The 57,671-nt window shown below is 43.3% G+C and carries 40 protein-coding genes, 1 tRNA gene and 1 pseudogene; 10 read left to right on the top strand and 32 right to left on the bottom strand.

Going from position 1 to position 57,671, the window contains the following annotated elements; all coding sequences use genetic code 11:
- Positions 1 to 151: 151 nt before the first annotated feature.
- The 6 genes from serB (at position 152) to hemJ (ending at position 5,975) form a co-directional block, all read left to right on the top strand.
- The gene (gene serB, locus HCZ91_RS10460) at positions 152 to 1,342 is read left to right on the top strand and encodes a phosphoserine phosphatase SerB (protein ID WP_179799337.1); all 1,191 of its coding nucleotides are present in this window, start codon (positions 152 to 154) and stop codon (positions 1,340 to 1,342) included.
- Between the two features lie 366 nt (positions 1,343 to 1,708).
- A complete protein-coding gene (locus tag HCZ91_RS10455; RefSeq protein ID WP_179799336.1) occupies positions 1,709 to 2,704 on the top strand; it encodes a DUF368 domain-containing protein in 996 nt (331 codons plus the stop codon).
- Positions 2,705 to 2,986: 282 nt separating this feature from the next.
- Positions 2,987 to 3,379: an AciT family ciprofloxacin tolerance protein gene (gene aciT, locus HCZ91_RS10450; protein WP_224737784.1), complete on the top strand. Its 393-nt coding sequence runs from the start codon at positions 2,987 to 2,989 to the stop codon at positions 3,377 to 3,379.
- 205 nt (positions 3,380 to 3,584) lie between these two features.
- The gene (locus HCZ91_RS10445; RefSeq protein ID WP_165597886.1) at positions 3,585 to 4,091 is read left to right on the top strand and encodes an SCP2 sterol-binding domain-containing protein; all 507 of its coding nucleotides are present in this window, start codon (positions 3,585 to 3,587) and stop codon (positions 4,089 to 4,091) included.
- Positions 4,092 to 4,474: 383 nt separating this feature from the next.
- A complete protein-coding gene (bioB, locus tag HCZ91_RS10440; protein WP_257020045.1) occupies positions 4,475 to 5,500 on the top strand; it encodes a biotin synthase BioB in 1,026 nt (341 codons plus the stop codon).
- A 40-nt stretch (positions 5,501 to 5,540) separates the two neighbouring features.
- Positions 5,541 to 5,975: a protoporphyrinogen oxidase HemJ gene (gene hemJ / locus HCZ91_RS10435; protein ID WP_179799367.1), complete on the top strand. Its 435-nt coding sequence runs from the start codon at positions 5,541 to 5,543 to the stop codon at positions 5,973 to 5,975.
- Between the two features lie 110 nt (positions 5,976 to 6,085).
- On the opposite strand, the gene HCZ91_RS10430 is transcribed toward hemJ, so the two are convergent.
- The 6 genes from HCZ91_RS10430 to HCZ91_RS10405 form a co-directional block, all read right to left on the bottom strand.
- Entirely contained in the window at positions 6,086 to 6,724 is a 639-nt protein-coding gene (locus HCZ91_RS10430; RefSeq protein ID WP_179799334.1) for a hypothetical protein, read from the bottom strand.
- A 262-nt stretch (positions 6,725 to 6,986) separates the two neighbouring features.
- Complete coding sequence (locus HCZ91_RS10425) at positions 6,987 to 7,478, bottom strand: hypothetical protein (protein WP_179799333.1); 492 nt, start codon at positions 7,476 to 7,478, stop codon at positions 6,987 to 6,989.
- Between the two features lie 118 nt (positions 7,479 to 7,596).
- Positions 7,597 to 8,313, bottom strand: a complete 717-nt coding sequence (rph, locus tag HCZ91_RS10420) for a ribonuclease PH (RefSeq protein WP_179799332.1) — start codon at positions 8,311 to 8,313, stop codon at positions 7,597 to 7,599.
- Between the two features lie 181 nt (positions 8,314 to 8,494).
- A complete protein-coding gene (locus HCZ91_RS10415) occupies positions 8,495 to 10,294 on the bottom strand; it encodes an AMP-binding protein (protein ID WP_179799331.1) in 1,800 nt (599 codons plus the stop codon).
- 528 nt (positions 10,295 to 10,822) lie between these two features.
- Positions 10,823 to 12,550 carry an AMP-binding protein gene (locus HCZ91_RS10410; RefSeq protein WP_160023498.1) on the bottom strand — a complete coding sequence of 576 codons (1,728 nt, stop codon included), beginning with the start codon at positions 12,548 to 12,550 and terminating at the stop codon, positions 10,823 to 10,825.
- 353 nt (positions 12,551 to 12,903) lie between these two features.
- Positions 12,904 to 14,697, bottom strand: a complete 1,794-nt coding sequence (locus tag HCZ91_RS10405; protein ID WP_179799330.1) for a VWA domain-containing protein — start codon at positions 14,695 to 14,697, stop codon at positions 12,904 to 12,906.
- 457 nt (positions 14,698 to 15,154) lie between these two features.
- Here HCZ91_RS10405 and parC point away from each other — a divergent pair, with 457 nt between their 5' ends.
- Complete coding sequence (parC, locus tag HCZ91_RS10400; protein ID WP_179799329.1) at positions 15,155 to 17,461, top strand: DNA topoisomerase IV subunit A; 2,307 nt, start codon at positions 15,155 to 15,157, stop codon at positions 17,459 to 17,461.
- Between the two features lie 124 nt (positions 17,462 to 17,585).
- Here parC and HCZ91_RS10395 read toward each other — a convergent pair whose 3' ends face one another.
- From HCZ91_RS10395 to HCZ91_RS10385, 3 genes are all read right to left on the bottom strand, one after another.
- Positions 17,586 to 18,065, bottom strand: coding sequence for a BLUF domain-containing protein (locus HCZ91_RS10395; protein ID WP_102093178.1), 480 nt, complete (start codon positions 18,063 to 18,065; stop codon positions 17,586 to 17,588).
- A 114-nt stretch (positions 18,066 to 18,179) separates the two neighbouring features.
- Positions 18,180 to 18,653 carry a BLUF domain-containing protein gene (locus HCZ91_RS10390; RefSeq protein WP_179799328.1) on the bottom strand — a complete coding sequence of 158 codons (474 nt, stop codon included), beginning with the start codon at positions 18,651 to 18,653 and terminating at the stop codon, positions 18,180 to 18,182.
- A gap of 455 nt (positions 18,654 to 19,108) precedes the next feature.
- On the bottom strand, positions 19,109 to 19,615 hold the full coding sequence (locus tag HCZ91_RS10385) for a hypothetical protein (protein WP_179799327.1): 507 nt from the start codon (positions 19,613 to 19,615) through the stop codon (positions 19,109 to 19,111).
- 298 nt (positions 19,616 to 19,913) lie between these two features.
- Between HCZ91_RS10385 and HCZ91_RS10380 the strand changes: the two genes are divergently transcribed.
- On the top strand, positions 19,914 to 20,744 hold the full coding sequence (locus HCZ91_RS10380) for a Cof-type HAD-IIB family hydrolase (RefSeq protein WP_179799326.1): 831 nt from the start codon (positions 19,914 to 19,916) through the stop codon (positions 20,742 to 20,744).
- Positions 20,745 to 20,941: 197 nt separating this feature from the next.
- On the opposite strand, the gene HCZ91_RS10375 is transcribed toward HCZ91_RS10380, so the two are convergent.
- On the bottom strand, positions 20,942 to 21,769 hold the full coding sequence (locus tag HCZ91_RS10375; protein ID WP_179799325.1) for a 3-oxoacyl-ACP reductase: 828 nt from the start codon (positions 21,767 to 21,769) through the stop codon (positions 20,942 to 20,944).
- Positions 21,770 to 22,144: 375 nt separating this feature from the next.
- On the opposite strand from HCZ91_RS10375, the gene HCZ91_RS10370 reads away from it, so the two are divergent.
- Positions 22,145 to 23,278, top strand: coding sequence for an extracellular solute-binding protein (locus HCZ91_RS10370; RefSeq protein ID WP_179799324.1), 1,134 nt, complete (start codon positions 22,145 to 22,147; stop codon positions 23,276 to 23,278).
- A gap of 80 nt (positions 23,279 to 23,358) precedes the next feature.
- Here HCZ91_RS10370 and HCZ91_RS10365 read toward each other — a convergent pair whose 3' ends face one another.
- The 11 genes from HCZ91_RS10365 to pilM all read right to left on the bottom strand — a co-directional run bounded on the left by HCZ91_RS10365 (position 23,359) and on the right by pilM (position 40,359).
- Complete coding sequence (locus tag HCZ91_RS10365) at positions 23,359 to 24,570, bottom strand: FUSC family protein (RefSeq protein ID WP_179799323.1); 1,212 nt, start codon at positions 24,568 to 24,570, stop codon at positions 23,359 to 23,361.
- Between the two features lie 301 nt (positions 24,571 to 24,871).
- Positions 24,872 to 26,293, bottom strand: a complete 1,422-nt coding sequence (locus tag HCZ91_RS10360; RefSeq protein ID WP_057761694.1) for a glutamate synthase subunit beta — start codon at positions 26,291 to 26,293, stop codon at positions 24,872 to 24,874.
- A gap of 229 nt (positions 26,294 to 26,522) precedes the next feature.
- Positions 26,523 to 30,986, bottom strand: a complete 4,464-nt coding sequence (gltB, locus tag HCZ91_RS10355) for a glutamate synthase large subunit (protein WP_179799322.1) — start codon at positions 30,984 to 30,986, stop codon at positions 26,523 to 26,525.
- An 864-nt stretch (positions 30,987 to 31,850) separates the two neighbouring features.
- Positions 31,851 to 32,942, bottom strand: coding sequence for a hypothetical protein (locus tag HCZ91_RS10350; protein ID WP_179799321.1), 1,092 nt, complete (start codon positions 32,940 to 32,942; stop codon positions 31,851 to 31,853).
- A gap of 130 nt (positions 32,943 to 33,072) precedes the next feature.
- Entirely contained in the window at positions 33,073 to 34,179 is a 1,107-nt protein-coding gene (aroB, locus tag HCZ91_RS10345) for a 3-dehydroquinate synthase (protein WP_179799320.1), read from the bottom strand.
- A gap of 77 nt (positions 34,180 to 34,256) precedes the next feature.
- Positions 34,257 to 34,817, bottom strand: coding sequence for a shikimate kinase AroK (gene aroK, locus HCZ91_RS10340; protein WP_102093188.1), 561 nt, complete (start codon positions 34,815 to 34,817; stop codon positions 34,257 to 34,259).
- A gap of 205 nt (positions 34,818 to 35,022) precedes the next feature.
- Positions 35,023 to 37,374: a type IV pilus secretin PilQ gene (pilQ, locus tag HCZ91_RS10335; RefSeq protein ID WP_179799319.1), complete on the bottom strand. Its 2,352-nt coding sequence runs from the start codon at positions 37,372 to 37,374 to the stop codon at positions 35,023 to 35,025.
- A gap of 27 nt (positions 37,375 to 37,401) precedes the next feature.
- On the bottom strand, positions 37,402 to 37,935 hold the full coding sequence (locus HCZ91_RS10330) for a pilus assembly protein PilP (protein ID WP_179799318.1): 534 nt from the start codon (positions 37,933 to 37,935) through the stop codon (positions 37,402 to 37,404).
- Positions 37,935 to 38,654 carry a type 4a pilus biogenesis protein PilO gene (gene pilO, locus HCZ91_RS10325; protein ID WP_179799317.1) on the bottom strand — a complete coding sequence of 240 codons (720 nt, stop codon included), beginning with the start codon at positions 38,652 to 38,654 and terminating at the stop codon, positions 37,935 to 37,937. Before pilO ends, HCZ91_RS10330 begins: the two co-directional genes overlap by 1 nt.
- Positions 38,651 to 39,304, bottom strand: coding sequence for a PilN domain-containing protein (locus tag HCZ91_RS10320; RefSeq protein WP_102093193.1), 654 nt, complete (start codon positions 39,302 to 39,304; stop codon positions 38,651 to 38,653). The genes pilO and HCZ91_RS10320 overlap by 4 nt, the downstream gene beginning before the upstream one ends.
- Positions 39,304 to 40,359: a type IV pilus assembly protein PilM gene (gene pilM / locus HCZ91_RS10315; protein WP_102090385.1), complete on the bottom strand. Its 1,056-nt coding sequence runs from the start codon at positions 40,357 to 40,359 to the stop codon at positions 39,304 to 39,306. Before pilM ends, HCZ91_RS10320 begins: the two co-directional genes overlap by 1 nt.
- 193 nt (positions 40,360 to 40,552) lie before the next feature.
- On the opposite strand from pilM, the gene HCZ91_RS10310 reads away from it, so the two are divergent.
- A complete protein-coding gene (locus HCZ91_RS10310; RefSeq protein WP_179799316.1) occupies positions 40,553 to 43,189 on the top strand; it encodes a PBP1A family penicillin-binding protein in 2,637 nt (878 codons plus the stop codon).
- A gap of 160 nt (positions 43,190 to 43,349) precedes the next feature.
- On the opposite strand, the gene HCZ91_RS10305 is transcribed toward HCZ91_RS10310, so the two are convergent.
- The 11 genes and pseudogenes from HCZ91_RS10305 to tuf all read right to left on the bottom strand — a co-directional run.
- Positions 43,350 to 43,874 carry a DUF6586 family protein gene (locus tag HCZ91_RS10305; protein ID WP_101204294.1) on the bottom strand — a complete coding sequence of 175 codons (525 nt, stop codon included), beginning with the start codon at positions 43,872 to 43,874 and terminating at the stop codon, positions 43,350 to 43,352.
- A 166-nt stretch (positions 43,875 to 44,040) separates the two neighbouring features.
- Complete coding sequence (gene rpoC / locus HCZ91_RS10300; protein ID WP_101204293.1) at positions 44,041 to 48,258, bottom strand: DNA-directed RNA polymerase subunit beta'; 4,218 nt, start codon at positions 48,256 to 48,258, stop codon at positions 44,041 to 44,043.
- Between the two features lie 151 nt (positions 48,259 to 48,409).
- Positions 48,410 to 52,528 (bottom strand): DNA-directed RNA polymerase subunit beta, encoded by a 4,119-nt coding sequence (gene rpoB / locus HCZ91_RS10295; RefSeq protein WP_179799315.1) that lies wholly within the window; start codon positions 52,526 to 52,528, stop codon positions 48,410 to 48,412.
- A 764-nt stretch (positions 52,529 to 53,292) separates the two neighbouring features.
- The gene (gene rplL, locus HCZ91_RS10290; protein WP_057761722.1) at positions 53,293 to 53,664 is read right to left on the bottom strand and encodes a 50S ribosomal protein L7/L12; all 372 of its coding nucleotides are present in this window, start codon (positions 53,662 to 53,664) and stop codon (positions 53,293 to 53,295) included.
- Between the two features lie 120 nt (positions 53,665 to 53,784).
- Positions 53,785 to 54,312, bottom strand: coding sequence for a 50S ribosomal protein L10 (gene rplJ / locus HCZ91_RS10285; protein ID WP_057761724.1), 528 nt, complete (start codon positions 54,310 to 54,312; stop codon positions 53,785 to 53,787).
- A gap of 457 nt (positions 54,313 to 54,769) precedes the next feature.
- Positions 54,770 to 55,471 carry a 50S ribosomal protein L1 gene (rplA, locus tag HCZ91_RS10280; RefSeq protein WP_057761725.1) on the bottom strand — a complete coding sequence of 234 codons (702 nt, stop codon included), beginning with the start codon at positions 55,469 to 55,471 and terminating at the stop codon, positions 54,770 to 54,772.
- A complete protein-coding gene (gene rplK / locus HCZ91_RS10275; RefSeq protein WP_057761727.1) occupies positions 55,471 to 55,902 on the bottom strand; it encodes a 50S ribosomal protein L11 in 432 nt (143 codons plus the stop codon). Before rplK ends, rplA begins: the two co-directional genes overlap by 1 nt.
- 90 nt (positions 55,903 to 55,992) lie before the next feature.
- Positions 55,993 to 56,523, bottom strand: a complete 531-nt coding sequence (gene nusG / locus HCZ91_RS10270; protein ID WP_057761729.1) for a transcription termination/antitermination protein NusG — start codon at positions 56,521 to 56,523, stop codon at positions 55,993 to 55,995.
- A gap of 71 nt (positions 56,524 to 56,594) precedes the next feature.
- Positions 56,595 to 57,080, bottom strand: a complete 486-nt coding sequence (gene secE, locus HCZ91_RS10265; protein ID WP_179799314.1) for a preprotein translocase subunit SecE — start codon at positions 57,078 to 57,080, stop codon at positions 56,595 to 56,597.
- A gap of 51 nt (positions 57,081 to 57,131) precedes the next feature.
- Positions 57,132 to 57,207 (bottom strand) — tRNA-Trp (locus HCZ91_RS10260).
- 329 nt (positions 57,208 to 57,536) lie between these two features.
- Positions 57,537 to 57,671 (bottom strand): annotated as a pseudogene (gene tuf / locus HCZ91_RS10255) (elongation factor Tu); the annotation flags it as partial.

Raw genomic sequence — 57,671 nt, 5'->3', positions numbered from 1 at the left:
CATAATAACTTTATTGCATTTTCTATGGCTTCTTACGCCATAAAATCTGTTTTTTAGCATCATTGTTACTTTGCGCGTCATCTATAGGCGCTGCCCAGTAAAACTGTTATTATTCCTAATCTTATATGAGCATACAAGGGACAATTGAGCCATGCCAAAAAATACATCTTATTCGTTACCAAAAGACAGCAAAGCATGGCAACAAGCCGTTGATTCTATTGCGGCATTATTACCCGAAGATACCAATTTGCAAGACTTTGATGCGCTACAGTCGCTACCTGTTTTTGCGCTCATCGTCGTACTGCCGACTCAGGTATCCGCATTAGATATTCATCAGTACGTTCAGTCGTGGGTCGACGAACAGCCAAGCTGGCACCTAGTGACCGTTGCCGAAGATACTGACGCTAGTTTCGTCAATATCACGGTATCTGATACAGAGCCTACAGCAGCAGACGCACAGCGCCTACCCTTTACCCATACTCAAGTCTACCGTTATCTGCTAGTACCAGTCACTGACACGCTGATGCACCCTGGCAAAAAAACCGCCGCAGCTCACATCATTGATGATCAGCTAACCACTCGCCTGCGTCATGACCTAACTGAAGAATACAACAATACGCGTAGTGCCGACAGCGCCGATAATTTAAACGTAGTGGACTGTCACATCCTATCTGTCGGTCATATGCTGCGGACACATAAGCTTGCCTGCTTTGATATGGACTCAACCTTGATCGAGCAAGAAGTCATCGTAGAGCTAGCAAAAACGGCTGGGATTGGTGAAGAAGTCGAAGCCATCACTGAAGCAGCAATGCGCGGTGAAATTGATTTTGATGAATCATTTGCTCAGCGTGTGGCTTTGCTAAAGGGCATTTCTACTGATGTGCTGGATGATATCTGTAGTCGTCTAACGTTATCGACTGGTGCACGCACGACGATCAGTGCGCTAAAAGCATTGGGTTATCATACGGTGCTAGTATCAGGCGGCTTTACTTATTTTGCCCGTTATATCGCTGAGCAGCTGGGTATCGATGAAGTACATGCCAACGCTCTAGATATCGAGGAAGGTGAAGTCACTGGTCATGTACAGTGGCCTATTGTCAATGGTGCCAAAAAAGCCGCTATCGTTGAGCATACTGCTGAGCGCTTAGGCATTGAGATGTCACAAGTGGTCTGTATCGGTGACGGTGCTAACGACTTACCGATGATGGCATTGGCCGATCTGGGTGTGGCCTATCATGCCAAACCAATCGTTCAAGCACGTGCTGATGCCGCTATCAACGTGACAGGACTTGAAGGTACTCTGTACGCTCTTGGCTATCCAGCCCTCGCTCCTACTGAGTAATCGCTAAGTATTCTAGATTATCCGCTAAGCTAGGTTAATGTTTTGTCATTAATCTGGCTTTTATGCTTTAGAGCGTGGCTTAAACAAGAGAAATAGCGTAGATAGGTAGATAGGTAGATAGTACCGATATATTAACCAGCTATTTGATGATGTCTGACAAGATTTATCCATTTTTAGTTCAGTTAGATGCCTATTAAGTAAATGGAAGACATGCCTTAGTACGTGATGATAATTAATAAAATCTGCTATTCATACTGATGTTTAGCTAACGCCTGTTTTAGTTATTACTCATTTTTAGATGCTACTTATTTTTAGCTAATGCTTACTTTCAGATGACACTTATTTTTAAATGATAAAGGAATGCCCATGACGGCACCACAATATCCACGGCCAACTCAGCCGTCAGCGCCAACGCCACTAGAACAAGATACGGCACCTGTACATACAGATAGCCCAAAGCAGCTGGTAGGTATCTATATCAGAGGTATGGCCATGGGCGCAGCTGATATCGTACCTGGCGTCTCTGGCGGCACTATTGCGCTGATTGCAGGGATTTACGAGCGCTTGATTAACGCGCTTGGTAGTATCGGCCCCAATCTTTGGACGATATTTCGTCAGGAAGGTGGCATCAAAGGATTCGCTGCAATTTGGCGCCAAGTAGACGCGACGTTTCTATTGTGTTTGCTACTGGGTATTGCCACTAGCTTTGCGACCTTAGCCGGTATCATTAAGCATTTATTGGACAATCAACCATTGCTTATTTGGTCGTTCTTTTTTGGACTGGTCGTTGCAACGGTATTTATCTTACTCAGTGAGATAAAGCGCTGGAATATAGGACGTGTCGTACTGTTCGCGACTGGACTTATTGCCGCCGTAGTCATTAGTAGTATGCCGTTACTCACGACCACGCCTAGCTTACCGTATCTGTTTTTTGCAGGGGCAATTGCTATTTGTGCCATGATCCTACCGGGAATATCAGGGTCGTTTATTTTGCTATTGCTAGGCGCTTACGATGCAGTATTAGAAGCAGTCGATACGATGAATCTGAGTGCCATTTTCACAGTCATTGCGGGTATGGCGACTGGGCTATTGCTATTTACGCGCGCACTTAAGTGGCTGCTCTCGCATTATTATCAGGCTACCTTAGCATTGCTGACAGGCTTTATTGCAGGCTCTCTAATAAAAGTATGGCCATGGAAAGTAGATGCGCTAGGCTCACTAAATACTGAAGCTGTCCATAACGTAATGCCGTGGCAATATCCTACTGGCGCACAGTGGTCAACGACAGTAGGACTTATGCTACTCGGTGCTATCTTAGTTTCGCTATTATCTTGGTGGGGTAATCGTACCAATCGAGTCTAAGTATTCAACGAACTGTCAGTCCTATTTGCTAGTTTGGCATGGTTTGCTAGCTAATAAACACCCTCCCGAGCAAACAAAACCATTTCCATATCACTCAAAATAAGCGCCACTCCTCACGGCGCTTAGCCTAACATCTAGCCATCAAAGATCGCAAAACAAGCCAAAAAACCAAACGTCAACGGTTGTCGCAAAGTCGCCTGTACCCTCTTCAGCTTTACTCAATAACCTCTCATAATAGTCTCATTGGAATTCACCTTATGAATAGCGAGATGAATGATGTTAATGACTATATTTTCTTTTATCGGTGTAGAGGCATGGAGCGGCGCGGCATGGCTTGGTTATGGACTGCTAGCCAGTTTAGTAGTTGTGCTTGCTTTGTCGTCATATCGTTGGCTACTGCTATATTTGTTTGGCGGGATGGCCTATTGGTTCACCGTTGAGTTGATTCAAAATATATTAGCCGGTCGTCCTATGTTGATGGAGCTATCGTCATGGCATCGCTATATCATCGCTATGGGCATCAGTTGGTTACCGTTGGCAGCTTGGGTACTATATCGGGCATTACGCTATGATGACGTGAGTCAGACAGTTAGCCAGCAACGTGAGCTAGAAGCCGCACGTTATATCGAACACACTCCTGTCTACGATGATAACTATCAGCCACGTTTCCGTTAAAACCGTCCTATTTATACCTCTGTTTTTTATATCAACACCTTACTTACGTCAGTGACATCGAATGTTACAAGATACTTAACGCTCTCTACTTAACTCCTAAAGAGTTGATACCCTGTGATAGTTTATAATCCAGTTATATATTTGTCATAAAAACTGGTATAAATTACGCTTTATTTTTATGCCTCATTTCTTTAGGAGTTCTGCTATGTTTACTGTTCCTGTATTAGATATCAAATCTGATCCATTAGATGCTTTATTGGCTGTTGTTGGCTATCGTTTGTCTATGTTAGCTGATAGCGATAACGAAGACGTCAAAGCATTATTCGCTGACCGTCAAGTTACGATTGAGTTTGCTAGTACTGAGTCTGATATCGCCCGTTCTTTTAGCTTTGACAATGGACAATTCAGTCAACAAAGCGGCCATGCAAAAGAAGCCGATTTGACCATCACTTTCAAAGATTCTATGACTGGCGTTAGACTGCTAACCAAAGGTAGCTTGCCTGCCTTTATGACTGCTGTACAAGAAGGTAACTTGAGCATTGAAGGCGACTATAGCTTAATGATGTGGTTCAACAAACTTGCTAAGCATATCGTTCCAGCTATCCCAGAAGAGTGCAAACCATATATTCAAAAAGCCAAACCTTACGCTTATAAAGCACAGAAACTTGCTGAGCATTGGGTTGGTATCGCCAAGCACAAACTTGGCAAATAAAAAGAATGATGCACTGAGCGATAGTCATTGGTAGAATGGATGATATAGAACTAGATAGCCAAACGTATAGTTACTATTTATGTGCGCTACTGTGACAATTATACATACTGTCTAGCAGTGTTCTGATTTTCTAAAAAGGTTGCGGTATACTATACGGCAACCTTTTTTGTTACCTTATAAATGACAATAGATAAAAACATTGGTTTTATTTAATACCCTCTAATTCTTATAAAAGGACTTACCTTATGGCAGGATTGCTTAGCATCTCCGAACCTGACGCCACCCAGCCAACTGATGTAGCCACTCAGCCAGATACGATCAACAGTGATTTTTTGGCCAGTCTAGCCACAGACGCAACTCAAACTGATAATAAAGTAGCTACCATGTATAGCCGTGAAGAAATCGCGCAACTGTTTGATTTACCTTTGATGGACTTGTTATTACAAGCACAGACCATCCATAGAAAGCATTTCACTGCCAATGAAGTACAAGTCAGCACGCTACTCTCTATCAAAACGGGCAACTGCCCTGAAGATTGCGGCTACTGCTCACAGTCAGGCCATCATCGCGACACCACCAAACTACAAGCAGAAAAACGCATAGAAGTTGATAAAGTCATCGCAGCGGCCAAGCGTGCCAAAAACAGTGGCTCATCACGTTTCTGCATGGGTGCCGCGTGGAAACACCCAAGTGCTAAAGACATGCCTTATGTGGTTGAGCTGATTAAAGAAGTGAAAGCACTAGGTCTTGAGACTTGCATGACACTGGGTATGCTTGATACCAATCAAGCAACGCAGTTGGCCGATGCAGGGTTGGATTACTACAACCATAACCTAGATACTTCACGCAGCTACTATGAGCAAGTCGTTAGCACGCGCAGCTATGATGAGCGCTTAGACACGATAGAAAACGTGCGTAACTCTGGCATCAACGTCTGTAGTGGCAATATCGTTGGTATGGGCGAAAGCCGTGATGACCGCATCGATTGGGTACTTGAGCTGCTAAAAATGCCAAAAGCGCCTGAATCAATTCCAGTCAACTTACTGGTGCCTATTGCAGGGACACCGATTGGTGACAAAGTATTAGCTGAAGGTCAGCTGTCTGTACTTGAATGGATTCGTACTATTGCGGTCGCCCGTATTTGCTGCCCGACTAGCTACGTGCGTTTATCTGCTGGCCGCGAAAGCCTGTCAGATTCTGAGCAGGCATTAGCCTTTATGGCAGGTGCTAACTCATTCTTTTATGGTGACAAGCTTCTTACCACTGGTAACGCAAGCCAATCAGGCGACGACAGACTCATGCGTGAGCTTGGCCTTACCAAACAGTTTGCCGCACCAAGAGCGCCTAAAGTACTGCCTGTAATGGATGCGATGAATGGTCATCAAACACAAGTTGTATTGGCAGAGTAGGCCCAAGCTAAAAAATACAAGTTAAGCAAGAGAAACTATGATGGCAGATTATTTTAACTGGATTAAAGCGGCACACATTATCTCGATGGTCTGCTGGTTTGCGGCGATATTTTATTTGCCGCGCCTGTTCGTCTATCATGCGATGAGCGACGATAGCATCAGTCATGAGCGCTTTGCCATTATGGAGCGCAAGCTATATCGCGGTATCATGACCCCATCGATGATAGCGACATGGGTTTTTGGTCTATGGATGTTAGGACTGGGCTGGGATGTCTATAAAACCCAAGGCTGGCTACACGTCAAATTGCTATTAGTAGTGCTGCTGTCAGGATATCATGGCGCTTGCGGCTTTTATCGTAAGAAGCTGATCGATAAGCCACATTATAAAACGCATAAATTCTGGCGTTGGTTTAATGAAGTGCCTGTTTTTGCCTTAGTGATTATCGTGATACTAGTCGTGGTAAAACCGTTTTAGTATCAGAAAATCATTTAACATGCAGAATAAAAGCGTCCGTAACTTCAATGAGTTGCGGACGCTTTTTTATTCATTTATAGGCCGTGTTGTCAAACTGGAAACATCAAACCCTAAATACTAGGGCGCATAATTTGATAAACATTGCTTAAGTCATAAACGCGATAACGAGCTGGTTCACGGCGATTTTCGCCAGCATAGCTCAGTATCAAAGCCTGCTTGGCACGCTCATCGACCCAACCGACAAACAGTCCACTATGCTCGACGCCATTGTAACCATGATTGATATAATAGAGCCAGTCGCCTGCTTCAATCTCGCTGCTAATAGCATAGGGCCCTTGCGCATAAGTGCCTTTGTGTATGGTATTGCGCGATACCCCTGCTCGATTAAATACCGCATTTAAATAATCCCAGCAGCCACCTTGAATAATTGTGCGCTCGTTAAGTGCCATTTTGCGGGCGGTACTGACCACCTCACGTGCTGCCATACTACTCTGCGTCTCAGCATTGCTCAATAGCGGTAGATACTCGCTATCGACATTGTCATAGTTGCCTGATAAAAACGCCGGTAAGACTGTAGGCGCTTGACGTGTTACCTCAGGATAACGATAGAATGTATTCGTCGTTGATTGAGCTGATTTCTGAGCGATAAGCATACTCATACTATCTGCATGGGCTTGTCCTACCATGCCGCAGGTAAATAGTAAAAAACCGCACGACGTGGCGACTGACGGTATAGACAAACGCGACATGACTAACTCCTTGTCAACTAGATCTCAATGACAGTATCAATAATAAGAAGGATAAATTTTATAATCCTACTTATAAACCATTTGCGCACAAATCTGCAAGCACTATTCGCTTGCGTCAGGTGATAAACGGTATAAATATACTGATGGATGACAATATTGGAGAGGCACGTCGAGTGGAATTTAAAGTGACATTTGAGTTAGAGATTGGATAGCACGAAGATAATAGCTATGCTCTCGTAGAGTATGAAATTAAGAAAAAATACTAATTACTCTTCATTTTAATATTTACATGACGTTTCGTTAGCGCCTGCCCTTCTAAGATGGCTTTAGCAGCTTTTGCTTCTTGAGCACTCTCGAAACCAGTAATATGATATTTGCGAACATCACTGCTATCGACAATCTGTAATTGCTCGCCAATCAGCGTTATCTTATCGCCATCCGTTAAATGAATATGCTCACGCTTACCTAGATTGTCATGGACCAGCTCGCCAGCCCTTACCCACAATGTACCGCTGCTAATCATACCGCTCATGGCTTTCTTATGCTGTTGGCGCTTTTTATTGAAAATAAAACTACCAATGATAAGCAGTGCAAGTGCACCGATGGCTAAACGCTCAGGCAACAAGCTCATCGCCATGGCGACTGCGACAGCCCCTACCAATAATGCAGAACCAAACCAAAACATGCCATTATCAGCAGCATTCGCTTGCCCTTGTAAGGTGATTTTGGCGCCATCATCAGTCAGCTTTAGCATGTGTTGTTACCTATTACGTAATGTACGAATATTTTCTATTAAAAAACTGCCTATTAGCAGCTAACAGGCAGTTATTGACACTAAAAACAAAGACAGTATGTTGAATCTAAACGCTAGTCTACCAACCAAGCGCCGTCTGTTGCATTTTAATCAATTCAGCGATGCCTGTTTCAGCTAATGACAGCATAGCATCTGCTTGAGCACGAGTGAACGGCTTTTCTTCAGCAGTACCTTGCAGCTCAATGTACTCACCTTTTTGGGTCATCACGACGTTCAAGTCGGTATCGCAGCTAGAGTCTTCTTCGTAGTTCAGATCAAGATATGCTTCGCCATCTTTCATACCAACAGAAACCGCAGCAACCAGTCCGATTAGCGGATCTGCTTTGAGTTTCTTGGCCTTTTGGATACTCTCTAGCGCATCGATAAGCGCAATTGCAGCACCAGTGATACTAGCCGTACGAGTACCACCATCCGCTTGCAGCACATCGCAATCTAGATAGATGGTGTTTTCACCAAGCTTACTCAGATCAATCATGGCACGCAAGCTACGACCAATCAAACGCTGAATCTCTTGCGTACGACCTGACTGCTTACCGCGAGCCGCTTCACGCTGATTGCGCGTGTTGGTCGCACGTGGCAACATACCATACTCAGCTGTGATCCAACCTTTGCCTTTACCTTTGAGCCAGCGCGGCACACCAGACTCTACACTGGCAGTACATAGTACTTTGGTATCGCCAAAACTTACCAATACTGACCCTTCAGCATGCTTCGTATAATGGCGCTCAAAGCTGATCGAGCGAAGTTGGTCAAGCTCACGATTGTCAATACGCATAAAAATTCCTAGTACAATGTTATAAAAGCAGTGTCATAAAAATACCTATCAGTCGTTAGCAAACACATTGATAGGTATGTAGTCGACTAAAATCTTAAGATATCCTAACGTGACAACGGCGCAATAGCAAGATTCACACCTGCCATTACGCCACCGTTATCAATAGAATGTCAGATATAAACTATTCTAACCCTTCCATCTTACGCAATTCCTTACGTAGGATTTTGCCAACGTTCGACTTTGGTAATTCGTCAACGAACTGTATATGACGTGGGCGCTTATAGCCAGTCAGTTGTTTTTTGCCATATTCTAGTAGCTCTTTTTCAGTCACGTCGCCTTTTTTGACCACAAACAGTTTTGGCTCTTCGCCGCGATCATCATTTGGTACACCAATAGCACCGCATTCTACGACTGCTGGATGCTCACTCATCGCCTCTTCAATTTCGTTGGGATAAACGTTGAAACCAGAGACTAAAATCATATCTTTTTTGCGATCGACAATTTTGATAAAGCCTTTTTCATCCATAATGCCGATATCGCCAGTTTTTAAGTAACCACTAGCCGTAAAGGATTCAGCAGTTTCTTTCGGACGATTCTGGTAACCAATCATGACCTGTGGACCTTTTACGCAGATTTCACCACGATCGCCCATGGCTACTATATTTTCGTCATCATCAATGAGTACGATATCGGTACTAGGCGCAGGAATACCGATTTTTCCGGTAAATTCCGCAATAGTCATCGGATTGAAAGCCACCACGGGTGAAGTCTCAGACAAGCCATAACCTTCAACGATAGGCAGACCAGTGATTTTATGCCATTCTTTCGCTACGCTAGGCAATACTGACATACCGCCGCCGATAGACGCTTTTAGATTAGAAAAGTCCAAATCAGCAAAGTTATCTTTGTGTACTAAGCCGTTAAACAAAGTATTCACGGCAGGGATAAACGCCGGCTTATACTTGGCCATCTCTTTGATAAGACCATCAAGATCGCGCGGATTCGGAATGAGTAGCGAGGCATAGCCTTGGTACATGCTACACATACCGCAGACCATAAATGAGAATACATGATATAGCGGCAGTGCGGTCAAAATCACATCTCTACCATCTATATCATCATCAAATGCACTGTTCATCAGCGCACTGACCTGTAGCATGTTGGCGACTAAATTGCCGTGAGACAGCATCGCGCCTTTCGCTACTCCTGTCGTACCACCAGTATATTGCAGTAGCGCCACATCGCTTAAGTTCAACTCAGGGCGCTGGTACTTACTGGCTGATTCAGCATTCAGAGCATGCTTGAAACTCACGCTATTCGGTATGCTATAAGCAGGAATCATCTTTTTGACATGACGAGCCACGAGGTTGACCACGGCTCCTTTAATCGTACCTAGCATATCACCAATGGTACACACGACTACATGCTCTACCTGACCTTTGTCTTCGGCCTCTTGATAGGTCTTGGCAAAGTTTTCAACGATAAATAGCGCTTTCGCACCACTGTCATGCAACTGATGTGACAGCTCACGGCTGGTGTATAGAGGGTTTACATTGACCAAGACCATCCCTGCGCGAATGATACCCAAAGCGACCACTGGATACTGCAAGACGTTGGGCATCATTACCCCAACTTTATCGCCTGCGACCAGTCCTATTGACTGCAAATAGCTAGCAATCTGTCGGCTATATAGATCTAATTGCTTAAAAGTAATCGATGAGCCCATGCAGATATAGGCAGGTTTTTGGCCATAACGGCTAAAATTACGCTCGAACACATCCAGTAAAGAGGTATTGTCTTCTGGCATCTCGATAGTAGCATCGATGCTATAGCGCTCATAAGCGCTCAGCCACGGACTATCACTGTCGATGGTCGGCATAGTAGGAAACGCGTTGCTTTGATAGACATCGTTGGTAGTATTGGCTTTATCGTCAGTTGCAGCGCTATTATCTGTCGTTTTTTTATTAAAATTATCCGTCATAATTTTCCCTAAATGTTACTGTTAAAAACATTGAATATGCTAATGGAAACACCATTTTTTATGATTATCGCTGACAGCAGAAGCTTATGAATAAGAAATAGATAAGTATGATCGGGTTTGTCATTCATAAGCTTTGCAAATTAAAGTGTGTTACTGGGTCTATGATAAATAATACTACCACTCAGCACGACCAAGTCGAAAACGATATTTACTACCATGATTTCGCCTGTTACCTTGAGCAAAACCAGTACGATTTTTTGGACAAAAACAAAAATACGTCGATGGGCACTATAGCAGTTTTAATAGATATTCTCTATTAATAGTGGCTGTCATCCGCAAATGTCAAAAGCGATAAAGACAAAAAAAAGCGATAAAGACAAAAAAATGATAAGACAGCATGGTTGCAGCCTTATCATTTTTGGTTACTACTTTAGTTACTACAGTATCTAATCGAGCGACACTTTCACATGTGTCTTTGGTTAATACACACATCTATCAAACAACTATCTAGGTGCGTGTATCAGCAAATTAACCGTGGTTCTTTTCTTCGAGTACGCGTAAGTCTTTATGTAAGATTTTGCCGACGTTTGATTTTGGCAACTCATCGATAAACTCAACATGGCGCGGACGTTTATAGCCTGTGAGATTCTCTACCGCATAATCCAATACTTCTTGCTTGGTCAAGCTTGTATCGTTACGGACAACAAAAATCTTTGGTATCTCGCCGCTCTTTTCATCTTCGATACCGATAACGCCGCACTCCAAGATTTTTGGATGACCAGACATGACTTCTTCGACTTCGTTTGGATAGACATTAAAGCCTGAAACCAAGATCATGTTCTTTTTGCGATCAACAATAGTGACATAGCCGTCTTCGTCCATAATACCGATATCACCAGTTAAAAAATAACCATCTGGCGTCATCACTTCATTGGTCGCATCTTCGCGCTGCCAGTAACCTTTCATCACCTGTGGACCACGAACCCCAATCTCACCGCGCGCGCCGATCTCGACTTCATTGCCTTCTTCATCGATGATAGCAATTTCAGTACCTGGCATGGGAACGCCGATGGTGCCACTAAACTCTGTGCTGCTCAGCGGATTGGCAGTAGCCACGGGTGACGTCTCAGACAAGCCATAACCTTGTAGGATAATGTTGCCCGTGATTTCGCGCCATTTCTCAGCGGTAGCGCTCACAACTGCCATACCGCCGCCCATCGACATCTGCAACTTGCTATGATCCATGGCTTTAAACTCTTCGTTGTTAGCCAGTGCATTGAACAAGGTGTTGACCGCTGGGAAGAAGGCGGGTGGATTGCCTTTATATGCTTTCATTAAGCTATCAAGGTCGCGAGGGTTTGGCACTAGTAAGCAGACGCAGCCACGATAGATCCCAAACATACCGCAAACGGTAAACGAGAAAATATGGTATAGCGGCAGGGCGGTCAGAATAACAGCCTGCTCGCCTTTGGCATCGAACTCATCAAAAGCACTACCTAAGAAGGTGTTGCTCTGTACTAAGTTGGCAATGAGGTTTTTGTGCGTGAGCATCGCGCCTTTAGCCACGCCTGTTGTACCACCTGTGTATTGTAGGACAGCAACATCATTGAGCATAATGTCATTAGGACGCTTGTATTTACGCGCAGGACTTTTTTTCAGCATGTTCTTAAAGCTGATGCTTTTAGCGATACTATAATCAGGTACCATCTTTTTGACATGGCGTACGACAGTATTGACCATAAAGCCTTTGAGCGTACCCATCATGTCGCCCATACCAGTGATGACGACATTATCAACCACATCACGGCCGATATCTTGATAAGTTTTAGCGAAGTTTTCGACCATGATTAGTGCTTTGGCATCAGAATCTGTAAGTTGATGCTCAAGCTCTTTGGTGGTGTATAAAGGGTTGACGTTGACCAGGGTCAAACCTGCACGCAAGACACCAATGACAGATACTGGCAGTTGCAAAATGTTTGGCATCATGACTGCGACTTTATCGCCTTTGGTCAAGCCAAGCGACTGCAAATAAACAGCGACTTGCTTGCTTTGCTCATCAACTTCTTTAAAAGTAATACTAGCGCCCATACAGACATAAGCGGTCTTACTGCCATATTTAGCAAAACTTTGCTCAAAGATATCAATAAGCGAAGTGTTATCAGCTGGCATATCGATATCATAAGTCATGCCAAGCTTTTCATAGGTTTTTAGCCAAACTTTATCGTCACGACGGGTTAAGTTTCCTTGATTTTCCATAATCTTTTCTCTCCTAGTAATAATACATTACCGTCAACCCACGCCAATCACAGTGTGATAAATATACAAAACGTCAGAGTCGTGCCTATCACTATGATGAAAAGCAAGGCTGCGACATATTTGTATAGTGCTGAGCGAACAATATAGCGGTAAATAGCCCTTTGTTCATTAACATACACACTTTATACATAGTACTCAATACAAAAGATTGCTATACCAGTTCTCAAATAGGCTTGACGCTAAATATCCCTATAAATATCAATATATTAGACTAAAAATCTCAGTCATACCATTAGAAAATATGACCCTTGACTTCTGCTTCATAATGACTATCCCGACACGATATCTGTTCACTATTGGCTATTTTTTAGCGCACTCGCCAGCTCAGTCAACGTCACAAAGTTGCGACGAGTACCATCAGTATCGCTACTCGGTCTATCTGCGATACTACTTTTGGCAAGCTTAGTGCTATCACTGTACTGCCAGTCATTAATATAATTGCTTTGAGTCAAGCGTTGACCGAACCCTGCTACTGCCATCGCAAACTGAGTATCGATACTGGCTTTGTTTAAAGCGTGGCTAGCTTTATTAATAGGTTGGCTAACGAGTTTAGAGCTACCACCTGTCGGTGCTTTATAACGAATTTTTAGATAGCCAAGCTCATTAGAGTTCTGTTTATTATTCCAACTAATACTGGCATTGCTAGCAGCATAACGGCGATCGCTATATAACCCTTTTTGTCCTTTTGGAGTTACCTCAAACAAAGCAATAACTGCCTTACCTGCCCCAAGCTCACCTGCATCAACTTTGTCATTATTGAAGTCTTCTTCAGCCAGTACGCGATTTTCATAACCAATTAAGCGCCACTCACTCACCACATCAGGATTAAATTCAACTTGGACTTTTACATCCTTGGCAACGGTGTTGAATGTCGCGGCTAATTCATCGCCAAAGACTTTTTTCGCTTCAGTTAAGCTGTCAATATAGCTGTAATTACCATTGCCGTTGTCCGCCATCTGTTCCATCATGTGATCATTAAGGTTGCCGCGACCAAAGCCAACGGTAGACAAAGAAATACCGCGATCGCGATTGGCTTTGACCAAATCCAGCATATCATCGACATCACTAATACCGACATTAAAATCGCCATCCGTTAACATCATGATTCGATTGATACCATTCTTTTTTAGTCCTTGCTCAGCTTGCCTGTAGGCCAATTTAAGAGCGTCTTCCCCGTTGGTTGAGCCTGAGGCATTTAATCCCTCGATTACAGCCAATATTTTTGCTTTTTGGTCACCACTGGTCGCAGGCAATGCCACACTAGTACTACCTGAATAGGTCACGATACTGATGCTGTCTTGGGCACGCATTTGCTCTGTCAACAGCTTAAGCGATGACTGTGCCAATGGCAGCTTATCGCGCGACGACATAGAGCCTGACACATCTACTAAAAATACGAGATTGGCAGGTGGCATAGACTGCTTATCTGTTTTTTGTGACCAGCTACTATCAACGGCTTTGATACCGACTTTGACGATTTTGTTATCCTGATCTGCTCTATCCCAAGGCGAGTCCACTACCTCAGTTGATACAACAAATGGGGCACTACCTAAGCGTTTGCCATCATCAAATTGATAGTTAAAATAATTAATCAATTCCTCGACCCGTACGGCATTAACAGGTGGTAGTTGACCCTCGTTTAAATAGCGGCGCACATTGGCGTAGCTGCCCGTATCGGTATCGATAGACAAAGTGGATACCGCCATATCCGTAGTTCGATGTACAGGATTGGCTGCGTTTTTTTGATAGTTGTCTTTTGCCTCTGGCGTGACTATGATGCTCGGTAATGGGCGTACGATACCTGTCTGCGCCGCAGAACGTATCATCATCTGTTGGCTGATGACTGAGGGCTTAACACTGGGTGACGCCATGATAGACTCTGACACCACTGCTGCATCTTGATTGACTGTGCTGCTTGTCTCGGCTGGTAGCGTTTTGCTCATTTGTGAAGGGCTACAGGCTGTCAATCCTAGACTGGTTATAGCAGTAATCAATAGTACATTTCTAGTAGCGTTTTTCCCTAGGTGCTTACTTTCGTTTTTTAGCATTGTAGAGGCAGAAACTTGAGATAAAGGGTCACATGACATAACAGAAATTCCTTATTGTAAGATAATTCAGTAGCGACTTGTCCGTGTCAATATATGGTTAGTGCTATTTAAATAGGCAAAGCAGCCGTCTTATTTAGTCTATTAGCTGTCATACTTTCAGTTGTTAATTTTGCATTAAAGCTATTCTGTACCTACTTTCTTTAGACTAATAGTAGATAAAACATCCTAAATAAAAACGATTAAATATTAAGATATTTATTAACCCTATAAAAAACAAATATTAGATTTACTATACTTAACTTGATCTATAAAAGCTATGAATCACCATACTATAAAAGGCCTTTATAAGCGCTTGTTTTAAGCACGTCACGAGATGTCGTATATTCTGACATACGTCTTTTTAATTGGTGCAATATCCTTTACGATAGCACTATCCTATTTGTATGCTTGAACCAATTATCTATACCTATTAAAACTGATAAGTGAATCCTATTTTATGTCTGATGTTATTGATCATACGATCGCCCCAATTATTCCCAATGAGCCGATGGATACTCGTTCAGTCGCAGAGTTCACTGAGCAGGCCTATCTCAACTATGCCATGTACGTCATCATGGATCGGGCGTTGCCAAATATCGCTGACGGTCTAAAACCTGTCCAACGTCGCATCGTCTATGCCATGAGCGAGCTTGGGCTAAAGTCCTCTGCTAAGGCCAAGAAATCCGCGCGTACGGTCGGTGATGTATTGGGTAAATACCATCCGCATGGTGACAGCGCTTGTTATGAGGCCATGGTACTGATGGCTCAACCGTTCAGTTATCGCTATCCGCTTATCACTGGTCAAGGTAACTGGGGTAGCCCAGATGATCCGAAATCCTTTGCCGCGATGCGTTATACCGAAGCTAAAATGTCGGCTTATGCCAATACGTTGCTCGCAGAATTGGGTCAAGGTACGGTCGACTGGCAAGATAACTTCGATGGCACGATGCAAGAGCCAACGACCCTACCTGCCCGCTTACCTAATATCTTATTAAACGGTACAACAGGTATCGCAGTCGGTATGGCAACCGATATTCCGCCGCATAACCTTAATGAAGTGGTACGCGCGGCCATTCGTTTGCTCAAAAACCCAGAGCTATCGGTTAAGCAGCTTACCCAATCAATACCAGCACCTGATCTGCCAACGCCAGCGGAAATCATCACTAGCAAAAAAGATTTGCAAGCGATGTACGAGACTGGACGCGGCAGTTATAAGATGCGTGCCACCTTTCATGTTGACCCTAAAGAAAAAAATCTCGTCATCATTGACGCGCTTCCTTACCAAGTCTCGGGCAACAAAATCCAAGAGCAAATTGCTAAGCTTATGACTGATAAGAAGCTGCCTTGGGTGACGGATATTCATGATGAATCAGATCACGAAAACGCTTGTCGTATTGTCCTTGAGTTGCGCTCAACGCGAGTCAATGTCGAACGCGTCATGAGCCATCTGTTTGCTAGTACTGACCTAGAAAGCAATTACCGCGTCAATATGAATATGATTGGCTTAAATGGTAAGCCGCAGGTGAAAAACTTAAAAGAAGTCTTGGAAGAATGGTTAATCTGTCGCCGTTCAGTAGTCACACGCCGCTTGCAATATCGCCTCGATAAAATCGATAAACGCTTGCATATTTTGGCGGGTTTACTGATTGCTTATCTGAATATCGATGAAGTGATTCGCATCATTCGTGAAGAGGATGATCCAAAAGCGACCTTGATGCAGGATTATGACCTGACTGACATTCAAGCCAATGCTATCTTGGATATTCGTTTGCGTCAGTTGGCAAAATTAGAAGAGATTGAGCTGCGCCGCGAGCAAGATGAACTTGCTGCCGAACGTGCCATCATTCAAGAATACTTAGACAATCCAGACAGTCTAACCAATCTGATGATCGATGAGCTTACCGCCGATATGAAAGAACACGGTAATGAGCGTGTATCACCATTGGCAGAACGCGAAGAAGCTCAGGCACTAAAAGAGTCAGACCTCGTACCGAGTGAGCCCGTCACTGCCATCTTATCAAAAGCGGGTTGGATTCGTGCCGCCAAGGGCCATGATGTCGATGCTGCTGGTATGAGTTACCGCTCAGGTGACAGCTATCAAGCGCACGTGCGCGGCAAATCAAACGAAAGGATTTACGTACTCGATAGTACGGGACGCAGCTATAGTATCGATGCGCACAACTTAGCGTCTGCACGTGGTCAAGGTGATCCATTGACTAGCGTATTAAAGCCGCCAGCAGGCGCTAGCTTTGAGCAGCTACTAACGGGTGATAACGATCAACGCATTATCCTTGCCAGCTCAGCAGGTTATGGTTTTATCAATACCATTGGCAACCTCGATAGCAATCAAAAAGCTGGTAAAAACGTCATTAACCTAGCAACTGACAGTCGACTGCTCCCTGTTGCACGTATCGATGCGCCAGTAGAGACGGCCGCTAATACCGAAGGTGAAAATAGCAATGTGCGTGTGACACCTGATCATGTTGCTGTCGCGACCAATGCAGGGTATCTACTGATATTTGCTCTTGATGATTTGCCTGAACAGGCTCGCGGTAAAGGGAACAAACTTATTAAGTTGAAAGACGGTGAAGAGGTACTCGCTATCACACCACTTAGTCAGCAAGACAGCCTTGTCATCACTGCTGGCAAACGCCATGTGACACTCAAGCCAAATGATTTGGCTAACTATACGGGTGTTCGCGGTAATCGTGGTGGACAGCTGCCAAGAGGCTTTCAGAACGTGACGAGTGTTGAGATTGGCTAGTTTGACTAGTTAAATTTTGGAAACCCTAGTTCAAAATCTAGCTAATAAAATTAAACAGCTTAAAAAGCCGCCTATACACAATGTATAGGCGGCTTTTCTACGCTACTCAAAATAGAGAAATTATTTAAGACTTATTAGATACAGCATCCTCAAAGATCGCTTTCAGGAAGCTTGTAATCTGAGTGCTTTTCATTAGATACGGATTAAAGTCAGCACCTGCCGAGAAGCTTTTTAGGGTATATGCTTCGTCTTCTGCACTTGATGTTAAATATTTTATTAAAAACCCATCCCACCTACGTTCTTCTATTTCCTCAATCTCACTGAGGTGGGGTACTAGGTAAGAGTACTCACTGATTAATTTTACTAGTATTTCATTGATAAGAGGTCTTGGACCTTCAATATTTTGAATAAAGTAATTGTCATTCACGACAAGCGCTGAGGTTACACCACTTTTTTCATTATTCCTTCGCCATTGCTCAAGCAGACGAGCCAACCCTATTCCATTATTACTGTCACTATTTCTGCCAATATACGTTAGGCTGAGAATGATATGCTCGCCATGTCTTTTTCTATCTTCTAAAGGTTGGTTGGTAGTGATATGCATAAGAAACCTTATTTATAAAAAAATTATCTAAATCAAAAGACACTTTATATACGGCTTTTTTACGCCAATTAAAATAGATGACTCTTATGGTATAGAAATGCTACTCATTAAAAATTAATTAGATTCAGCATTTTCAAAAACCGCATTCAAGAAGCTTTCAATCTGAGAGCTTCTCATTAGGTAAGGATTGTAGTCAGAGCCTGCTGAAAAATTCTTTAGGGCATGCTCTTCATCTTCAACGCTTGAGGTTAGATGTTTAACTAAAAACCCTTTCCATTGACGCGACTCGACTTCCTCTATATTCACAATATTAGGGACAATAGTTGAATGCTCGTCAAGTATCTTTTCCAAGGCAGTATTGATAGCAGGTCTTGTTCCTTGGAAACTTTGAACGAAATAACCTTCGCTAATGACTAAAGCTGAAACGATATCGTTTTCTTCAAAATATCTACGCCAGTACTCAAGTGCGCGAGTCAGCTCAATCCCAGAATCTAGATCAACATTTTTGGCGATATATGTCATGTGGATAAGAATATGTTCGCCATGCCTTTTTCTATCTTCTGAAGGTTGGCTTGTCGTTATGTTCATAAGAAACCTTATTTATAAAAAATTCATTCAAATCAAGGTATACTTTAAGATAAAGTATAATTAATAACGTTTTTTATCATTTGCTATGATTTTTTTAGATTTATAACATAGAAGTTTCAATGATATAGCATACCGATATCCATAGTAGTAAAATTATACTACAAAGTTGTCACGTTCAGTATCTTGGCATTATTCCAATAGTTAACAAGTCTAATCTATATTCTCCTATAGCCCTGCCTCAACGCACTTATACGACTAAGTCATGTTTAGTTGTAGACTAAACTCTACAAGCATTCATCAGGGTCTGTCATGTTTATTAAGTTAGCGTATTTATAGGTATATAAAACATAACCTACCCTCAATAAAAAGCCGTCTATGCTATGTATAAACAGTTTGGTATAGACAGCTTTGTTGTTGCATACTAATTGTTGTATATTGATTGAATAGCTAACGTATCAATACCGACCCATCTCAACTGTTGTTTCAGCAAGTACCGAATCGCCCTGCCATGCTTGTACATCTACCGTATACAGATGGTTTTTGCCGCCAGAGCAAGGTGGCTTATATGCACCGCCCGCCTCACCTTTACGGTTACGGTATTCTGCGACCATCTCAATACCGACTGGTACTTCGTAAGTATGACCAAATACTCGTGGCACTTCTGCGCTCGTAGCACCCTCTGGTAGTGCAAACTCCATGATACCATGGCCACCATGCTGCATACGTTTGTTGCTTACATCGTTGTAGACGAAAACCAAGCTTTCCGCGCCCGTCGGAATGTTTGAAACAGTCATGCTAGGCGTGGCTGGACTTTTGCCATTATAATTTAGACATTGCTGCCCCTCAGGTATTTTTTTGCCATCCCAAGCAGCACCATTAAATTCAACATCCATTGCAAGAGCATTGGCAGATAAAGCCAAGGTTGCCAAAACTGTAACCGATTTTAAGGTGAAAAATTTCATACTTGTTCCTTTAGGTAGCTGATGCATTAATAATGATAGTCATCTTATTTCGTAGATTAGTTTTGATAATTGAATATAACTTTATAATAAATAAACACGGTTAAGTTAATCATGTCGTTTAGCATTTTTGTTAATCCTTTGGACAAGCAATGAGCGGTTCTACAGGCTACATGCAAATACTGTCTCAATAAGCATACTTGTAGCATCATAGGTTACTCGATAGGTATTTATCTGATTGGGTATGTTGTAGTAGTATCTGAATCATTGTATCTACACGACTAAAAATAATAGGATCATCATGTTTATCGAAGATAAGATTGCCAAAGAAAGTATGACTACTAAGATTTCGACCCCCAAAATCATCTTTTTTGACATCGATGATACCTTAAGCCGCAACGGCATTATCGCTGAACACAATAAAGCGACGCTTGAGCAGCTTGCAGATACCGATATTAAACTAGTGATTTCGACTGGTCGTTCTAAAGCCATATTGCCTGAAGATATTCTAGCGTTGCTTGATGCAGATATATTGGACGCCATTATTTGTATGAATGGACAATATAGTTTTGATAAAAGCGGCCGAATCAGCCACTACCCGTTAACTGCTGAACAGACAGATAAAATCGTACGCCTGTGCCAACAGAGTGATTTGATTCATAAGTTTGACTCTGCCACTCATATCGCGTGGTCAGGTGAAAATGAACGTTTACGCGAGTTCAATGCTGTCACACCCAATTCGATCCTTGACCCTGAGTACTACAAATCAAATACCGTCTATCAGTGCTCGGTATTTTTTAACAATCAGCAAGAAAAGATGCAAGACATCGACTTTGCCCAGTATGATTTAAAGCTGGTGCATTGGCATCAGATTGGTGCCGATATCTTGCCAGCAGATGCGTCAAAAGCTCGCGGCATCAAAGATATGTGCGAGTACTATGCAGTAGATGCAAGCGAATGTATGGCATTTGGTGATGGTATGAATGACTTAGAAATGTTCGACTTGGTTGGATTTGCTGTAGCCATGGGAGATGCGCAGCCAGCTTTAATAGAACGCGCTGACTTCGTCACTGGGACGATTGAAGAGTATGGCATTCAAACCGTGCTTAATCAGTTAGAAATGAAGTCATAAGACTGTTCAGGCACATAAAGCCACTAACGTTTATTTAAAAAAAGCCCTTACTAACCGATTAGTAAGGGCTTTTTATTATGGGCTAGTTTTATATAGACGATTCAAATGAAAACTGTAGCGGTGATGACTCCATCACATTGACAATCACTTTCTTCTACCAGTCTAATCGAACGTTAAGGCATCAGTTAAGACCTCAATTAAGGCATGGTCAAGCCACCATCGACAGCGATAGATTGTCCAGTAATAGCCATACTCAAATCAGACGCCATGAGCAATACTGAATTGGCAAAGTCAGCTACCGAAGTCGCTTGGCGCAGCGGCGTTGTAGTCGCGATATAGTCGAAGACCTCTTCAGTGGTTAAGCTGCTTGCGTCGGTAGTTTTTAATAATCCACCTGCCAACAAATTAACCCGAATACCATACTGACCAAGCTCACTTGCTAGGTTGCGAGTCAGTCCAATTAAGGCTGACTTGGCCGTGGTGTAATCATAATAGGTCACCACTGGGTTGTAGACAAGATTGGTTGAGATATTGATGATTTTGCCTACTTGCTGCGCTTTCATTTGCGGCAGCACCGCTTGCACCATATTGACCGCGCCTTTAACAATACCATCCATTTGTTGTGAAAAGTGCGACCACTTTACTGTTTCAATACTGGTGTACGCAGCGCTTGGATTGAACTGGTAACTTGGCAAGGCATTATTGACCAATATATCGATACGACCATGACGAGTGATGACTTCAGCTGCCATGGCTTGTACTTGCTCAAGCTCAGTGACATCCGACTGATAAGCAAATGCTCGGCCACCTGTCGCGATGATGTCAGTCACTACCGTCTCAGCAGCCTGTTTACTATTGAGGTAGTTGACACAAACGATAGCGCCTGCTGCCGCCATTTGCTGTGCAATCTGTGCACCAAGCCCACGACTGGCACCAGTGACTATGGCAACTTTATCCGTAAGCAATGCCGGTATAACTGAGTGGCTTTTATTCAAGGCATTTTGAGTTGAGGTACTTTCGGTCATTGTGCTGTATCCTTTATTATTATGGTATGGTTGGTGTCTTAGAGCCGAAGGCTTATACTTACTTAGATGATGTTCGTCATACTTCGGCCTGCGCCAATCATAGCATGGTTATATGCTATCTTTTTTCGATTCGACGTTAGCAGCTCGCTAGCAATTCTACCCAAAATTAGCTGTCATTAAGTTAGTTTTGCTACTCATCTCATTAGCCCAACTGGCTATTTTTATTAGTATTATTGAGCATTGCCTTAATGATAACCCTTTAAATTGTATAAACTAATGACCATAATAGTTTTATTGGCCATGTCAGGCTTGTATCTTTTTGGCTTTTTTATTGAATTTTTCTGATTTGCATTATCTTTATTTAGGAGAGATATTTTGACCCATTTACCATCGTCCCATCCAACTACTCACACCTCGGCTAGTGTCGGTCGTATAGTGCCAAAAGCATTATTAGCAGCAGCTGTCGGCTTGGTGCTTGCCAGCTGTAGCAACTCTGATAATGCAGCGGATGGTAGCGCTGCGGCGAGCAATGAGACGCTGAACCTTTACAACTGGTCAGAATATATGCCACAAGAGATTCTAGATGGCTTTGAAGAAGAAACTGGCATCTCAGTTAATTACACTACATTTGACTCTAACGAAGCCATGTATGCCAAGCTCAAACTGTTGGATGATTCTAGTCAGTATGACTTAGCGATTCCATCGACTTATTACGTCGAAAAAATGGCGAAAGAAGGACTGCTACAAGAGCTAGACAAGTCTAAATTGAGCAATTTTAAAAACCTTGATACCTCATTTACCAATACCAAAGTTGATCCTGATAACAAATACTCTATCCCTTATATGTGGGGCAGCACTGGTCTAGCCATTAACGGTGACAGTGTCGATCCGAAAACTGTCAATAGCTGGAATGACCTTTGGGACCCTAAGTATAAGGGTCAGGTGATGCTGACCAATGACGTGCGTGAAGTCTTTGGTATGGCACTGCTGACTCTTGGCTACTCAGGTAATAGTAGCAATCCTGACGAAATCGAAGCCGCTTACGATAAGCTCACCACGTTGATGCCAAACGTCAAAACCTTTAACTCTGATGCGACACGTATGCCATATATCGAAGGTGAGACTGCGCTTGGTATGACATGGAATGGTGAAGCAGTCATGGCCAATGACGAAGGTTTGACTAGCTTGGTTTATAAGTATCCAACCGAAGGCGCTATCTTATGGATGGACAACTTTGTCATTCCAAAAAACGCCAAGCAAGTTGATGCAGCACATAAATTTATTGATTACTTATTGCGTCCTGAAAACGCCAAAATCGTGAGTGAAGAAATTGGTTATGCCTCACCAAACCAGGCAGCACGCGAGCTGATGGATGAAAGTGTTCGTAACAATCCAACGATTTACCCATCTAAAGACGTGTTAGCCAAAGCGGAATTCCAAGAAGATGTGGGCGATGAAGCACTACAAGTGTATCAACAATACTGGGATAAGCTAAAAACGGGTCGCTAATAGCCATGGTTTAATACCTTTAAAATAAAGTAAACCTTTAAGAAAAAACGCTGATCCTAAATGGTCAGCGTTTTTTTGCGCTATAAATGTAAATCCGTCTCGCCGCCCTGCTCTTTCATTCGGCGCTGCTCGCGGCGTTGATAGCCCAGACCGGATGCAGCAAACCAATGCGGCTTCGATGTTTGAAGTAAATCACTCAGCTGCTGCAATTGAGTCTGCAAGGTTTGGGTCAACCAAAAATAGCCCTGCCACTCAAATGCTAGGTGCTGTACGCTTGGATACTCTGAGACGGCGATTCGAGTAATGGGCCGGAATACTTCGTCACTTGGACTACGTAATACCGCTGCCATATGTTGCATCGCTTGGGTTAGCTCATGCTGATAATGTACCAATAGAACATGGTTTTCTTCATCAATTTCGATATTTGCCAAGCGCGGTGCCGCACTTAGTAGTAAATCAATCGTTCCGATAATATTACGATGGGTACGTTGGATCGTCTCTAGCGTTTCTTTTTCGATACCTGACTCACTGGCTGTCGCCGCGATATGGGGTCGCACAGCCAGTAGACGTTTATTGATCTGCTGTAACGCTGTGACCAATGCCCTATCAACGGGTACTTCCTTAACAGGAAGGGCTACTGGGTTTAACTTTTGAACAGAGTCGTCCACCACTCCATCCGTTGCGTCAATATGATGACCTACGCCTGCATAGAGACTACTACAAGCGTCAAGGTTACTACTCAATAAGAACCGCCACATCAACGTTGATTTGAGCGGCAAAATTAGAGTCACTGCTACCGAAACGCCTGTCCCCAGTAAGATATTTAAGGCGCGGTAGATACCATCTTGACCAATGCTGTTATTGCCTAAATCAGAGACAATCATCAACATAGTGATACCCGTTAGCAGCCCTGTATATCCGAGCTTTCTGACGGCTAAATAGCCAATGATGCCGCTTAATATACCGATAAGTGCATAATCGATCCATAGCCATGCACCTGCATTTTGAATGAACCACAGCACCCCAAGGGCCGTACCAATACCTAACAAAGTACCGATTACGCGCTCTTTCGCCTTAGTATAAATAGCGCCTTGGTATTGCAATAACCCTAGAATAATAAATACTGTAATGGTCGTCCATTCACTGTGCGGAAGATTGGTGATTTTATTGACCAATAGGGCCAATATCACAGCCGTACCTAGGCGTATGGCATGTAAAATATCTGCATGTTGGTAGCGAACATAGGGTTCGACAAATGGAGCAGTAATACGCTGATAAAGGGTGGATTTCACGCAAGGCTACTCTTTTTGGATGGAATATTTAAGTGAGACATTTTAATAAAGTATTATTAAAAAACATCAATAACTAAGGGTAAGTATAAATGGATATTCTATCAGCAAAATGACGGGCAAAAAATAACGCCTTTTACCTATTATTCACAGGTAAAAGGCATTATAAAAAATATCCTAGCACACTATATTGAAATCTACGCTATTGAAGATTATTCACCAAATGACTCATCGAATTACTTATCAAGATCTGCGTCAGTGTTAGTGTTAGTGTTAGTGAATAATAGTCTATTACGCTAGCGTATTACACTTCTAGGTAGTCTAGAATACCTTCCGCAGCTTCACGGCCTTCCCAAATCGCTGTCACAACCAAGTCAGAACCGCGCACCATATCGCCACCAGCGAAGATTTTAGGATTTTGGGTCTGGAATTTGAAGGTTTGCTTTTCGGCTGCTAGTACGCGACCAGAGCTGTCCATCCCCACTTGTTGAGACTCAAACCAATCAGCAGGACTTGGTCTAAAACCAAAGGCCATGATGACTGCATCACATGGGATGATCTCTTCAGAATTAGGGATTGGCTCAGGGCGTTGACGACCACGGTTGTCTGGTGCACCCAGCTGAGTAGTAACGACTTTTACGCCGTTAACTTTACCGTTTAAGCCAATGATTTCGGTTGGCTGACGATTAAATAAGAACTCGACGCCTTCCTCGCGAGCATTGACCACTTCACGGCGTGAACCAGGCATGTTTTCCTCGTCACGGCGATAGGCACAAACTACTTTTTCGGCGCCTTGACGGATACTGGTACGGTTACAGTCCATTGCGGTATCACCGCCACCGAGTACCACCACCTTTTTACCTTTAAAGTCGATGTACTCTTCAGCGTCTTTTTCCCAGTCATTGCAACGGTTCACGTTCGCAATCAGGTAGTCTAGTGCATCGTAGACGCCTGTCAGCTCTTCACCAGCAAAGCCGCCGCGCATATAGGTGTATGTACCCATACCCATAAATACCGCGTCATAGTCAGCCAATAGCTCATCAATCGTGACGTCTGTACCAATCTCTGTCTCTAAACGGAATTCGATACCCATGTCTTCAAAGATCACGCGGCGATTGCGCATGACATCTTTTTCCATTTTGAACTCAGGGATGCCAAATGTTAGTAAGCCGCCAATCTCAGGGCGCTTATCAAAGACAACTGGTTTGACACCATTTCTGACCAAGATATCTGCGCAACCCAGACCTGCTGGTCCTGCGCCAATGATAGCGACTTTTTTGTCTGTCCAAACGACTTCAGACATATCTGGACGCCAACCAAGTGCAAACGCGGTATCGTTGATATATTTTTCGACATTACCAATGGTCACTGCGCCAAAACCATCATTTAACGTACAAGCGCCTTCACACAGACGATCTTGCGGGCAAACTCGTCCACATACTTCAGGTAAGGTATTGGTACGGTGACACAATTCAGCTGCCTGAAATATCTGACCTTCTGTGGCCAGTTTTAGCCAGTTAGGGATATAGTTGTGTACTGGACATTTCCACTCGCAGTACGGGTTACCACACTCAAGACAACGATGCGCTTGCTGAGCAACAGCTTCGTTTTCGAAAGGCTTATAAATCTCAACAAACTCTGTTGAACGCGTTGCAATGTCTTTTTTGGTTGGATCAAATCTTGGTACATCTAAAAACTGGAAGTTATTTTCTAAGCGTTTTGCCATGGTGCTATCTCTTTTATATAAGGCTCTTTTGCAGTGGGTGGCGACAGTCAGCGATGTTTTTTGTCTAAAATTTAAGACATATATCGCTGCTGTCACGTACCTGCTGAAAACCTGTGAGTTAAAACGTCTCTAAAAACGGAACGCTGGCTAACCTGATTAAAGCGACTGCCGATCCATCAATACAACCCATCAATGCATTCCATTGATACGATAGACAGTCATGTATCGGCTATTGTGGGTCGGCCATGGTAGTTTTAAGAAGGCTTGCAATGTTCGCCGCTTTTGGCTTAACCAAATAGAACTTACGAACATAGTGCTCAAAGTCGTTCAGAATTGTCTGACCCCATGCACTGCCTGTTTTATCTACATGAGCTTCAATCACTTGTTGCAAATGAATGCGATGCTCTTCTGTTTGCTCGCTTGAAATACGGTTTAGATCGATTAGCTCATGGTTGCAACGGTCAAAGAAGTCGCCTTCCATATCGAGTACATAAGCAAAACCACCCGTCATACCAGCACCGAAGTTGAGTCCAGTACGGCCAAGAATCGTGACGATACCGCCAGTCATATATTCACAGCAATGGTCGCCTGTGCCTTCGATAACTGCGTGTGCGCCAGAGTTACGGACGCCAAAACGCTCACCTGCAGTACCAGCAGCATATAGCTTACCGCCAGTTGCACCATAGAGACAGGTATTACCGATGATGGCCGTTTCTTGTGCTATAAAGTTTGAGTCTTTTGGCGGATAAATAACAATCTCACCACCAGCCATGCCTTTGCCCACATAGTCATTGGCATCACCTTCAAGCTCGATATTTAAACCGCCAGCATTCCACACACCCAAACTTTGTCCTGCAGTACCAGTTAAACGAAGTTTGATTGGCATATCGCTCATGCCAAGGTTGCCCCAGACTTGCGCAATCTCACCAGAAATACGAGCACCGATAGAGCGGTCACAGTTACCAACGAAATAGCTATAGTCGCCGCCCGCCCCTTTGCGAATGTTCACAAGCATATCGCTAATCATCTGCTCAGCAAGCAAGCCTTTATCAAACGGCTCATTACGCTCAACCTGACAAGTTTGTGCTTTGCCCACACTGGCTGGGTGACTAAATAGCAATGGCGTTAAATCAAGATGACGCTGCTTGTCCGTATTGCCTTCTAGAATATCAAGCAAGTCAGTACGACCGACCAGCTCTTCCATACTACGAACCCCTAGCGCTGCCAACCACTCACGCGTCTCGGTTGCGACAAACTTAAAGAAGTTAATCAACATTTCTGCTTCGCCAATGAAATGCTCATCACGCAGCTTGGCTTTTTGAGTAGCAACACCTGTTGGACAGTTGTTTAAATGGCAAATACGTAGGTACTTACAACCAACTGCAATCATTGGCGTGGTACCAAAGCCAAAGCTCTCTGCACCCAAGATAGCAGCTTTTACTACATCTAGCCCTGTTTTTAGACCACCGTCAGTCTGGACACGTACCTTATCACGTAATCCATTCACTCGTAGAGACTGATGGGTCTCAGCCAAACCTAACTCCCATGGCGAGCCTGCATGATGGATAGACGATAGCGGAGACGCTGCTGTACCCCCATCATAGCCTGAGATAGTAATCAAATCGGCATAGGCTTTTGCAACACCTGTCGCGATCGTGCCAACACCTGGACGTGAGACCAATTTAACGGATACCAGTGCATCTGGATTGACTTGTTTCAAATCAAAAATCAGCTGTGCCAAATCTTCGATAGAGTAAATATCGTGATGCGGCGGCGGTGAAATCAAGGTCACACCTGGCACTGAATAACGCAAGCGTGCAATCAGCGCGTTGACTTTACCACCAGGTAATTGACCACCTTCACCAGGCTTGGCACCTTGTGCTACTTTAATCTGCATGACTTCAGCGGAACGAAGGTAGGCGGGTGTCACGCCGAAACGACCAGAGGCAACTTGCTTGATCTTTGAGTTACGCAACGTGCCATAACGCGCAGGATCTTCGCCGCCCTCACCAGAGTTTGAACGTCCGCCGATGGTATTCATAGCCATCGCAATCGACTCATGCGCTTCAGGAGATAGCGCGCCTAGTGACATGCCAGCTGAGTCAAAACGCGTCAAGATTTTAGAGATATCTTCTACTTCATTGACATCGATACTGTTGTCGGTTTTCAGTTGCAACAAATCACGTAAAGTCGCGACCGGACGGCTATTAACTAGATCAGCATAATTACGGTAATTATCGTAATCACCAGTACGCACCGCGGTATGCAGGCTGTTAATTACATCAGGGTTAAAGGCATGGTACTCTTTGTTAAAGACAAACTTGAGCAGACCACCCTGATCTAGAGGAGCACGACGCTTAAACGCATTGGCAGCCAGTTGCGCTTGATCAGCAGCAAGGTCTGCAAAGGTAGCGCCTTTGATACGGCTTTGTACGCCTTTAAAGCATAGACTGACGACTTCTTCTGATAGGCCGACTGCTTCAAACAACTGCGCGCCGCGATACGACACAATGGTAGAGATACCCATTTTTGATAAGATTTTTAGCAAACCTTTATCCAAGCCTTTGCGGAAATTAACACGGGCTTGAATCGGATCACCAAGTAGCTCACCAGTCGCGACCAAATCATCGATAACATCATATGCTAGATATGGATAGACACAAGTTGCACCAAAGCCAATCAATACCGCTATTTGATGCGAGTCACGGGCAAGACCTGTCTCAATGATTAAGTTAGCATCGGTACGAATACCTTGCGCGATTAGATAATGATGCACAGCGCCAGTCACCATAATGGCATTGGCTGGTACTTTGTCTGCATCGATATCTTTATCAGATAAGACAATCAACGTATTGCCTGAGCGAATGTTATCTGCCACTTGCTCACAGATAGCGACGATAGCATCAGATAGCTCTAAAGTACGGTCATAGTTCAGATCAATGCGAGCCATCTTGAACGCTGGATCATCCAAAGTTTCAAGCTGCTGCATCTTGCTGGCTGACAATACTGGCGATGACAAAATAATACGATGAGCATCTCTCGCAGATGGCGCAAATACGTTAGTCTCAGCGCCTAGACAAGTCTGCAACGACATCACGATTGATTCACGTAGTGGATCGATTGGCGGATTGGTCACCTGTGCAAACTGCTGACGGAAGAAATCACCGACATGGCGAATTTGCTGCGACAGTACAGCCATTGGCGTATCGTCACCCATTGAGCCGACTGGTTCTTGACCATTTTCAGCATTAGGGCGAATGATTTCTGTGCGCTCTTCATTGGTGATGTGATACATCTTTTGTAGCGCTTTTAGCTTATCACCGCGGCACGCTTGCGTTGCCAACGTCTCTTCTAGACGTTCATCATCACGAACACGCGTTGCTTCTTCACGCAACCATTTACGATATGGATGCGCCGTTTTTAGTAAAGTTGCAATAGCGGTCGTATCTAGAATTTGACCAGTCAGCGTGTCAATGACCAGCATTTGACCAGGTCCAACGCGACCTTTTGCCAATACATCTTGCGGCTCATAATCCCAAACGCCCACTTCTGATGCAACAGTAATATAACCATTCTTGGTGGTTACCCAACGTGACGGGCGCAAACCGTTTCTATCGAGCATACAGACCGCATAGCGTCCATCTTGAATGACTAGACCTGCTGGACCGTCCCACGCTTCCATATGCTGTGAGTAAAACTCATAAAACGCACGCAGATCCATATCCATGCTATCAACATTCTGCCACGCTGGCGGTACCAAGATAGACATCGCATGGAACAGGTTCATACCACCAGACATAAGCACTTCGAGCATGTTATCTAAGCTAGATGAATCTGAACCGGTACTATTTACAAGTGGTGTCAGCTCATTCAAGTTAGGCAGTTTGTCTGATTTTAGCTTTGGCGTACGGGCTTTAGACCAGTTGCGGTTACCTGTAATGGTATTTAACTCACCATTGTGCGCAAGATAACGGAATGGCTGTGCCAGTGGCCAGCGCGGTAAGGTATTGGTTGAGAAACGCTGATGGAATACTACGATATGTGACGCCAAACGCTCATCTTGCAAATCCAAGAAAAACGCTGGTAAATCTGAAGGCATTACCAAGCCTTTATAAATAATGGTCTGACAACTCAATGAACAGACATAAAATAGCTCATCATCCGTCAAACGCTGCTCTGCTTTTTTGCGTGCAACAAACAGCTTACGGTTGAAGTCATCAGCAGCTAGATCATCTGGCGCATTAACGAACACTTGCTTAAAGTCTGGTAATGTCTCACGACCAATCTCACCAACAATACTCAAGTCGAGTGGTACATCACGCCAGCCAGCCACTTCTAACCCTTGGGCTGTAATCTCATCGCTTAATACTTGTTGGCTATGCTTGGCTTTATCGCTATCTAAATTCACGAACACCATACCAACAGCAAAGTTGTCCGTAATGGCAAATTGCTGCTCGTCAGCAATCTGTTTAAAGAAATCGGTAGGCGTCGCTAATAGTAAGCCACAACCATCACCAGTTCTACCGTCAGCAGCAACACCACCGCGATGTGTCATACAACTTAAACTATGAATGGCCGTTTTCACCAAATCATGGCTCGCTTCACCCTCAATATGGGCAATTAGGCCAAAACCGCAATTATCAGAAAAATCATCTGGCGTGGCCAGGTGTGTTTGTGAGGAAATCATTGACATAGCTTGTCCTTTTAAGTAGACGGGCAACTTACATTTCCAATGCGGAGTATAAGTTGGTACCCGTAAGCAGAACGGGCTGATAGTGGATATTCGTGTGTTCGAATTAGCAAATAGTGCAATGCTCGATAGACATCATACTCTAAGAGAAAGTAAAACCCTTGACCCTCCTGGTCATTAGCTGATGTCTTGACATGTGGTCCGTGTATCAAAAGATAGTAAGTAGCAGCCCTTGGCAACGGGAGAATCTACGCCCTTAAATGCCAGTTACTCAATCAGTGATATCTAATGCCATTCATTTAAGCATCATTTGTTATATTGTCATGTTTAGCATTTAGCGCTAAGCATACAATAACTTAATAACGGTGCACTTGTTTATCTTGAATATCTGACGCTCTGTATTCAAGCACTTTGTTTACCCTAAAAAGAGTGACAATAAGAGAGGTTGCGTCACTTACGATAACCTAATTATGGATAGTAAGTAACCGCGCTTGAGACAATAATATTTAGTAAAGAACTCTAAAAACTAAGAAAAAACCACTAAATAGTTGTTAAATAGACATTTTTTACGATAACTATACAGAACGTCGCCCACAGTTATATTAGTTAATGATTGTTGAAAAATCTAGTCTTTTCTATCGATTCATTAGCCATAAATTGTAAGAGGACTTATTACTATTGGTTATAGGACAAATAAAACTGCTATTAAAATTTTAATGCAAACCATATAAACGACATTTAACAAAAGGCTTTGATAATACTTAGCAATAGTAGCTTGCAGCTTATTGTAACGATAAAACTATTTTGTATAGTGCTAAAAAAACCCACTAACCAAATAGCTAGTGGGTTAAATTAATCAGACAAAAACTAATTACTCTTATCTTCTATTAGCGCTTTTATACTATCACTATTATTTTTGGGTGGATTAGCGCTAGCACTTTTGCCATTAGCATTTGAATTATTGTTCGTGCTGCTAGGGGGCTTAGGTGTTGGCACGACTGGTGGCTTTTTACTAGTAGAGTTATCTGCCGGTGCCGCAGGCTTTTTATTTTCTGATGCCGCGGGCTTACTTGCGTTGTTTTCGTCTTTTGGCGATGCTTCAGATATTGTTTTCGTCTCCCCACCAACTGTACGCTCTTCGCTAACAGACAACGTGGCAGAGGTATCTACCGACTGACGAATACTTTCTTGAGTACTACTACTATTAGCGCTTTCTTGGTTACCTCGATTACTGGTAGCACTGGCTGCTTGAGCAGCGGCGTCAGCAGCTTCTTCTTGCAAACGAGCTGGCACTTCGCGCTTGGTAGGTTTTAAATCAACGGCACGTGTACGTTTCGTACTTAGATCTTTTACTGGATCAGGACGCTCATAATTATCAATAATACTGACATACCGATTAATCTCTTCTGGCAATACACGTACGTTTGTAGGTAGCTTAAAGTCTATTAGCTTTGCGGCTCCTACTGCTTCTTGCGGGCTACTCATAATCCCATAAGTCAGCATATAACGGACTTGTTTTTCATCATCAAGATAACGGAAATAAGCAAATTTATCACGATCTTGACGGCCTTCTAAGTAACTAACAATCACATCGTTTTCAGAGACATTCATTACTTGAACAGTCCACTTGCCTTTGTTAGCTAGCAGATAACGCTTGTCTTTGAACTCATCAGGATAATCGCGCAAATCTCGAATCGTTGCATCAAAGTTAATCGGTTGTACATCCGTATCTAGCTCATGCAGCGATTCGACTTTTAGTGGTTGCTCAAACTCTTCATTCAAAATCTCTGGCGCTGATATTGGTGCATTTTCAATTTTGGCACCCATGGCTGGCGTTTGACTAAACATCCATACTAACGCTGTGACCACCCCTAAAAGTAGGGTCACTATTAGCCAAATCAGTGCTTGACGACTGTATGATTGGCTAGCAGTACGCGTTTTTGTTTTTGATGTTGCCATGAGGCGGTCCTTGGTAAACACATGTTTTACAGCATAATATAAATGCTTATTTAAACAGAGGTACAGCTAACCAGTTGGCTATAAGTACGAGATTTTAGTATCAATATATAAACGATAAATTCTTGAGACGTTACGCGCTATGTTTTGACAAAACTTCATGCAATAGTTCGCCGTCAAACTCATTAGTCATTACCGCATCGCCAATTGATTTTAACAAAATTAGGCGGATTTGTCCGTGTTTCACTTTTTTATCGTGGCCCATTAAATCTAGAGCAGTGTCTACATCGATAGCTGGTGGCGTAATAGGTAAGTTTGCCAATTCTAAAACACGCTTAATACGTACGACTTCATCATCAGTTAGCCAGCCAATCTTTTGCGATAGCTCAGCTGCTTGTACCATGCCAGCCGCTACTGCTTCGCCATGTAACCAATTGCCATAGCCTTCATGTGTTTCAATCACATGACCAAAAGTATGACCAAAGTTCAATAGCGCGCGCACACCGGACTCTCTTTCGTCTTGTGCCACTACATCGGCTTTGTACTGACAGCAGCGCTTTACGGCTTCACCAAGTACTGCCAAGTCAAGCGCCATCATTGCAGGCAAGTTTGCTTCAAGCCACGTTAAAAACGCCTCATCCATGATAAGGGCATATTTAATAATCTCGGCCACTCCAGCCGATAGCTCACGTGCAGGCAGTGTCTTAAGCGTACTCATATCAGCAAGCACCATTTGCGGCTGCCAAAAAGCACCAATCATATTTTTACCTTGCGGATGATTGATACCTGTTTTACCACCAACACTAGAATCTACTTGTGACAATAGCGTCGTTGGAATTTGAATAAAGTTTACACCACGCATAAAGCTAGCAGCAGCAAAGCCAGTCATATCTCCCACTACACCGCCACCAAGGGCAACAAGTGTCACATCGCGATTGAAGTGTTCTGTCATCAGCGCATCATAAATCTGATCAATACTTGCCTGATTTTTGTATTGTTCACCATCTGGCAGTACGCACACCTTTACCACAAACTGCTCTGCCAGCTCATCTTCTAATGCTTTTAAGTATAAAGGTGCCACAGTGTCATTAGTGACGATCAAAACCTGACGACCATTGACATAAGGCGCGATCTGCTTCGCCATACTGCTATGCTCAGTCGCAGATTGTTCAGTAATGACAATAGGATAATCATGACTTTGCGTATGAACTATTAGGCCATCATGAAACGGCATTACCATGTGATACTCCTAAAGCATTTCTAATGAGGTAAAAGTAATTGAGTCTGCATATCAATATCGTAGTTGCCAGTCTATTACTAGTCTTCTTGGTGCGCTGATGCGTCGGTAGTGCAATCGACGAATGATTCTAACTGCTGCATCAATTGATTGACCATGTGGCGTGGGTACGTGTGACCAGTAGGCATAATAATATGGGCGACTTGGCGATAGAGTGGATCGCGAGCACTATACAAATCTTGCAATATCTTTCTAGGATTAGGCTGCTGCAATAATGGTCGAGACTTGTCTTTAGAGGTACGGGCTAGTTGCACCTCAACCGGTGCGTTAAGATAAACGACAATGCCACGCTGTTTTAGGAACTCTCTGTTTTCAGCACACATGACTGCACCGCCACCGGTCGCTAATACGATTTGAGAGTTTTGGGTCAATTCATCAATGGCACGCGTTTCACGCTCACGGAAACCTGCTTCACCTTCTTTGGCAAATATCCAAGCAATGTCGGCACCTGTCTGCGATTCAATATACCAATCGCTGTCTACAAAAGTGCGACCTAACTGCTTGGCAAGCAGTTTTCCGATTGTCGTCTTCCCTGCTCCCATCGGACCCACTAAAAACACCGACGGTAATTCCTGCCCCATAATACTTACTCAGCTAAATTAGGTATGATACAACGTCATTGTTATTCTGGCTAGTAATGAGCCGTGATTATTGTGAGTAAAATTTAGAGTGCATCATTCATCGGTACATACATAGATATTACAATACGAAAACCACTAATCTCGCGCATAAAAAAAGTAAGCACTAGGGCTTACTTTTTTTAGCAACTAGCTAACCGCTTTAGGACTAGTTCAGACGACTCGTACCATCATTAATAAGCTTCGGAGTTACGAAAATAAGTAGCTCTTCTTTGTCGTTGCTTCGTACATCTTTACGGAAAGCACGACCAATATAAGGCAAATCACCTAAGAAAGGGACCTTAGTTACTTCGTTATTGGTACGGTTTTTAAAGACGCCGCCTAGCACCACTGTCTGACCATCTTCAATAATAACATTGGTTGATATAGAATCCTCAGAGATAGCAACCTGATTATTGATGATAGTCGGCGTGCCATTGGTAATGACCAATTGCAAACCAATTTTACCATCAGGTGTGATATTTGGTGTCGCTTCTAGACTTAATGCAGCCTCTTTAAAGCTGGTTGTCGTCGCACCACTGGCTGATGCTTCTTGATAAGGAATCTGAGTACCAGAAGAGACCTTTGCTGTCTGCTTGTCTGCGGTTAAAATCTTAGGTGTAGAAATAACTTCACCACGGTTATCCGCTTGCAGTGCCGATAGCTCAAGATCTAGCATCACATCAGACATACTGAGCAAACCAAAGGCGATACTACCCGCTGGGTTGGAAACACCCAAATCAACGTTTAAGTTATCAGGACGACTAATGTCATAAGAAGGATAAGAAACGGTTTGACCATTAACGGTCGTCGTCTCTACATCAAAATCTTTTAAATCCCATAAGGTTTGATCGCTACCGCCAACCAGTAAACTGCGGTTGTTGGCCGCACCATTTGACAAGATACCCCAACGAACACCAATCTCTTTACTGAAGCTATCAGTTGCACTGACGATACGTGCTTCAATCATGACTTGACGAACAGGAATATCAATTTTGCTGATTAGTTTATGAATGTTTTCGATACTGTCAGCAACGTCTTTAATAATCAAAGTATTGGTACGTTCGTCAACCGTTACCGTCCCACGATTGGACAACAACGTATTATTATCCTCACGATTTGATAGGCCACTATTATTACCGGTCGCGCCGCTACCTTGCGAAATAAGCGTTAAAACATCTTGTGCCTTTGCATAGCTTAAACGAATGTACTCAGTACGCAAAGGTGCGTAAGATTGAACAGCTTGCTGTGCTTCTAGTTCACGTGCTTCTTGCTCAGCGAGCTCAGTAGAAGGCGCCACCAAAATTACATTACCATTTTCACGCTTGCCTAGATTTTTACTTTTCAAAATAATATCGAGGGCTTGATCCCAAGGAACATTAATCAAACGCAAAGTGATGTTACCAGCAACAGAATCACTTGCCACGATATTCATCTCAGTAAACTGCGCCAAAATATCTAAGACACTACGAACCTCAACATCTTGGAATTCCATAGATAGCGGTTCGCCACTATAAACTCTTTCTTCCAGCGTCGGCTCACGTAACAACTCAGGCTTTTTAATACCAATATTCAACTGATTACCTGATTGGTAAGCCTGATACTCATAATCGTCATTCATGTTAATGGTGACGACGCCATTCTGTCCTTGGTTTTTGGTATCAATACTACCAACAAGACCACTGTTAATATTCAATCGGCGCAATAAGTTTCTCGGAACCGTACTACCAGTCAAACGTACGACAAGTTTATTACCTTGGCGCTGCACATCTACTGGAATAGCTTCGTTGGCCAGTACCATACTGACGTTACCGCCACCATCGTTACCTGCTGAAAAATTGACTGCGCTTAGCCCATCATAACTATACTGTTTGCTTACTTGTGAAGCTGCCAATTGCGGGTTCAAAAGCGGATTGACTCTGACAACCATCGTATCAGCTGGTACTTCGTTCTTCACCACAACCTTGCTCGTAGTACGTACAGGTGCTACTGGTACAGTGGAGCTCTCAACAATAGGCGTAACAATTGCGGTCGTTGTCATACTATTATTGTTATTGAGCACATCTTGAATCGGGTCGCTGGTAATGACGGGACGATTAGGGTCAGTGATGGTTAGCAATAAATCATTGCCTTCAATCGCTGTTGTATAATTTCCGGATTCTTTTAAACCAACGATGAGGCGCGTGGTACTGTCACTGCTTAGCGTCGTAACGTCATTGATCGCACCGATATTATATTCGTTAAAGCGGCTAGCAAGCCCATTCTGTACTTGTTCGAAATCTAGGACTAAGCGACTAGGATCATCAAGCTGATAGGCTGCAGGCAATACTGGCAATCCTGTAAACCCCAAACGCATTTGCGTCACTGCAGGTGCGGTCTGTACTACAGAGACATTATCGATGCGCTGTGCAGCATGAGCACTATTAGTCACAGCCACCATACTGACCGCCAGTGCTGAAATGGCAAAAGCAGAAGACATGCGGTTGCTCATCATCATTACCTTGTTATTGCGTACTGTCATTATTTATTCCTCAAAAAATCTGCCGACTTAGCTTATAGGGGATACCAGCGACTGGGGTTTTTCTACAAACCCTGCGCGGCTATCTGGCACAATTTCAATCAAGTTAACCTGGGTCGGCGTGATTTCAACAATACGGCCGTCATTCAATCCAAGATAATCGCCTACTTTAACACTGGCAACCGAACCATCAGGACGTTGTATCAATGCATATCGCTGACCTTCGGGCGAAATCACCACACCTCGGAAGATCAATTGCGACAATTCATACTGCTCAAGCGGTTCTTTGATTCTGTTGATATCTGGTCGTACACCATCTATAGGAGTGGTCGGGCCTTGTACATTGACTAAACTCGGTGGTAAAAATGGACTACGCTGCGAGCTAGCGCTATATACAAAATCCTCTACCAGCTCGGCTTTAGGCGGCGGCTCAATAGGCTGTGCAGGCTGGTTGCGGATATCGGTCATTGCCTGCTCTGCCATACCTATACGGTCACTACACCCTGTCATAGATAAAACAGTGACACTTAAAACCAATAGCATGTGCATTCTTTGGATATTCATTAGTTGCCTCCTGCATTTGCATCAGTAGCAGCGGCTGCATCGCCTTCAGGAGCCGCTTCTTTAGAGCGATAAGTCTTAGTTTGTAAGACTAAATTGAGCTCTGGCAAAACATCTAAAGTAGGCTGCGGGTTACTGACTTCAAAATCATGCATCGTGATAATTCGAGGCAGTGCAGCCAGACCACTGATAAAGCTACCAAACTGATGGTACTCACCCAAAGCCGCGATACGTATTGGCTGCTCAATAAAGAATTCATTTTCAATTTCAGGCTCTACTGAAATATCCTGAAAACGGATATTACTACCAACGCCTGTCATGTTTATGCCTTCTACCAATTCTGACACACGCGTATCTTTCGGCAACTGATCCAACAAAGTATTAAATTCAGTTTCCATTTGGACAACTTGCGCCTGATACGCTTTTAAATGACGTGCGCGCGACTCTTTTTCGCGGTAACTATCGAGTAAAGTCTGCTGCTGGCTTTCAGCCGCATTAATCTCGTCAATTTTGCTACTGATGGGTAATGCCCATGACAATGCTGCGATGAAGGTAATGATAAGTCCAATCACTGTCACTTTTACAGGTAGTGGCCAACTGCCATAATTTTCTGAATCTAGCGACTCAAAACTACGGCGAAACTCATTTAGATCAAATTGCTTTTTTGGCTTTAAAGCAGATTTTTTGGTTTTAGAGAGGCTCTTTTTGCGGATAAGCTTCATAATGCACCTCCTAGACCAGTATCGGTAACAGCAGCAGTCGGAGTTTCAGATTGTACTCTAGTCGTTACTACAAACTGTACGTAACTATCTTCAGGATAAACAGGGCGCGCTTGCTCACCAGTATTAACCGTATTGTTGAGGGCTGGAGCAGCCTCATAAGCGCTAATATTCTGTTGAATATTACTTACTGCTGAGTTGCCCATCCATTTACTGTTATCAAGATTACGAATCAGGCTAGACACAATATTTGGATTATCCGCTAAGCCTGTCAAAGTTAGCGTATCGCCTTCACGTTTGAGGTTATTTAGATAAAGTGCTGGTGGAATAGCTTTAGCGAGATCGTCCCATAAACGTACAGGCACAGGACGTCGTCCCTGCAAGTCTTGAATGACTTGCATGCGTGAAATAATGTCTTCACGGCGCTGCTCTAAACTGTCGATCTCGGTCAATGCGGTGTCTAAGCGAGTGTTTTCTTGTTCGATCAATGCGTTGGCATCAAGCTGCTCATCAAGTTCATTATTAAAATAACTCCATGAAGCAAAAGCTGCTAATAGTGTCAGTAATGTCACCGCCACTATCAATGTCATAAACTCTTTGTTACGACGTTCACGCTCTTCTTGTCGCCAAGGTAAAAGGTTAATACGAGCCATTAGTCAAAGCTCCTTAACGCAAGACCGCATGCAGCCATTAAGCTTGGCGCATCAACCGCCAGTTGCTCATTATCGATATTTGGTGCAATAGTCATATTGGTAAAAGGGTTGGCAACACTAACAGTTACACCCAGCTTTTGTTGTGCCATACCAGCGAGACCTGCAATAGAACTGCTGCCTCCTGCAAGCACAACATGATCGATACTGCTATATTGACTTGATGAGAAATAAAACTGTAAAGAGCGAGTGATCTGTTGAATGGTATTTTCTATAAAAGGGGTCAGTACTTCAGGATAATAATCATCAGGTAAGGTACGTTCGCGTTTACTCAATGTCGCTTCTTCTGCTGATAGGCCATAGCGATTTTGTATTGCCTCGGTCAGCTGAGCACCGCCAAACAATTGCTCACGACTATAAATAAACTCGCCATTCTTAGCGATATATAATGTGGTCTGATTATGGCCAATATCTACCAACGCTACTAGTTCTGGTACATTCGGTAGGCTATCTACCATCAATCCAAACGCGCGCTCGATTGCATGAGACTCGATATCCATAATTTTCGTTTGCAAGCCACCAAAGGCCAAAGCATCGACACGTTGGTCGACGTTCTCTGAGCGAGAGGCAGCAAGCAACACCTGAACCATATCTTCACTAACCAAAGACGGTCCTAATACTTCAAAATCTAGATTGACGTCTTCTAATGGATAAGGCACATACTGGTCAGCATCCAAACGTATTTGCGCCTCACGCTCAACATCGCTGAGTGTCATATCCATATCAATGATTTTAGTAATCACCGCAGAGCCAGAAACAGCGGTCGCAGCATTGCTACCCGCGACTTGGCAGCGTCGTGCCAAGACCGTTATAATATTACCAGCAGCTTCTGTATCTACTAGAATCTTATCAACCACGATACCTTCCGGTAGTCTTTCAATACCATAAGATTTTAGGTGGAACATGCCTTGCTGACGCTGTATGTCAACCAACTTTACTGAAGTGGCACAAATATCCACGCCAATCAAATGTCGACTTTTGGAAGTAAATAGCCTCACTAGCTCTATACCTTATATTAAGTGTACAATCTGGTAATTATTTGTAATAATTCAATACAATACTTTACTTAATTGATAGATTCAAGCATTTAAAAATATATTAAGACCAACTTACACATTTATTATGACCTGCCTATTTTGTTCAATGTATAATAATATTGTCTGCTACAAATTCTAACTAATAAGTCTTATTATGGCCAAAACAAATGCTACCGCTCGTCTCATTCGCTTTTTGGTGGGACTCTTTATCGCTTGCCTAGCATTGGCAGTTGTTCTAGCACTTGCTGTACCTATTGGTTTTTATGGGATGGCCATGTATCTATCGCCGACCCTACCTAGTACGCAAGAGATTAAGACGGCTAAACTAGAAATGCCATTACAGATTTATAGTAGTGATGATAAATTAATTGGCCAATACGGCAATCGTTTATCTTTACCAGTTAGTTTTGATGAGATTCCTGAAGATTTAACACATGCTTTTTTAGCGGCCGAAGATGCTTCTTTCTTTCAGCATAGTGGAATTAGCATTAAAGGTCTTGGTCGCGCTGTCACCGAAGCAGTCACTGATGACGATGGTCAGACCGGTGGCTCTACCATTACGATGCAGGTCGCTAAAAACTATTTCTTAAGTCCAGAACGTACTTTAAACCGCAAACTCACAGAGTTGTTTTTGGCGCGGAAAATCGAAGACGAGCTGAGTAAAAATGATATTTTGACGCTATATGTCAATAAAATCTATCTGGGCGAAGGTGCCTACGGCATTCGTGCAGCGGCCAAAAAATACTATAGTAAGTCATTAGACAATCTAACCATTGCTGAAATGGCCATGTTAGCCGGCCTACCAAAAGCCCCTTCTAAATATAATCCTGTTGCCAATCCTAGCCGTGCACTGACTCGCCGCAACTGGATCGTTGGACGCATGCATGAGCTTGGCTATATTACTAAAGCTCAGTACGATGAAGCGGTCAACTCCCCTATAGGTATCAACCTATATAAAGAAAAGCTCGATGTAAATATGCCTTATTTGGCAGAAATGACGCGCGCTTCTTTGGTCGAACGTTATGGCGATCAAGTCATGCACGGTGGGTGGCGCGTACGTCTCACAGTAGATAGTAAAGCGCAAACAGATGCAGAAGCAGCAGTAGTAACAGGATTGATTGCCTACGAGCATCGCCATGGTTGGCGCGGGGCTGAAGCAAATGATGAGCCTCTCGAGAACTTCCAACGCTACAGCAATATGTCTCCTGCCAAAGTGACCAAAGTCAATTCTCGTAGTTTTAATGCAGTCCTACAATCTGGTGAAGAAGTGACCGTTAATTGGTCTGGTATGAAATGGGCACGTAAATATATTTCTGCTGACCGTATTGGTTATTACCCTAGCAATGCCAGTCAAGTTGTTAAGAAAAACGATATCGTTCGTGTGATACCTACTACGAATGGCAACTGGCAACTAGGTCAAATACCTAAAATTCAAGGCAGTTTGGTCTCGTTAAATCCAGAGACTGGTGCTGTCAATGCATTGGTTGGTGGCTTTGATTTTAACCACAGTAAGTTCAACCGCGCTCTACAGGGCTGGCGTCAACCTGGCTCAACCATTAAGCCACTTGTTTATACCGCTGCTTTAGAAAAAGGTTATCGTCCAGATACCATCGTTTCTGACCGAGCTATTCAAGTAGGTGACTGGAAACCGAAAAACTCTGATGAACGTTTCTTAGGTGATATCACTTTACGTCGTGGTTTATATTTGTCGCGTAACCTCGTATCTATTCGCTTGTTACAAGCGATCGGTATCTCAAGTACGCGCAACCTATTAGATGAATTCGGTCTTGATAAAGAAAAGCTACCAACAACCTTGTCATTAGCACTTGGAGCAGGACAAGCCACACCATTACAAATGGCCACGGCTTACTCAACCTTCGCCAATGGTGGTCATCGTGTCCAACCTTACTTTATTGAACAAATTTACAATTATAAAAACGAGCTGTTGTTTCAGGCAAATCCACGTCAAGCGTGTGCACTATGCTTTAACGAAAAACTTGAGAAGGTTAATAGCAGCTTAGTTGAAGAGTATGAGAAGTCAATTGAAGCGCCTGATGATAGTACTAATGAAATAACCGCTGATAATTCATCATCGAAAAGTAATGATGATAGCGAAACAACAGATAAAGAGCTTGATTTAACGGTATATAACGCAGGTCCACAGTCAGACCGCCTAAAAGCGCCTGCCGTACAATATGTAAGGGCCAAACAAGCACCGCGCATACTGCAACCTAGAGTCGCTTTTGAGATGGCCGATATACTACGCGATGTAGTCCAACGCGGTACAGCGGTAAGAGCAAAGGCATTAGGTCGCAATGATATCGGTGGCAAAACTGGTACCACCAATCAGGCCAAAGACGCATGGTTTGCAGGGTTCCATCCTACCAATGCGACAGTAGTATGGATGGGATTCGATCAACCATCTACTATGGGCCGCCGTGAATATGGTGGTGTGGCAGCGCTGCCAGTATGGATGGACTTTATGAAAGCTCAGCTGAAAGACACGCCAAGCCAATGGGTATCTATCAATAATCGCTCAAAATCCAGAAAGCAACAGCAAAGTATCATAGAGATGACTGATGATGGTATCCTAGTTAACGACGCCTCCAATAAATCAGCAAAACCAGTCAAGACTCAAACCCAGCAGCGTAAGCCTTCGGTTCCAGAGCCTACTGAGGAGACGAGCACTCCACCATCAACGAAACCAAGTAGCAATCGTAGTGATGACAGCGTACCGGAAAATCCATTAACGGTGACACCCGTTGAAAGTATGCCACCGATGCCAGAGTAACAAACAAGACTATTTTTAGTTAATAAGAAAAAGGCTTATTCAGCAATGACTGAATAAGCCTTTTTTATGCGCTGTAGACTATGGCCTACCCTACTTAATCATACTTTAAAATGGTTCAATAAATAGCGGTCAAAGAATAAATCTTCTGGTTTACTTCCTATTAGAATTCAACCATACCTGCACGCAGTTGTTCAATCAACTCTAAAAGCTGATTACGCCATTCCCGTATCGTTGTTTCATCAGGTAGCCATTGGTTAGATAAAGTGACAACATTGACAATCAAGTCTGGCGACGCTGAATGACTGCTTGGCGCTTCATCGACGATAGTATCTGGCGGTACTGCATAAAGACAACGCTGATAAGCACGTTCTATATTGGCGATAAAACCTTGCTGTTGCAGTTGCTGTAAACGCTGAATCTCAGGAGATACTTGGGTACGCTCGCTCAGTGCTTGCTCAATATCGAGCAAAGTTGGCGCCGTCATATTTAGGCTATAGAAATGACCGAGCTCCTGAATAAATGCCAATAAAGCACCATGCAAGTGAAAAATAGCAGTCTCACAGTGTGCTTGGTATAACTGCTTATCATTGGTACTTCCTGCAGATTGGCAAGATAAACGACAGAAATATAACTTTTGATTGGTTCGATCTGCTTGATATTTGGCGACGCGAGTTTTACCTGCCATTTGCTAATTATCCTTCTATAAGTAGTGAATTAGAGCCTATTTCCAGTGTACTATTTTTTTAGATAATAGCACCATGCCTTTCTCAGTTTTTTATACGCACAAAAAAGCCAGCAACTTAGGCTGGCTTTTTTATCAAATTAAGAATGAATCAGGATACTTAATGCGATTAATTATCTTGATTTAACTCTTGAGCAAATGCTTCGTCGAAGCTTGCAAAGTCTTTGCTATCAGTGCTTGCAGTCATATCAAACGCTGCATTCAAATCTTTATCTTGTAGCTTCTGATCTGCTTTCTCTTTACGTGCTTTATGATAAGCAAGACCCGTACCTGCAGGAATCAAGCGACCCACAACCACGTTTTCTTTCAGACCACGTAGCTCATCCACTTTACCAGTCACAGCAGCCGCAGTTAGTACACGGGTTGTTTCCTGGAAAGAAGCCGCTGAAATAAAGCTTTCAGTTGCTAGACTTGCTTTGGTGATACCTAGTAATTGACGCTCAAACTGTACTGGGAATTTATCTTCCGCTTCTAGCTTCGCATTCAATGCTTTGATATCTGCATACTCGACCTGATCACCTTTGAAGTGACTTGAATCGCCGCCGTCAGTGATTTCAACTTTACGCAACATCTGACGAATGATAACTTCGATGTGCTTGTCGTTGATTTTTACACCCTGCAAGCGATAAACGTCCTGTACTTCGTTGACGATATAATCAGCAAGTGCAGTCTGACCTTTCAAACGTAAGATATCATGTGGGTTCTGTGGACCATCAGCGATCACTTCACCACGTGCTACCGTCTCGTTTTCGAAGACGTTGATTTGACGCCATTTAGGGATTAGCTCTTCATGTACTTCACCATCTTCATTAGTAATAATGAAGCGGTTCTTACCTTTAGTCTCTTTACCAAAGCTTACCACACCAGTCATTTCTGCCATGATGGCGTGATCTTTTGGACGACGTGCTTCGAACAAGTCAGCAACACGTGGTAGACCACCGGTAATATCTTTCGTACCAGAAGACGCTTGTGGTACACGGCCTAGAATCGAACCTGCTGCCACTTTCTCACCATCGCTTACGCGGATGATAGTTTCAGCTGGTAAGAAGTAAACCACTTCTTTGCCTTCGTCAGTGTTCAAGATAATCGCAGGACGTAAGTCTTTTGCTGAGCTTGAACGGTCACGAGTAGCTAGAATCTCAAATGAGCTCATACCAGTCGCATCATCAACTTTTACTGTTGCAGTCATACCATCAGTGATGTCACTGAAGCGTGCTGTACCAGCAAATTCTGTGATGATTGGATGCGTATGCGGATCCCATTTAGCGATAGTTTGACCGCCTTCAACCTGCTCTTCGTCTTTCACAAGTACGCTTGAACCGTACGGTACTTTATAGCGCTCACGCTCACGGCCAAGCTCATCGGTCAATGCGATTTCAGCTGAACGCGATACGATGACTAAGTGACCATCGGTATGCTGTACTGTTTTCATGTTTTCAAAGTGCGCTTGACCAGCATTACGTACAGAGATGCTGTTGTCTACAGAGGCTGAACTCGCTGCCCCGCCCACGTGGAACGTACGCATGGTTAACTGAGTACCTGGCTCACCAATAGACTGAGCTGCCATAACACCGACTGATTCGCCGATATTCACTTTATGACCACGTGCAAGGTCACGACCATAACACTGTGAACATACGCCATGTTCGATATCACAAGTAATTACTGAACGTACCCAGATATCATCGATTGCGTTGTTATCAAGGACGTTAACCCAGTACTCATCGATCAATGTACCAGCTGGAATCAATACTTTATCAGCATCGTCATTATAAGTAACGTCACGAGCAGTCACACGACCCAGTACTAGCTCACCTAATTTCTCAATGATTTCACCACCTTGGATATGTGGCTTCATGAGTAGGCCTTCTTCAGTACCACAATCATCACTCGTGATAACCAAATCTTGTGCCACATCAACTAGACGACGAGTTAGGTAACCTGAGTTAGCTGTTTTCAGTGCTGTATCTGCTAGACCTTTACGTGCACCGTGAGTTGAGATGAAGTACTGTAGTACTGTCAAACCTTCACGGAAGTTGGCTTTAATCGGTGTCTCAATGATTGAGCCATCTGGTTTCGCCATCAAACCACGCATACCAGCCAACTGACGAATCTGTGCCGCACTACCACGAGCACCAGAATCTGACATGATGAAGATAGAGTTGAATGACTTCTGCTCGTCTTCTTCACCTTGTGCGTTGATAACTTTATCTGTTGCCAAGTTGTCCATCATCGCCTTAGCGACTTTGTCATTGGTACGTGACCAGATATCAACTACTTTGTTATAGCGCTCACCAGCAGTTACAAAGCCTTGCTCGAACTGATCTTCGATTTCGCGAACTTCGCCTTCTGCCACTTCGATGATTTGCTTTTTAAGTGGTGGAATGACCATGTCGTCGATACCGATAGACACGCCAGATAGTGTTGCTTGAGCAAAACCAAGATACATCAATTGGTCAGCAAACATAACACTTTCTTTTACGCCAACTTTACGGTAGCAAGAGTTGATTAAACGAGAGATGTTTTTCTTCGTCATCTCTTGGTTACACTCATCAAACGTCATACCTTTAGGCATGATGTTCCAGATAAGTAGACGACCAGCAACCGTATCTTTGATACTGATTTCTTTGGTCTCGTTACCGTCTTCGTCAATTTGTGTCTCAGTAACACGCACTTTGATTTTGGCGTTTACATGTAGGTCGTTTGAACCAATTGCACGCAATGCTTCATTAACGGTAGCAAAAATCATGCTCTCGCCTTTGGCATTGATAGACGAGCGACTGATGTAATATAGACCTAGTACAACATCCTGAGATGGTACGATGATCGGATCACCGTTCGCAGGTGACAAGATGTTGTTGGTAGACATCATCAAGGCACGTGATTCAAGCTGTGCTTCTAGCGTCAATGGCACGTGAACGGCCATTTGGTCACCATCGAAATCGGCGTTGAATGCAGTACAAACAAGCGGATGCAACTGGATGGCTTTACCTTCGATCAATACTGGCTCAAATGCCTGTAGACCCAAACGGTGAAGTGTTGGCGCACGGTTAAGAAGTACCGGATGCTCACGGATAACCATGGCCAGCATATCCCACACTTGTGGCTCTTCACGCTCTACCATCTTTTTGGCAGCTTTAATCGTAGTCGCTAAACCATGAGACAATAGTTTGTTATAAGTAAATGGCTTGAATAATTCTAGTGCCATTTTCTTAGGTAGACCACACTGATGTAGACGTAGTGTTGGGCCTACAACGATAACCGAACGACCAGAGTAGTCGACACGCTTACCAAGTAAGTTCTGACGGAAACGACCTTGCTTACCTTTGATCATATCTGCCAAAGATTTCAATGGACGCTTGTTACTGCCAGTGATGGCGCGACCACGGCGACCGTTATCAAGCAACGCATCGACTGACTCTTGTAGCATACGCTTTTCGTTACGCACAATGATATCAGGGGCGCTAAGCTCCAATAGACGCTTCAAACGATTATTACGGTTGATGACACGGCGATACAAATCGTTAAGATCAGATGTCGCAAAACGGCCACCTTCTAGCGGTACTAGCGGACGTAAATCTGGTGGTAAGACTGGTAAGATATTCATTACCATCCACTCAGGCTTGTTATTAGAGTCACGGAATGCTTCTAATAATTTAAGACGCTTAGACATTTTTTTAAGCTTAGTCTCAGAACCAGTTTGTGGAATCGCTTCACGAAGCTCATCAATCTCAAGATCCATATCGATATCTTTCAATAGGTCTTGAACGGCTTCAGCACCCATCTTGGCTGTGAATTCGTCACCAAACTCTTCAAGCGCTTTGTAATAATCTTCGTCATCAAGCAACTGGTACTTTTCTAAGCTAGTTAGCCCAGGCTCAGTAACGATATAGCTTTCAAAATATAGAACGCGCTCGATATCACGTAGCGTCATGTCTAATAATAGACCAATGCGGCTTGGTAATGATTTTAAGAACCAAATATGCGCCACAGGACTGGCTAGGTCAATATGACCCATGCGATCACGACGAACTTTAGCAGTCGTGACTTCAACACCACATTTTTCACAGATAACGCCTTGGAACTTACGGCGCTTATATTTACCACATAAACATTCGAAGTCTTTTACTGGGCCAAAGATTTTGGCACAAAAGAGACCATCACGCTCAGGCTTAAACGTGCGATAGTTGATGGTTTCAGGCTTTTTCACTTCGCCGTGCGACCATGACTTAATAACGTCAGGTGAGGCTAAAGTAATTTGAATGCTATCAAACTCTTGGTTACCGTTGCCGGTAGGGCTTTGCATGATATCGAGTAAATCTTTCAAGTTGCTTCTCCGTTATCTTTATAATCATCTGACAGCGTACCATTGACGCAGATAAGATGAATGAAGGCAATGAATAGGGTTGAGACAAATCACTAAAAGCAGCAGCAATAAAGCAGACTGCCTTTAGTGGACAACTAAGTTAAACAACGGGCTAGTTGCTTTGTTTTAACTCAATATTAATACCCAGTGATTTGATTTCTTTGGTCAGTACGTTAAACGACTCAGGCATGCCTGGATCCATATACTGCTCACCATCAACGATGTTTTTGTACATACGAGTACGGCCTTCAACGTCATCCGACTTCACCGTTAGCATTTCTTGCAACGTGTAAGTCGCGCCGTATGCTTCTAGTGCCCATACTTCCATCTCACCGAAGCGCTGACCACCAAACTGAGCTTTACCACCCAATGGCTGCTGCGTCACTAGAGAATAAGAACCCGTTGAACGCGCATGCATTTTGTCATCAACCAAATGGTTAAGCTTGAGCATGTACATGTAGCCGACAGTTACTTTACGGTCAAACTTCTGACCTGTACGACCATCATATAACGTCTGCTGACCATCGCGATCCATACCAGCAAGCTCGAGCAAGTCTTTAACTTGGCTTTCTCTTGCGCCGTCAAATACTGCTGTGCCCATCGGTACACCGCCACGTAAGTTGTCTGCTAGCGCCATGATGTCATCATCACTCAAGCTATCAAGATCAACTTGCTCACCACCTACTTGGTTATAGATTTTGTCCAAGAAGTCACGTAGCTCTTTGATCGCTGCTTGTGCTTTCAGCATACCGTCGATTTTTTCGCCCAAGCCCTTCGCTGCCATACCCAAATGCGTTTCTAGAACCTGACCGATGTTCATACGCGATGGTACACCAAGTGGGTTCAAGACGATGTCAACGGTATTGCCGTGCTCGTCATAAGGCATGTCTTCAACCGGCATAATGCGCGATACCACACCCTTGTTACCATGACGACCAGCCATTTTATCACCAGGCTGAATACGACGCTTAACGGCTAGGTAAACCTTAACAATTTTTTGTACACCGTGTTGCAAGTCATCACCAGCGGTCAATTTGCGTTTTTTCTCAGCAAATTTCACATCGATGTCTTTTTGCTTATCAACCAAGTAATCAGCGATTTGCGTTAGACGCTCAGAGATTTCTTCTTCGACTGGTTGAATGTCAAGTAAGGTCTCAAGGCTCATATCTTTCATATCAGCCAATGCCATCACTGTACCGGCTTTCAGACCAGCACCGCCGCTGACTTTTTGGCCATCTAATAGATTACCAATACGACCACGTGCTGCTTCTTCAAAGATACGTAGCTCTTCTTTTAAATCTTTACGGTAGCTATCAAGCTGTGATTTTTCAATCGCTTTAGCACGCGCATCTTTTTCGACACCGTCACGGGTGAATACTTGTACGTCAATAACCGTACCTTTACTTGAAGTCGGTACGCGTAGTGAAGTGTCTTTCACATCAGCCGCTTTTTCGCCAAAGATAGCCCGTAGTAGTTTCTCTTCTGGCGTTAGTTGCGTTTCACCTTTTGGCGTCACTTTACCAACTAGAATATCACCAGCGTCAACTTCAGCACCGATATAGACGATACCTGCTTCATCAAGACTTGATAATGCTGCTTCACCAACGTTTGGAATATCAGCAGTGATCTCTTCTGTACCTAGCTTGGTATCACGAGCCACACAAGTCAATTCTTGGATATGAATAGTAGTGAAACGATCTTCTTTAACTACTTTTTCAGATAACAAGATTGAATCTTCGAAGTTGTAACCATTCCACGGCATAAATGCGATGCGGATGTTCTGGCCTAGTGCTAGCTCACCAAGATCCGTTGATGGACCATCAGCCAAGATATCACCCAAAGCAATCTCGTCACCTTGGTTAACGATGATACGTTGGTTGATACAAGTGTTTTGGTTAGAGCGCGTGTATTTGATCAAGTTATAGATATCGATACCTGCTTCACCAGCAGTCATCTCGTCTTCGTTTACACGAACCACGATACGTGATGCATCAACATCTTCAATCACACCGCCACGCTTAGCGATCACACAAACACCAGAGTCACGAGCAACGTGACGCTCCATACCAGTACCTACTAACGGCTTATCAGCACGTAGCGTAGGAACAGCCTGACGCTGCATGTTCGAGCCCATCAAGGCACGGTTAGCATCATCATGCTCTAGGAACGGAATCAGACCTGCTGCAACCGATACTACCTGACTTGGTGATACATCCATATGCGTCACTTTTTCTGGCGGCATACGAACAAATTCACCATAGCTACGTACACTGACCATCTCGTCAGATAACGCGCCATCTTCAGTCATCGGAGAATCAGCCTGTGCAATGACAGTACCTACTTCTTCGATTGCTGATAGATACTCAATAACGTCAGTCACTTTACCATCAACCACACGGCGATAAGGCGTTTCTAAGAAGCCAAAGCTGTTGGTTTTAGCAAACGTTGCTAGTGAGTTGATCAGACCAATGTTTGGACCTTCAGGAGTTTCAATAGGACATACACGGCCATAATGCGTATCATGTACGTCACGTACTTCAAAGCCTGCACGTTCACGAGTTAGTCCACCAGGTCCTAACGCTGATACACGGCGCTTATGGGTAACTTCAGACAACGGGTTGTTCTGATCCATAAACTGTGACAATTGGCTTGAACCAAAGAATTCTTTAACCGCAGCCGCTACTGGCTTAGAGTTAATCAAATCTTGTGGTGACAAGTTGTCTGATTCTGCTGAGCTTAAACGCTCTTTTACAGCACGCTCAACACGTACTAGACCAACACGGAATTGGTTTTCTGCCATTTCGCCTACTGAACGAATACGGCGGTTACCAAGATGGTCAATATCATCGACATCGCCGCGACCATTACGAATCTCGATAAGCTCTTTTAGAACGTTAACGATATCATCGTTGGTCAATACACTGCGTTCGCGCTGGATATCAGGATCATCAGTGTTATCAAATTCTAAACCAAGACGACGGTTGAACTTCATACGACCGACGTTTGATAAGTCATAACGATCTGCATTAAAGAACATGCTCTCAAACAGTTTCTCAGCAGTTTCAACCGTTGGTGGCTCACCTGGACGCATTACTTTGTAGATTTCGATCAACGCTTCTTCACGGCTTGACGTGCTATCTGCACGTAGCGTATCGGCAATATAACTACCTTGGTCGATATCGTTCGTAAATAGAATGCTGAATTCTTTGATAGATTCACTGGCTTCAAACGCGCTCAATTTAACCAATAACTCATGGTCGATTGGCGTGTTTGCTTTAGCAATGATTTCGTCATTAACAACGATATCTTCTGCCAAGATACGCTCGTATAGGTACTCATCAGGCACAGCAATCTTCGTCATACCTGCTTCTTCAAGCTGACGGATACGGCGGGCGTTGATGCGTTTGCCCTGCTCTACGATAACGTCACCTTCAGGTGATACGATATCAAACTGAGCCATCTCGCCACGTAGACGATCAGCAACTAAATCAATTTCAAACTGCTCTTCGCCTTTATAAACAGCAACTTTATCAAAGAACAAATCTAAGATTTCAGAAGTTGTTAGACCAAGTGCGCGTAGAATGATTGACGCAAGTAGTTTGCGGCGACGGTCAATACGAGCAAATACTAAATCTTTTGCATCAAATTCAAAGTCTAACCATGAACCACGGTAAGGGATGATACGTGCGTTATAAAGCACTTTACCACTTGAGTGCGACTTACCTTTATCATGATCAAAGAACACACCAGGTGAACGATGTAGCTGAGATACGATAACACGCTCAGTACCATTGATAATAAATGTACCGTTAGCCGTCATCAAAGGCATCTCGCCCATGTAAACGCTTTGCTCACGGATATCTTTGATAGCAGCTTTGCTATCTTTGTCTTTGCTGTCTTTGTCTTTGATGATCAAACGGATTTTGACACGCATTGGCGCAGCAAACGTTGAACCACGTAAGATACACTCACGCTCATCAAATTCAGGCGTGCCTAAATAGTACTCAACAAATTGTAGCTCTGCGTTACCAGAGTGACTCTCAATTGGGAAAATAGAGGAATACGCAGCTTGCAAACCAGTATTCTCACGAGCTTTCGGCTTTTTGTGCTCTTGCAAAAATTGCTCGTAAGAATCTACTTGAATAGACAGTAAATAGGGAATGTCCATTACAGTGGGCAATTCAGCAAAACTTTTGCGAATACGCTTTTTTTCAGTATAAGAATATGCCATCGAGAGTCCTTACAGTAAACGTGGAAACAAATTAAAAGCGTGGCCAGTATGCATAAATACGATGCAAACGTGGCGACGTAAACGATAATATAAAACGGGTCTTCGTGTTCAGTTCATGTCTTTTCTGTCAATTACTACTTTACTCTTCAGTGCTTACCTAGCACACTTCACTTAATCTCATCGTTGCTTGCTAAATTCATGGTAAGTGAATCAGTCTATATGACTGTTGCAACCAAAAAATTCAATATTATATAATCTATAACACATTGCCTATCAGGCTTAATTTACAAATACCTTGCTGGGAAATAATGTCTATTAAGATTGCATCCATACCACTTGCCATCTAGACTACTTATTACCGAACCATGTTCCCTACACATACAAACTGTCTATGAGACTGAATATCGACAGTCATGCCACACCAAGTAGGCAACTTATGATCAACAGCTTTTTTAAGAATACCGCTTTTTTCAGGATTAATAATCGGGGTAACTATAACTTTTAGAATCAGTATAAACTATAGTGTTGATAGGAAAGCATGCAGACACAAAAAAATGCCAAACATCTACAGACGTTTAGCTAATATTAACTGATTTCAAAAACTGGCATGTGTGCTTGCATGTATATCGTCTGTCCTTTTGATGGGTATCCACCGTGATGTTGCATACGTATGTTGGCAGACACAAAAGGTCAAGCTACGAATTATAGTAAAAAAAAGCTGGCAATGCAAGGCATTACCAGCTTTTTTTCGTACAGTGTTAAACTTATTTTAGTTCAACAGTTGCACCAGCTTCTTCAAGTTTCTTTTTCAACTCTTCAGCTTCAGCTTTAGATGCGCCTTCTTTGATTGGAGCTGGAGCGCTTTCAACCAAATCTTTCGCTTCTTTTAGGCCAAGACCAGTAGCTTCACGTACGGCTTTAATTACGCCAACTTTCTTCTCGCCAAAGCTGGCAAGAACTACGTCAAACTCGTCTTTTTCTTCAGCAGCAGCAGCAGCAGGACCAGCAGCAGCAGGTGCAGCAGCAACAGCAGCTGTTACGCCGAATTTTTCTTCCATGTCGCTGATTAACTCAACGATATCCATTACTGACATTTCAGCGATTGCATTTAACACGTCATCTTTAGATAGTGCCATGAGAACTCTCCGTTATCTGATAAAAATTAATTGATTCTAATATCGCCTTGATTGCTTGCCTAATGTGACAATAAAATGCAACCAAAATTAGCGATGTTAAAGTTACGTTAAAACAAGCAATTAAGCAGCTTCTTTTGCGTCTTTGATTGCCGCTACAGTGCGAACGAACTTGCCAGGAACAGCGTTCATAGTCTGGACAAGCTTGGTCACTGGTGCATTCATAGTAGCCATCAAGATAGAGATTGCTTCGTCGCGAGTTGGTAGCTTCGATACGCGCTCTAGCTCTTCTGGACCATAAACTTCACCACCGACTGATACTAATTTGGTCTCTAAAGCTTTGTTATCTTTGCTGAAGTCGAAAACGACTCGAGCAGCAGATCCCAAATCTTCCATAGAGAAAGCCAAAAGTAGTGGACCAGTCATACGGTCTGACATGCTCTCAAACTTAGTGCCTTCAAAAGCGCGTTTTGCTAGTGTATTTTTTACCACTTTCAAAACAACACCTTTATCACGAGCTTGTTCGCGCAGCTTAGTAAGCTGTGCAACACCAATACCGTGATATTCGGCAGCTACTGCTGAGTAAGCATTAGCAGCAACTTCAGACACTTCAGCCACAACTTGTTGTTTTTGTTCTAGCGTTAATGCCATAAGTTGACTCCTTTAATCTTATCAATCGACTTATAATAAAAGTGCCAAAAACAAGGTTTTTATGCGCTCAAACTGTAAGCTAAGACTGACTTGATACGACACATTACCAGTGGATTCAATTAATAAAAAAAGCATCTACTGGTAACGACTGATTACGGCACCGTTATCAGAATGACGTTGAGTAATAGTTTGAAGGTTATAAATAACCTTACCGCCCTATTCGCTCGTGTCTTAAACTGTGTGGGCCACCGTCTGCGTAGGACAACTAAGATTTTCATCTGTCGTCGATTAACAAAAGTGACTTATCATCATAAACAACTATCCGAAGATCGCTAACTATGACTCTAAACTACTCTCTACCTACGGTCTTAGACAGCGTAGCAAATACTACGCTGACCTAATTTTTTAAAAACTGTTTGTATTTATCACTCAAAATATTTGAAGATAAAAACTTTAATTATTTAGCAGTACGATAAGGAACAGCGTCGATCGTTAGACCTGGACCCATCGTGCTAGACAAGGTAATTTTCTTAATGAAAGTACCTTTAGAAGTAGCAGGCTTAGCACGCTTTAGATCAGAAAGAATCGCTTGCGCGTTTTGCTCGATTTGATCAGCAGTGAAACCAACTTGGCCGATAGTTGCATGGATGATACCAGCTTTATCAACACGGTACTGAGCCTGACCAGCTTTCGCATTAGTCACAGCTTCAGCAACGTTTGGCGTTACTGTACCAACTTTAGGGTTAGGCATTAGACCACGTGGGCCTAGGATAGTACCTAACTGACCAACAACACGCATTGCATCTGGAGCTGCGATAACAACATCAAAGTCCATGTTACCGGCTTTAATTTGCTCTGCTAGGTCTTCAAAACCAACGATGTCTGCACCAGCTTCTTTAGCGGCTTCAGCAGCAGCGCCTTGAGCAAATACAGCAACGCGTTTGGTTTTACCAGTACCCGCAGGTAGGTTGGTTGCACCACGAACTACTTGATCAGATTTACGTGGGTCAACGCCCAAGTTTACTGCGATATCGATAGACTCTTTGAATTTTAGCGCTGGCAAATCGTTTAGGATTTGAACCGCTTCTTCAATAGTGTACTGTTTTTCGTTATCAATACGGCTTTGAATTTCTTTTTGACGTTTGGTTAGCTTAGACATTATACACCCTCCACGGTAATACCCATTGAACGTGCAGTACCAGCGATGGTACGGACAGCAGCGTCAAGATCAGCTGCAGTTAAATCTGCATTCTTAGTCTTAACGATGTCTTCTAGTTGTGCACGGTCAACTTTACCAACTTTAGCAGTGTTCGGTGTACCTGAACCTTTAGCAATACCAGCAGCCTTACGTAGTAAGTATGCAGCTGGTGGTGACTTCATGATGAAGGTAAAAGATTTGTCGCTGTATACTGTGATCTCAGTTGGGATCGGTAGGCCTGGCTCTTGGCCTGAGGTCGCAGCGTTAAATTCTTTACAGAACGCCATGATGTTCACGCCTTTTTGACCCAAAGCTGGACCAATAGGTGGTGAAGGATTTGCTTTGCCTGCAGGCACTTGCAGTTTGATGTAACCATCAATCTTCTTAGCCATGATACTCTCCTAAATGGGTGATAGCGCCAAATCAACGTGGTATATACCTAATTGACTAACAGCTCCCCGGTTGATGAATTTTTTGCTAATTTAGTCTAGTTTTTCAACTTTACTAAATTCAAGCTCAACCTGCGTAGGTCGATTAAATACGTTTACTGTCAGATGTAGCTTAGACTTCTCATAATCCACTTTTTCTACCAACCCTTTAAAGTCAGTAAATGGACCATCGATCACTAACAACTCTTCGCCTGGCTCAAATAGAGTCTTAGGACGTGGGTCAGTTTCAGTCTGGTTCAAACGGTTTAAAATGCGATCAGCTTCTACTTGTGTAATCGGTGCAGGCATCTCAGGCGTACCACCGATGAAGCCCATAATACGAGGGCAATCTTTTACGATGTGCCAAGTATTATCGTTCATCTCCATCTGGATCAATACATATCCAGGAAAGAACTTGCGCTCACTCTTACGTTTTTTGCCGTCTTTCATTTCGACGACTTCTTCAGTAGGAACCAATACATCACCGAATGACTCAGCGAAGTCACTACGGTTAATACGATCAGTTAATGAACGTTGTACTTGTTTTTCATATCCTGAAAACGCTTGGACAATATACCAACGCATATCACGCTCCTGATCATTATAAATAAGTCGTTATGAGTAAATGTCTCGCTAATAGTCACTAATACGTGCTATTAACCGATAAAGATACCAACGAACCAATTAAAAAAGTTATCCAATAACCAAATAAAGAAACCGGCAATCGCAATCACGACAATCACTTGCCATGTATATTGAAAGGTTTCGTCTTTACCTGGCCATGTCACTCGGCGAAGCTCAACGGCAGCGTCTTTTAACAATATTTTAAAAGCACGGCCTTGATGCGTTAGCGCCAAACAGACTAATGCAAATACAACAAGTACGACAATAATACCAATACGTACCCAAACATCGTTGGCAGGTTGCCAATAGCCTGGTAAGTATTGATTTACTAGAGTCGCACCGATTAATACAGCTGCGGCAAGTAGCCACAAAATCAAATCTTTTATTGAGCCAGTCTTAGCCACTTCAACAGCAGTAGTAACACTAGCTGAAACATGCTTATTTTTAGACAGCATTCCACCAGCAACCGCCTTGGCATCAGATAACTTAGTCTCGAGGTTATCTTGATCATTGCTCATAAAGAACTCGCTTCGGAGATGGTGGGGTACAACAAAGATGTGATAAGAAGATGGCAGGCGATGTAGGACTCGAACCTACAACCCTCGGTTTTGGAGACCGATGCTCTACCAATTGAGCCAATCGCCTATGGGTGTAAAGGACAGCATTATACAATATTTAGCATAGAATGCAAGCCCTTGACGGTAAAATTATTAATTTTACCTGATTTTGCACTGACGCAATCTAAAATAACTGCTAGCGTTAAGTGCAGCGATAATATAACAAGCTATGCCGTAGATTACAATATGCTATCTAACAAATAATTATATCTGTCACACATATAGCCAATTCATTAATACACGCTAGGTCTAATTCTATTTTTGAACGTGCTTCACTATCCCAATAAAAAAAGGCCACCCTAGATAGGATGGCCTTTTTTATGACTAACTCATAAGCTCATTACTGAGACTTAAGTCTTAGTTCAATACGTTAGCAACAACACCAGCGCCTACAGTACGGCCGCCTTCACGAATAGCGAAGCGAAGACCTTTGTCCATAGCGATTGGGTGGATAAGCTCTACGCCCATCTCAACGTTATCACCAGGCATTAC

The organism is Psychrobacter sp. BI730 (assembly GCF_013414195.1).
Lineage (GTDB): Bacteria > Pseudomonadota > Gammaproteobacteria > Pseudomonadales > Moraxellaceae > Psychrobacter.
This window is presented reverse-complemented; position numbering and strand designations above follow the sequence as displayed.

Excerpts from the sequence above, each read along its gene's own strand:
- bioB (WP_257020045.1), top strand. The coding sequence starts at position 4,475 with ATGTATAGCCGTGAAGAAATCGCGCAACTGTTTGATTTACCTTTGATG.
- hemJ (WP_179799367.1), top strand. The coding sequence starts at position 5,541 with ATGGCAGATTATTTTAACTGGATTAAAGCGGCACACATTATCTCGATG.
- pilQ (WP_179799319.1), bottom strand. The coding sequence starts at position 37,374 with ATGACAGTACGCAATAACAAGGTAATGATGATGAGCAACCGCATGTCT.
- HCZ91_RS10330 (WP_179799318.1), bottom strand. The coding sequence starts at position 37,935 with ATGAATATCCAAAGAATGCACATGCTATTGGTTTTAAGTGTCACTGTT.
- HCZ91_RS10375 (WP_179799325.1), bottom strand. The coding sequence starts at position 21,769 with ATGACCGAAAGTACCTCAACTCAAAATGCCTTGAATAAAAGCCACTCA.
- HCZ91_RS10395 (WP_102093178.1), bottom strand. The coding sequence starts at position 18,065 with ATGCATATCACTACCAACCAACCTTTAGAAGATAGAAAAAGACATGGC.
- rpoB (WP_179799315.1), bottom strand. The coding sequence starts at position 52,528 with ATGGCATATTCTTATACTGAAAAAAAGCGTATTCGCAAAAGTTTTGCT.
- HCZ91_RS10310 (WP_179799316.1), top strand. The coding sequence starts at position 40,553 with ATGGCCAAAACAAATGCTACCGCTCGTCTCATTCGCTTTTTGGTGGGA.
- HCZ91_RS10430 (WP_179799334.1), bottom strand. The coding sequence starts at position 6,724 with ATGTCGCGTTTGTCTATACCGTCAGTCGCCACGTCGTGCGGTTTTTTA.
- HCZ91_RS10415 (WP_179799331.1), bottom strand. The coding sequence starts at position 10,294 with ATGACGGATAATTTTAATAAAAAAACGACAGATAATAGCGCTGCAACT.
- HCZ91_RS10445 (WP_165597886.1), top strand. The coding sequence starts at position 3,585 with ATGTTTACTGTTCCTGTATTAGATATCAAATCTGATCCATTAGATGCT.
- HCZ91_RS10385 (WP_179799327.1), bottom strand. The coding sequence starts at position 19,615 with ATGAAATTTTTCACCTTAAAATCGGTTACAGTTTTGGCAACCTTGGCT.
- HCZ91_RS10425 (WP_179799333.1), bottom strand. The coding sequence starts at position 7,478 with ATGCTAAAGCTGACTGATGATGGCGCCAAAATCACCTTACAAGGGCAA.
- HCZ91_RS10360 (WP_057761694.1), bottom strand. The coding sequence starts at position 26,293 with ATGGCAAAACGCTTAGAAAATAACTTCCAGTTTTTAGATGTACCAAGA.
- HCZ91_RS10305 (WP_101204294.1), bottom strand. The coding sequence starts at position 43,874 with ATGGCAGGTAAAACTCGCGTCGCCAAATATCAAGCAGATCGAACCAAT.
- HCZ91_RS10390 (WP_179799328.1), bottom strand. The coding sequence starts at position 18,653 with ATGAACATAACGACAAGCCAACCTTCAGAAGATAGAAAAAGGCATGGC.
- rplJ (WP_057761724.1), bottom strand. The coding sequence starts at position 54,312 with ATGGCATTAACGCTAGAACAAAAACAACAAGTTGTGGCTGAAGTGTCT.
- HCZ91_RS10320 (WP_102093193.1), bottom strand. The coding sequence starts at position 39,304 with ATGGCTCGTATTAACCTTTTACCTTGGCGACAAGAAGAGCGTGAACGT.
- HCZ91_RS10380 (WP_179799326.1), top strand. The coding sequence starts at position 19,914 with ATGTTTATCGAAGATAAGATTGCCAAAGAAAGTATGACTACTAAGATT.
- HCZ91_RS10350 (WP_179799321.1), bottom strand. The coding sequence starts at position 32,942 with ATGGCAACATCAAAAACAAAAACGCGTACTGCTAGCCAATCATACAGT.
- rplA (WP_057761725.1), bottom strand. The coding sequence starts at position 55,471 with ATGTCTAAGCTAACCAAACGTCAAAAAGAAATTCAAAGCCGTATTGAT.
- rplK (WP_057761727.1), bottom strand. The coding sequence starts at position 55,902 with ATGGCTAAGAAGATTGATGGTTACATCAAACTGCAAGTGCCTGCAGGC.
- aciT (WP_224737784.1), top strand. The coding sequence starts at position 2,987 with ATGACTATATTTTCTTTTATCGGTGTAGAGGCATGGAGCGGCGCGGCA.
- rplL (WP_057761722.1), bottom strand. The coding sequence starts at position 53,664 with ATGGCACTATCTAAAGATGACGTGTTAAATGCAATCGCTGAAATGTCA.
- nusG (WP_057761729.1), bottom strand. The coding sequence starts at position 56,523 with ATGCGTTGGTATATTGTCCAAGCGTTTTCAGGATATGAAAAACAAGTA.
- secE (WP_179799314.1), bottom strand. The coding sequence starts at position 57,080 with ATGAGCAATGATCAAGATAACCTCGAGACTAAGTTATCTGATGCCAAG.
- aroK (WP_102093188.1), bottom strand. The coding sequence starts at position 34,817 with ATGGGGCAGGAATTACCGTCGGTGTTTTTAGTGGGTCCGATGGGAGCA.
- rph (WP_179799332.1), bottom strand. The coding sequence starts at position 8,313 with ATGCGTATTGACAATCGTGAGCTTGACCAACTTCGCTCGATCAGCTTT.
- serB (WP_179799337.1), top strand. The coding sequence starts at position 152 with ATGCCAAAAAATACATCTTATTCGTTACCAAAAGACAGCAAAGCATGG.
- HCZ91_RS10405 (WP_179799330.1), bottom strand. The coding sequence starts at position 14,697 with ATGTCATGTGACCCTTTATCTCAAGTTTCTGCCTCTACAATGCTAAAA.
- aroB (WP_179799320.1), bottom strand. The coding sequence starts at position 34,179 with ATGGTAATGCCGTTTCATGATGGCCTAATAGTTCATACGCAAAGTCAT.
- HCZ91_RS10455 (WP_179799336.1), top strand. The coding sequence starts at position 1,709 with ATGACGGCACCACAATATCCACGGCCAACTCAGCCGTCAGCGCCAACG.
- pilO (WP_179799317.1), bottom strand. The coding sequence starts at position 38,654 with ATGAAGCTTATCCGCAAAAAGAGCCTCTCTAAAACCAAAAAATCTGCT.
- HCZ91_RS10410 (WP_160023498.1), bottom strand. The coding sequence starts at position 12,550 with ATGGAAAATCAAGGAAACTTAACCCGTCGTGACGATAAAGTTTGGCTA.
- parC (WP_179799329.1), top strand. The coding sequence starts at position 15,155 with ATGTCTGATGTTATTGATCATACGATCGCCCCAATTATTCCCAATGAG.
- gltB (WP_179799322.1), bottom strand. The coding sequence starts at position 30,986 with ATGTCAATGATTTCCTCACAAACACACCTGGCCACGCCAGATGATTTT.